This is a genomic window from Sphingobium sp. CR2-8 (assembly GCF_035818615.1).
GTDB lineage: Bacteria > Pseudomonadota > Alphaproteobacteria > Sphingomonadales > Sphingomonadaceae > Sphingobium.
This window is the reverse complement of record NZ_JAYKZY010000002.1, coordinates 3,346,658-3,404,328: the sequence shown is the minus strand read 5'-3', so window position 1 is coordinate 3,404,328 and position 57,671 is coordinate 3,346,658. Positions and strand designations below refer to the sequence as shown.

Sequence of the window (57,671 nt, the reverse complement as noted above, 5' to 3'; positions counted from 1 at the left end):
CTATTGCGATCACGACCGGGTCGAACGGGACTGGAAACACGGCCCTCACTATAGCGATCCCGTTCTGCAGCCGGTCTATGATCGCTATTGGTTCAATGACGCGGCCATCGCTCCTGCCGCCATTCTGCTTAGGCAGATTTCGGCTGAGGATCATACGATCGCGGAATATCTTTCGGAAGCGGCAGGCAAGGGGAGCGTAGCGCATATTCCGCTACCCTTGGCCTCGCGTAGTGGACAATGGCAGGCCGGAAGCGTCGGCACGACAATATCTGTATCGGATATCGATAACGAAGCACGAATCTGCGTTATCATACCGACACGTGACAATCCTGCTCTGCTGAAACCCTGTATAGATAGCTTGCTGCGATTTGCCGACAGGCCGGATCAGATTGACATCAGGATAGTCAGTAACCGGACGGCTCTACCCGAAAGCAAGGTACTGTTGCGTGAATTGGCCCGGCGTGAGGGCACGGATGTCATCGACTTCGACGAACCCTTCAACTGGTCCCGAGCTAACAATATCGCTGCGCGCGATTGTACGGCTGATATTCTGCTTTTCCTCAACGATGACACGGAAATGCAAAGTCAGGCCTGGGACGGCATTTTGAAGCAGCTCCTGGCTCGTGATGACGAAGTTGGGGCAGTTGGCGCACGACTGCACTATCCACAAGGTGGCATTCAGCATGCGGGCATCATGTTCGGTCTCGACGAGGGTGGGCCACAGCATGAAGGCAGATGGCAGGAATCGGGATCTGAAGGGCCTGCAGGGCGCTGGTCCCGCAGTCATGCCAGTGCCGCGGTTACGGGCGCATTCATGGCTATGCCCCGCAAGATGTTCGATCAGCTAGCCGGTTTTGATGAACAGAACTTTGCCATCGCCTATAACGATGTGGATATGTGTCTGCGCGTGCGTGAAGCAGGCGCGCTAGTCATTTATTGTCCTGATATCATTATGATCCATCATGAATCGGTTTCGCGTGGGAGCAATCTGACGGCCGAGATGATTGATTGGGATCAAGCCGAACTAGAAAGCCTGCATCGCCGCTGGGGACGAGAGATTTTTCTCGACCCCGCCTACAACCCCAATTTTACACGGACAGGCTATCCGTTTGATGGTTATCGTCAGCCGTCGTCACAGGAAGTTGCCGAACATGTGAAGCGTAGCGCTAAGACTAAGCCCTGGTCAGTGAAGCGACAACATTAAGCTTACGGCTTCAAGACATGTCGCCCGCGATCCGGTTCTGGCTTTTTGCGAAGCGCCTATAATCGGCATCATACTCCAGAAGGTCGCATAACTGACGACAAGCCGCGGATTCACGCCCCAATTTCTCACCGTGCGATATAACCTCCTTTTCCACGGTTGGGATCATGATAACGTTGGAGTGGCGATGCCTGCCGCTATTACCAGTCAAGGTTACGGATGCCCAATCGCCCTGAATACCCAGGTCGCGATCCTCAAGATGCAGCGCCCCGAGAATTTTTTTCGCTGTTACAGCCGTATGCTGGCAAAAATCTTCATACTGATAGCGCGGGACGGAAGCGTTTTTCCTGATGTATATGATGTATCGTTCGCAATAATGATCGAAGTTCAAATATTCATGCGGAAAACTTTTGATAAGCGAAAGATAGCTGCTAATCGGATGGCGGACGGTGATGATGCTTTTTTCAACAGCGCCGGTTGGGATACATCTTTGAATTCCCCGGATTTTCCGTGCTGATACCATATATGTTGAATGAGCGTGCTCGCGCAATATAAGGATGCGGTCGCTCATCCGACACCAACGTTGCGACAGCGCCAGTTGGTCCGTGAACAAGGCGTCGCGCTGCTTCCGTGATTTGACGATACTCAACGAGCCGAGTTGCGAAATGGGCATGAAAGGATCGAAACGGACGAACTGATCCGGCCCGTCCGGCGAAACCTCGCTGATCAATGCTACTTTACGATAGGACGCCAGAAAGCGACTGATCAATGTCCCACCAGTACAGGCCTGATGGGAGATGATCCGGTAGATGTCGGGTGAGGATGGAATTTGCGAGGTATGGGCGCTAGATTGGCCAGTCTTTGTCATAGACATCGCCGACGCTGCCCAAGATACACGGACAGACGTTGAAGCTGCCATAATCCATTGTCTATCAAGCTATTACTCGGATTCGTCATGTCATCAAGCATTTTGATATCTCCGCTTAAACGCCGAACGGATCGACAAACCATGAATAACTTATGCCAAGTTCAGGCAGGATCGAACCAGACAGTGATAGGAGATGAATCAGCCTCCAACAGGACAAAAATCGATCTTCTCAACCAAAAGTCCTAAGGTACGGACATCATTGACCACAACCTTGTCGACCCGAACTTTGATCGAACAGCGCTGATTAATAAAATCACTCAAATCCACCGCTATTTGCTGTTGATAGCCAAGGTCGAAGCGCTCAACCTGAAATTCAGCTTTCAACACGTTATCATTGACATAGATCTGCAGCCACTGATCGCGGCAAATGTTCCGAAAAGTCAATTGTATAACTGCTGTATTTGCGCTGATCAAACAGTCTGGAATCTCAAATTCCTGACCATTCATCCAACGGAATTCCATCGTCAGCCCGCTTTCCTGATAGGGGCCTTCCACCGGACTGAGGCCCGTAATCCGATGATCGCGGATTTCGATCTGGTCGATATTCCTCATATTCGCCTGCGAAGCGTGGACGATCCGGTCCAGTGCGACCTGTCGCTGCGGCGATCGCGGCTGACTCGGCAGGAACTGATCGACGGCCGCGAGGAAATCCCTTGCGAAGTTACGTCTCGCGTCATGATAGTCGATCGTGGCGAGAAGTGGCGTCGCTTGAGAGGAGACCTCCTGCATGACATCAGCCAGTGATTTGGGGTCATGACGAAAGAAAAAGCGCCCACCGCTTGGCAACTGTTCCTTGTGAACGTTGAGGTCCGATGCGACAATGAACTTCCCCATCGCTTTCGCATCCTCGATCACTGTCGACCAGCCCTCAAACAGCGATGGTTGGACGACATAATCCGCTTCTTTCATCAGACAGAGTTGATCTTCGCGGGGAATGAAGCCAAGAAAATGAATGCGATCCTGGATGCCCCATTCAACGGCTTGCTGCTTAAGCATTTCGGAATAGCCAGGGACGCGATAATCGGACTCTTTGCCTGTAAAGACGACATCGACATATATCCCCCGCTGCTTCAACAGGTAAACCGCCCGCATGATGACGATATGGTTTTTGTGGATCCAGACCTGATTGGCGCAGATGATGTAACGAGCGGGCATGTTATACTTCGCTCTGATGTCCTTGCATTTGCTTGCGTCAAATTTGTCGAAGCTGGCAAAACGGACGACTGCAATATTTTGACATTCTCCGGGATAGAATGTTTGCACATCGTTTGCGACATCATGGCTGCTCACGATAAGTCCAGCCGTTGCGAAGCGACGACGGTGATGCCCTTGACGCTGAGCGATCTCATTGTCCGAGAAGAACTGGCGCAGGTGCAGTTCCTGGAAATCGGGAATCCAAGAAATAGTGATTGTGGATTCCTCGTCGCTGTCGGGATAGGGAAATATTGCGTCGAACGGAGGTTCGCCGGTCCGGGAATCATATTCCGACGTCTTCACCCAGCCGATATGATGATAGCCCGATTCTCTCAGGAACGACACCGACTGCATTTTTTCGCAAATGATATAGATGAAGACCTGCTCTTCTTCAGGAAGAAGCGCCAAGGCGGAAATGAGATTGCGGAAATAATAGCTGCCGCCAATCCAGTCTTCGTCCAGCTCAAAGCGAATGGCGATATTTCTCATTACAATTTCCTATCAGATGGCAATCTGGCATCCGTTCCAGGCCAGTCTTAGACGTCAATACCTCAATTCTACGGCCCAATCAGGCCGAGACTTCAGCCTTGATCGACTTTCGATCAACGGACTGAGCCTCTTCCGTATTACATGGTCGCGACAATATCTTAGCAGGATTACCACCGACAACGCAGTAGGGGGGACATCCTTCGTGACGACCGAATGAGAGGCGACAACTGCCCCTTCGCCGATGGTGACACCCTTCATGACAACCGACCCAAAGCCGATCCAGGCACCGTCACCAATGACAATCGGCGCTGATGTAACATCATACCATGTCTTGAACGTACCCATCTGCCCTCGCAGCAGACCGACACGCCAGTCATCCGCATCATTCTCGCGCATTGTACGATCCAGCGAATGGGCGTTGCTGTCCATCACGGTGACGTCCCACGATAACATGACATTTCGGCCGATACGAATGCCATCTGGCTGGGTGCAGATAAGCAGGCTGCCGCCGCCGATCGATGTATTGTCGCCGATGGTGATCTGGCCGATCCCACGTTCGAACACAAATGACCCGCCAACGTCGCACTGGTCGCCAACAATCACATAAGGGCGGCTTTCCTGCTGGACCCGCACGTCCACATACATGCTGTCGGTACGGCTATCCTTGCCAGCGACTACCGGCTGAAACTGCATGCGCGGCACGATCGTGGGCAGGTGCCCACCAATATCCTCGTCGAATACATCCAGCGATTCTATGATGAAGCCAAGTTCGCGTCCTTGCATGAATGAACGGACGAGCGCACGCATATGGACGATCGCATCGTCCCCGGATTTGTCGAGCGGGAATTTATACTCGATTCTTTTGCTGATGTCAGGGCCGATACAGGGCCAGCTTGACATGAACCGATCCGTTTCAAACAGAACCGCCTGACCCTCGATCACGTTACGGAAACGGATATGGAAAACCGGACGCGAATAACCCCGCAAGTCCAGGCGGACAAAAACATCCTGCCCGTTGCTCCAAGCAAAGGCCGATGGCGCGCCGGGGATAGACGACCCATCCTCCACGTCCCACAGGCCGACCACCTCATGCTGCCTTAATGTGCTGGAAAGCGGATGAAGTCCTTCACCGACCTGAGAGGATGGGACGAAAATCCTTTCGGAGGCTTTCATCATGGCTTGATATTTGCCGCCGTCCTGCTGTCCCCAATGGGCAATCCAGTCCGGCGAGTAGGTACGGATCATATTCAATTCGGCGCTGCCACCGTAACGGTAGATGAGCTTGCGTTCATCATCCCGCAAATCGGCCAGCACCGCAGTGACGAATTCCAATTTAAAGGCATCATCGACCATATGTTCGATGAACATGGAAGGCATAGCATATGTTAATGCCAGCCCAGGCATGCGGAACAAAAGCCCTTGGGCTGATAGGAAGTCGAGACACAGGCGACGTATATGCAGGAAATCGAACACGCGCTTTGAACGCACGGTCATGATCGACCCCGACCGCCGCAGGTAATAGTAGCTAACAACGGGATCAATATATATGTTATCGACCGCATGTACTAAACTTAGAGCAAAATGATGGTCTTCATAATAATATCCAACCGGGAACGTAAGGTGATGACGTTCCAATAATTCCTTTTTGACAATGAAACGCCATGTCTGCGCATTCCATCCTGCGATAGAGCAATATAGTTCTTCACTGCGACTTGGTCGCCACACCATACCGACCAGCGCAGGCTTCGCGATGGAATCATTACTGATAACGCCATTTTCATCTATGAATGCAAAATTGACGAGATGAGCGTCAGGCGATTCTTCGCGCAGCACGCGCGCAATGCGGCCTAGGCTGTTGGCGCGAAGATGGTCGTCGGAATCGACGAACCAAACATATTTGCCCCGGCAGATTGTCAGTCCCGACAATCGTGCCTGAGCAAGGCCGCCGTTGGGTTGCGACAGGATTTTGACACGGCCATCAAGTGCTTCAAAAGCACGAGCAACAGCCAGCGTATGATCAGGTCCACCATCATCGACGACGATCACTTCCAGATCGTCAAAACCTTGTGACAAGATGGTGTAGAGTGTCTTTCCGAGATATTGCCCGACATTATAGGAAGGAAGTACAATGGACAGTAAAGGTGTTTCTAATTTAAATCCAACGTATTTTTTATTTTGGATATTGTAAAGATCTGCGATTTCGTCCCACTTGACGCCGTCGAATATTTCAAGAATTTTTTCTAGTGGGACATTTTCTGCGCGTAATGCTTCGGCCATGCTAAGATTGAGGGCGAGGCTGTTATATTTCTGCAATACGGGGCGGACCGTTTCCGGCGGGCTCCACCCCCTCGATCCGTATAGCAGGGCAAGAGCGTCTTCATGCTCCAGCGGAACATCCGGGAAGTTTTGCCGTATAAGGCCACCTGCCTCTTGCCAGACCAAATCTGGATTGTTGTTGGACATTCCGGTCAGGGGGAACATGACGACCGGCTGCGCCACATAGCTAAAACTGGCCCCGGCATGAATGGCGCGGTGCATCCAGCGCGTGTCTTCGGCCATCGGATAAGTCCGACCGAAATAGCCGACCTTTTCATATATCGACCTGGTTGCGAACATGCCGTTATGCCCGACCGGTCCGCCGCTGACGAAGGCGTTCAACCCCCAGGGTTCATCCTTGCGCTTATGCAATGTGCCATCGTTGCGCAGTTCCAGCGTCTGTCCCCCGTAGACGTCAGCCCCTTCGCGGTAGAAGGCGTCCGCGACAGCATCCAGGCCGCCGGGCAGATACACGTCGCCTGCACCAACAATCCCAATCAATGAGCCGCGTGCGACGAGCAGCCCTTTGTTGAGGGCATCATACAAGCCGTCGTCCCTTTGGCTGAAGCATTGTGAAACGACATGCGGCCACTGAGCGGCAATTTTCAGCGTATCGTCACGCGAGCCGCCATCCAGCACGATACATTCTATATCGCCGCGGTTCTGTGCCTCGATGGACCGCAATGTAGCTGGCAGATCGGCGGCAGCGTTGAAGGTTGCAATCAGGACAGTGAAAAGCGGTGCGCGTTCCCGCAAGGATGCGGTATGAACGACCTTTGCTGGCCCACGGGTCCAATCGACTCCGCCAAATACCTCGATAGCTTCCTGCCGTCGTCCCTGCTTGGTCAGTTCCTGACAAAGCGCAATATTCAATCGAGGCGAACGAAATGAGATCAAGCGGCTCGCTACATCCCGCGCATCGTGCCCGTTGACGATTGACGCGATCATATCGGCGTCATCATTACCCAGCAGAAATTCGGGAAAATTGGCCCGCAGGCGATCATATTGATCAGCTACTATAGTAGGCTGCCCGACTTCAGGAAGAAAGACCAGTGGATGGGACAGGAAGGATGCCGGGACGCGGCTGGTCAGAATGGCGCCCAAGGCCCCTGCGAAGGCATGTTCCCCGTCACCCGGCCACCAGGGACCGAGGGCTCGATATAGCGCCGGTTCGACAAAAGCTGATTGAGACAGGGGCGGTATTATCCCCAGCAATGCGCTTTGTGCTAGTGCCTCCGTCAATTCTATGGTGGTCGGTTCAAGCGCCTGTGCGTCACCTGGAGTAATGGCCGCACCCAGTACAAAGGTTGCGGCGTCCGCGCGACGCGCCTGCGCTACTGCTCTAATCGCTTCGGGTGACAGCAGCGTTCCTGCCTGGATGACGGCCATTAGCTTTCCGGGGAGTGAAGCAGCCCGTTCACGCAAGGCTTTCCCGATGTCACCTTCAAAATACTGAACTGATCCTTCCAGCCATCCCGACGGGGATATGATCGTTCCCGCTGGTGCAAGGATAGTGATGTCAAGATTGAGAGCAGGGTCAGCTGAAAGCAACTGCATTGTTGTCTGCAAACCAAGGTTATCGCCAGTTGCCAAAACGATAATGGAAAATTCAGTCATTTCTCAATCCGTTCATAACTAGCTTAACACAACATCTTACAATTGGACCGTCAAAAGATCCGTAAATCATGTTTTTGTCTTGTTCAGCGCCAATACTTCAATATCGTCCTCGCGCGTCATTGCAACTTTCTAGAATTGTAAATTAAAGGCAAGGTCGTCAAATAATAAAGGTTTAGATGTCGCTGGCGATCCCGATATGCCGATAGGGGGTTTGTTATACCCTTTTTCCCCCGATTTAATGACGGTGGGGCTGCGACTTATATTACCAAAACGATTATCGGAAAAAGATAATGAAAAATTGAGATCATCACAAGTTGACTTGAAAATCCACCGCCATTTGGAGGCGACGATTCCAGGGCGATCCGATCTGCAGCCTGTCGCGCCTGAGAACATCATTACCTCCACCCAAGCGGATCGTAATCCGCAGCAACATGTTAACCCTGGTAAATTCATCGCCTGAATTCGCGTTATGCGTCAAGGAACTACGTCGAGTTTTTTCAGGTGCGAAGTGACCGCTTAGCTGCCTGATTGAGAATTGGTAAGGTCAAACATATGGGCACGTCGGACTGCATATTCCTATATGCGGGATCCTAGATGGGATCGCGCATATAGGGGATGGGCGTCAGCGATATCAATTTCTGTTGAAAATCGTCTCTAGGCTGAGGATCGGGAACACCGTCGCGGATATGATGCTGGTGAACCGCGATACATCGACCAGAGGCGCCGTAGAGACATAAATTATGTCCTTGTCCCGCATCGGGAACTTCTGGGCCGCGAAAAATGTCGCCGGATCTTTGAGATTGAAGCGATAGATTACAGGCACCCGGCCTTGTGGATCGATCGAGACACGTACCGGGCCTTTGGGCGTCTGGCGGACGGGGTTGGCGGGGTCAAGGCCCAATGCGCGTGCATCCTCGAACCGAAACAGGAAGCCACCGCTGGGGTTGGCGGTCTGGCCGTCCAGGCCGCCCGAGCGCCCCAGCGCTTCTGCAAGGTTCAGGCCCGTTGACTCGAACGGAACTTCCTTATTCTGCCCCGTCGCGCCCAGCGCCGTAAAGCTGAGTGGCTGATAATAAGCGGTAACGATGTCACCGGGGGCCAGGATGACATTCTGGCGGGGGTCGCGAATGATCGTTTCCAACGGAATGGATTGCACTTGAGATCCACGGCTTAGCTGGATGGTCACCTTGTTCACGGGCTGCTTTGAACCGCCGGCGATGGCAATGGCGTCAAGAATCCGCTCACCCTTGCCGGAAAGCGGCATCACGCTGCTGCGATCGACTTCGCCAACTATGGTTGCTGTTGCCGTCGCACTACGCGCAAAGCTCACCATGACCTGCGGCATATGTGCTTTGCCGCGAAGGCGCTGCACAATGTCGCGTTCCACCTGCTTGGTGGTGCGGCCTACAACTGCGATCTGTCCTGCGAACGGCACCGTGATCATACCATCTGCATTGATGATCTGATCTGGAAGCGTGGCAACACGCGCCGTGTCGCCCGACGAGGTGCGCGACAGTGCCGATACACTGTCGGAAACTGCGCGGGCGGCAGATGAGGGCGAGCCAAACAAGACGGCAGGCGGCGCTTCCCAAATGGCAATGCTCAGGATGTCGCCGTTGCCGATTATTGTGCCGACCGGCGTTGCGCCTCCCATGACGTCAGCAAAGGATATGTCGTCGATGGTCTTGCGAACCGAATGGGCTACGTCCATGTCCAGATTGACCAGATAAACAGATGAACCGCCTGCCTGAGCGCCAGCGCGTGTCACCGCCGAAACGGACGGACCTGTTCCGCTGACGGCATTGCAACCAGCCAGCGCCAAGGGAATGCCTGCCAAAGCCAGATATCGTGTCGAGGTAAATTTTGTCGCGAACCGCTTTTGACGCATATACAAGGTCATGTTCCGATCTCGTTCAAGGCTGAAGTCCGCGATTCCAATGCCGTCTTGCTAGACCGGATGGCAGGCGGGTATAACTGCGAACGGGCGTATAGAGTGTCCCGATAATTAACGCAATAATGTACCCAGTCGCCTTTCATATTGCACCTGCGAGAAAAAATCTGCTCGTATCCGACCCTTGGCGGACAAACTCTTTCGCAGCGCACCGTCGCGATCGAGTTGCTTTAGTCCATCTCCAATTGATGTCACGGACAAGGGATCGACAAGCAATGCCGCATCATCGACGACTTCTCGCAACGCGCCGGCATCTGCGGTCAGTACAGGCGTACCGAGCGCCATGGCTTCCAATGCGGGAAGTCCAAACCCCTCATACAGGCTCGGAAACAAGACAGCGCGAGCTGATCGTACGAGATTTATCAGGTCGGTTCGCGGAAGATAGTTGAGCCAGATCACATGTTTTTCAGGATGATCCGTTAGCATTTTCAGCATTGCGATATCCTGTTCGCACTGCCACGCAGGCCGACCGACAACAACCAGCGGCGTGGAAATGTCGGCATCGTGGTACGCTTGCAGCAACCGAAATAGGTTCTTCTTTGGTTCGATCGCTCCAAAGAACAGGAAATATTTTCCATGCGTCAGTCGATGCTCATCCAATGTCCGTTGATTATCGGAATCGTCTTCGTCGTCATGGGGCACAATCTGATAAGTATTCGTCACAATGTCAGAAGAAAATCGAAGATAATGAATTATGTCAGATCGGGACGTTTCCGAAACGGTCAGTATGTGATCGGCTCGCTTGCCTATGTCCCTGCATAATCTGTGAAATTCGGATGCGTTTCTGACGAGTTCGGGATGCTTGATCGGCACTATATCGTGAATAGTGTATATGTTTTTGGCGCCCTTGACATAGATCGGCAAGGGATAGGTCCAATGTGCGATATCTATATGAGGGGCTTCGACGGCGGTGAACAATCCTGTCCTGCGATAGGCCCCCTTTGCTGCGCGAAACAGTCTTGCACGGTTCCAGAGCATATCGACCGATGGCACTGACAGGTTCGGATCGACATGCTCTGGTTCGATCTGCGTGATGGAAAGTCCCAAAGGCGCCTGAACGAAATCAATCAGCTTGCGTGCGGAGCGGCGAATGCCTGCCCCAGTGGGATGGGCACGATTATCGCCCGCGGTCAGATTATCCAGGCCATAGAGCAATTCGACGCGATGACCCATGGCACGAGCGGACTGGATGAAGCCTCGACCATATGTCGCCACACCTGTCCCTGAAGAAAGGCCAATATTATAGCCGTCTACCAGAATATTCATGCATGAAACTGCAAATTATCGTCATTTATCAAGCGGCTTCCAAAATATATCGCAGCCCCTGATGCCCGATTTTCCACCGCATTTCCCTTGCGCAGCATTTGCAAATTCCCGTATACAATACTTGCTTATGAACCTGGCCGACCGATCTTTGCAAGGGATGTTCGATGTTTTTGGAACGCCTCGCTATCCCGGAAATCATTCATATCGAGCCTCGAAAGTTTATCGATCATCGCGGTTATTTTACGGAAAGTTTTCGAGATGACTGGTCCGAATTAGGTATCGGCATAGGCGGGTTTATACAGGACAATCAATCGCTTAGCGTGAATCCCGGCACCATTCGCGGACTTCACTTCCAGACGGGGCGATTTGCTCAGGGGAAATTGGTGCGCTGTGTCGCTGGAGCGTTGTTCGATGTGGCTGTCGATATTCGCCATGGCTCGCCAAGCTATGGGGCCTGGGTCGGCGTTGAGTTGACCGCCGACCGCGGCAACCAACTGTGGATACCAGCTGGTTTCGCACATGGTTTCTGTACACTGCGCCCAGATACTATTCTATGTTACAAGGTTAGCGCCTATTATAGTGCGGAGCATGACAAGGGCATCGCCTGGCATGATCCTGCTATTGCTATCGCTTGGCCAGAGGTAGCGAATCCCACATTGCTGTCGGAGAAGGACAGGCAACTTCCACTCCTAGCTGACACGCCTGCTTATTTCAGTTGGAGTGCCATGTGATGCGCATCATCGTAACCGGCGGGGCTGGTTTCATCGGATCGGCGCTGGTGCGGCATCTCGTGCACGATGGCGGTCATGACGTACTCACTATCGACAAACTGACCTATGCCGGGTGCCTAGCTTCGTTGCGAGACGTGGCGGACGATCCACGGCATCAGTTTCTTCAGGCTGACATTTGCGATGCTAGAACAGTGCGGACGGCGATCGAGACATTTCGTCCCGATCGCATCATGCATCTTGCGGCAGAAAGTCATGTTGATCGGTCCATCATCACCGCAGCGGATTTCATTCAGACGAATATCGTGGGCACGTTTACGTTGCTGGAAGCCGCGCGCGCTTACTGGAAAATGCTGAGTGCGCCACAACAGTCACGTTTCCGCTTCCTACATGTTTCCACAGACGAGGTGTATGGTTCGCTTGGAGACGACGGTCTTTTTGTCGAAACGACGCCCTATGCACCTACATCGCCCTATTCTGCCTCGAAGGCATCGTCTGACCATCTGGCGAAGGCATGGTATCACACCTATGGCCTGCCCGTGGTCGTTTCCAACTGTTCCAACAATTATGGTCCATATCATTTTCCCGAAAAGCTCATTCCTCTGACCATCCTGAACGCGCTCGCCGGCCGCCCTTTGCCTGTCTATGGCACGGGACGGAATGTACGCGACTGGCTGTTTGTCGACGATCATGCGCGCGCGCTTGATCTGATTGCGGGTGCCGGCCGGCCGGGCGAAACATATAATGTCGGGGGACGAAACGAACTTCAGAATATCGACGTCGTACGCACCATTTGCAAGATCCTGGACGAACTCGTCCCGGTCGACACGCCGCGCGAAGAACTGATCCGTTTCGTGACCGACCGTCCCGGCCATGACGTGCGCTATGCCATAGATGCCACCCGTCTGGAGACTGAAGTGGGCTGGCAGGCGCACGAGGATTTCGGCAGTGGCATCCGCAAGACCGTGCAATGGTATCTCGACAATGGATGGTGGTGGCGTCCGTTGCGCGATCGCTATGATGGCCAGAGGCTGGGAATCTTGCCTGAACAGGTTGGCAGTTGATGCGCATGGTCGTGACTGGCCGTCACGGCCAAGTCGTTACCGCTCTGACGGAACTGGCGCGAGATTGTGATTCAATCACGGTCGTTCCTCTTGGGCGGCCGGCACTGGATTTGGCAAATCTGGGCGCTATAGATCAGGCTCTGATCGGGGAGAAGCCTGATATAATTATATCCGCCGGTGCCTATACGGCTGTAGACAAGGCAGAAAGCGACGATCAGCTTGCTATGACCGTCAATGGCCGGGCGCCAGCCGTTATCGCGGATACCGCCGCGAGGCTGGATATCCCTCTCATCCATCTGTCCACCGATTATGTGTTCGATGGGACCGGGGTGACTGCCTACGGGGAAGATGATCCGGTCAATCCGGTCAGTGTATATGGCCGGACCAAAAGGGCCGGGGAAGAAGCAGTCATGGCGGCAGGGTGTGACCATGCCATTGTGCGCACATCTTGGGTCTACAGTCCGTTCGGCAGCAATTTCGTCAAAACGATGCTGCGCCTGGCAACTGAGCGCGACATGGTGGCGGTCGTAGCCGACCAGAAGGGCGCGCCGACCAGTGCACTCGATATTGCCCATGGTCTCTTCACCATGGCGGACCAAATGTTAACATACCGAACCGATCCCGGACGTCGGGGGATTTTCCATCTTACCGGCGCAACATCGACTGACTGGGCGACCTTTGCCGAGGGTATTTTTGCCGCATCGGCGGCATGGGGTGGGCCCAGTGCGGCGGTCCGGCGCATCACGGCTGCCGATTACCCGACCGCTGCTCGACGGCCTGCCAACTCACGACTGGACAATGGCAAATTGCTGACGCATTTCGGCATATCTCCACCATCATGGACCCAGTCGATCATTCCGGTCGTAGAAAGACTGCTAAAGGCAGATATTGGCTGATAGGTAACGAAGGCCTCCAGTTGGCAAGCAGCTGTAGACATGCTTTCCTCCCGGCCAGAGGGGTACAGAAGATGGGATTCGGCAAATGAAGGGCATCATTCTCGCAGGCGGCACGGGGTCGCGCCTTTATCCCGCAACGCAGGCGGTTTCGAAGCAATTAATCCCGGTATATGACAAGCCGATGATCTATTATCCTCTGAGTACCCTTATGCTCGCGGGAATAAGGGATATCCTGATCATAACGACACCCCATGATCTGCCGCAATTTGAACGCCTGCTGGGGGACGGCGCGCAATGGGGCATCGCCATCCAATATGCTGTCCAACCGTGTCCCAACGGGTTGGCGGAAGCCTTCATCATCGGCGCAGATTTTCTTGAAGGCGGGCCCTCGTGCCTGATCTTGGGGGATAATATCTTTTTCGGCCACGGCCTGCCTGACCTGCTCCATTCCGCCCGACAACGCGACAATGGTGCATCGATATTTGCTTATCATGTGAACGACCCGCAACGCTATGGCGTCGTGGATTGTGACGAGACAATGAAGCCGCTGAGAATTGTTGAGAAGCCCGACAATCCTACATCCAACTGGGCGGTCACAGGGCTTTATTTCTACGATGCGCAGGTGACAGATATCGCGGCAAGTCTGCAACCCTCGCTGAGGGGAGAACTGGAAATTACGGACATCAACCGCATCTATCTGGAACTGCAGCAATTGCATGTCGAACCGATGGGGCGGGGGTATGCCTGGCTAGATACCGGAACCCCAGACAGCCTGCTGGAGGCATCCGAATTTGTCGGAACTTTGGAAAAGCGGCAGGGATATAAAATCTGCTGCCCGGAAGAGATCGCATTTGCCAAGGGCTTTATAGGACCAACGGAACTGGACCAGATCATCGGGTGCTTGGGCCAGAGTAATTATGGAGCCTACCTTCGCCGTCTGCTCAGGGATTGAATGGGGCGAAGGATCAGGCCGGTGTTATTGGATTGCCCCTTATTCTCGATAGAGAATAAGGGGGGCGTTATCGCTGCGTTGAAAACCAACGGACCAATTCGCTGACGCCGTCTTCAAAAGCATAGGAAGGCTGGTAGCCCATGGCGGTCAAGCGGCTGATATCGGCCCGCCAACGCAGGGGATCGCCTACGCGGTTGACGCCATTGAATGTCAGTTGTCCCGGCCATTTCAACTGCTGCAACAATGTACTGATGGCAAGCTTGACCGGAACGGCCTGGCCATTGGCGACGTTGATGGCGTCCCCGCGAAAATCGGCATGATCGATACAGGCGCTGACGGCACGACACACATCCTTGACGAAGATATAGTCGCGGGTTTCGTCCCCTGTGCCGGGACATTCAATGTGTGATAATGTCAAGGTTTTCTGAAAGATATCCCAGTAAAGCTGCTTGCGCAGCCCAGGACCGAAGACCGAAAACAATCTAAGTGAGATAGTTTGCAATCCGAAGCATTCTGCATATTCACGACAAAGATTTTCCGCCGTCAACTTGTGCCAGCCATAGGGGGAAATGGGTGTCAACGTTGCGCTTTCACACACCGGATCACACTGGGGATTACCATAGACAGCCGCACTCGACATGTTAATGAATTGGGCAGTCGGCGCTTGTGTTCTCAACCCCTCGAGTATGTTCTGGACGAGGCCGACATTGAGCGCATAATCATTGTCAGGCCGCTTGAAGGACAAACCTACATCTGCGGCCCCCGCGCAGTTGATGACCACATCAGGTTGAATAGCCGCGATCACTGTGGTGAGATCAGGGTTTCCCAGCGGCAAACGGGTATAGAGCGGCGAATCGGACTCGACGATGTCAGCGGTGTAAAGCGTCGCCGTTTCAGATAAATGTCGAACAAGGTGACTGCCGACGAAGCCATGCGAACCGATTATAAAAATTTTCATATGCTGATCGGGCTTCATCGAACCCTAACCTCCGTCCAGAGAATGCCACCTCGGCAATCGAGCATGTATCCAGATCTGCAGCCGCATTGGAATTCGTTCCGAAATCCCTCGCTACCCAAATGGTGTGCCAGCGGTCGCCCAATTATTATCCCATCTGCCGGTAGGTGTAGGTGCAACATTCAAGTCGCCGCCGCAGCGTCGATGCCAATGTTCTGCCATTCCAGCATGAACTTTTGTTGTAGCCGCTTTCCGGCGTCAGGAATAGCAGCTTTCCTGAAACCTTGCGCGGCCGCCGTCGTGCCATAATGACGGCTCATGCCTCCCTAATTACCTGTTGGTTCTCCAGAAACCACTTATAGGTCGCTGCAATACCGTCCTTAAGGTCAATCTGCGCGCGCCAACCCATCCGGCTCAGTCGAGTGACGTCCATCAACTTTTTCATCGTGCCGTCAGGCTTGGACGGGTCAAAGGTAATCCGGCCCTTGAACCCGGTCACGTCTGCGATCAGGTGGGCCAGTTCTTCGATGGAAATATCTTCGCCTGTACCGACATTGATATGGCTGAGCATTGGCTCGGTTTCGGCAAGATAGCTTTCCTGCGGTAAATCCATGACGAACAAAGATGCATCGGCCATGTCATCGACGTGCAGGAATTCTCGACGTGGCGTGCCCGTTCCCCAGATCAGTATTTCTTCTGCGCCACTTTGTACGGCTTCATGAAAGCGTCTAACCAATGCAGGTAGGACGTGGGAATTTTCCAGATGGAAATTATCGCCCTGACCATATAGGTTGGATGGCATCACGCTGCGATAGTCTGTGCCATATTGCCGATTGTAGCTTTCACACAATTTTATCCCTGCAATCTTTGCGATGGCATAGGGTTCATTGGTTAGTTCAAGCTTCCCAGTCAGCAACGACTGTTCCCGCATCGGTTGGGGAACATCGCGCGGATATATGCAGGATGACCCCAGGAACAACAGCTTGTTCACGCCAGCTTCGAACGCCTGATGGATCAGATTGCTTTCGATCATCAGATTTTCGTATATGAACTGCGCCGGATAACTGTTGTTGGCATGGATGCCACCAACTTTGGCAGCAGCCACAACTACAGCATCAGGCCGCTCGTCCTGCATGAATGCGCGGACGGCAGCCTGATTCGTCAGATTCAGTTCCGCTCTGCTTCTGGTGATCGTTGCCACCCCGCGCTCGTTCAATTTGCGCAAAATGGCACCGCCAACCATACCGCGATGGCCAGCCACAAACACCCGCATACCCGTCACCATTAATTCTCGATCGAAACTGGAACTTCAAGTCCGTGCGCCTTGAGCAGCGCATGACGCTTAGCCGTCTTGAGGTCTTCTGCAACCATTTCCGCACACATCTCTTGAGCGGTGATTTCCGGCACCCAACCCAAACGATCACGCGCGCGGCTTGGATCGCCCAAGAGAGTTTCTACTTCGGCGGGACGGAAATAACGCGGATCGATCCGCATGATTACGTCACCGGCCTTGACTGCGCATTCAGCCGTATCGCTCACGCTGTCGACGATAGCGATTTCATCGATACCTTCGCCTTCAAAACGCAATGTGATGCCCAATTCCGCGGCGGACCAGCGGATAAATTCACGCACCGCATATTGCTGACCGGTGGCGATTACAAAATCTTCGGGTTTATCTTGCTGCAACATCATCCATTGCATGCGGACATAGTCCTTGGCATGGCCCCAATCACGCAGCGCATCAATATTGCCCATATACAGGCATGTTTCGAGGCCCTGGCTGATATTGGCAAGGCCACGGGTGATCTTACGCGTCACAAAGGTTTCACCGCGACGCGGGCTTTCATGATTGAACAATATGCCGTTGCATCCATAGATGCCGTAGGATTCACGATAATTTACAGTGATCCAGTATGCATAGAGCTTGGCGACGGCATAAGGCGACCGCGGATAAAATGGGGTAGTTTCTTTCTGAGGAATTTCCTGGACCAGGCCATAAAGCTCGGACGTGGATGCCTGATAGAAACGGGTCTTCTTCTCAAGGCCAAGGAAACGGATGGCTTCAAGCAGGCGCAGCGCACCGATGGCGTCAACGTCGGCAGTATATTCAGGTGCTTCGAAGCTGACGGCGACGTGACTCTGCGCACCCAGATTATAGACTTCGTCCGGCTGGATGTCCTGAAGCAGGCGCGTCAGGTTCGACGAGTCCGTCAGATCACCATAATGCAGCTTCAAACGGGGCGATTTCTCATGCGGGTCCGCATAGATATGGTCGACGCGCTGCGTGTTGAACGAAGAAGCGCGACGCTTGATACCATGAACCTCATACCCTTTTTCCAAAAGGAATTCGGCAAGATAGGAGCCGTCTTGACCAGTGATACCCGTAATGAGGGCAACCTTGTTACGATCGGAAGTGGCAACCATATATGCATCATACCTCTTGGATTAGGTGTTTCTGGCGTTCCGGGCCGCCGCAGGTAAGAATTAAAGCCCTGTCCCTGACAACATTTCGATCGTGTGCCCGTTAATTTCTATGCAACGTCCTTTTATGCGCTTCCTGGCGAAGACGATTTCCGAACGATGCGGCGTAGTCGCTATAGCTCCAACGTTTACCATCGTCCACAAGGATTGACTTCAATCTGCCTTGATCACGCTGCCAACGCTCGTGCCCGAGCCGGATGCGGCTTCGGGCGCTTGCGCTGATCTGGTCCATGTCATCTTTCGACAATCGGGATATCGCAAGCAAATTTTCTGCCGGATAGAGAATGCCCGATGACAGGTGGCCCACATAGTCATTTATCACGCCATTGTCCGGTGCCACGACAATCTGGCCCCGTGCCATGGCACGCGGGATAAACGGATCGAAACCGTTGGCATCTGGAGGAAGGATGACAAAACCGCACGAAGCGACGGCTTGCTCCATCAAATCCTGCTGAATTGCCGCTATCTGGATGACAGGGAAATTGATTGCTTCAGGATATTCTCCGGCACCGGGCACATACAGTTGGGTAGCGCCGATCATCCGGCATTGCTCGGCCACTTTGTGCATATCTGGATCGCTACCGGCCTGTCCTCGCCAGTAAAAAGCTGCGGTCCTATCTCTCATGCTGGCAATAGGGGGGGGGCTGGAAAATAATGGAAATAGCTGCTACGCAGCCCGGCTCGTAACAATATTTCGTGTGGCCCGCGTGAGAAGCAGACGAACTGGTGGAGCTGGAATTGCTGCCACCAATCTGGTTGGCGCTCTCGAACCGCATCGTCCCCTGGCACCACTATGATGCGACGATCTCCGATCGCGGGCAGGAGGCGGGATGCCATCTCATCGTTATGCCAAAACAGATAGAGATCGAAATTCGATTGTTGGGCAGCGGCAGCGATGGTGTCGGGGGCCAAGTGCGGCCGATCGGGATAAAATGCGGTGACATCACCGATCTGTTGCAAGACATGCAACAGACTGTCGTGGATCGGGGCATGAGAAATGGCCCGAAGGCCGACGAAGCAGATTTTCACGTCTGTCATCCGATCAGGAAAAATGGATGCCGGCAAGGGAGAAACCAAGGGTGCGGGCGTCTCCGGGCGGAGGTGCAAGTGCGTCGACCGACAACCTAATGATATTGCTGCCTGTTCTGCGCAGCCCTACCGTATCGATCCGTATCGGCGTCGAGAAATGAGGGGAAAGACGGTAAGCGCCCTTGTCCAAATCATTCAACGCGATTTTTAACCATTGTTCGCCTGATATATTTGGATTGCCGGAACAATGTAGGCTGATCGCAGCGGGGGCATGCGTGAAGCGAACAGCGATATAAGCATCTTTGTCGACCGACCATGTAAATCCATGATCCACCTCAATTCCTGACCAGCCAGACACCAGCATGGACTGAAATCGCAGCTTGTCACCCGCAAGGGTCACCTCTTCCAGCCCGAATGGCTCTGCTACGTCAAAATGAAATGCGCCCAGCTGAAATCCGGTCGATTGTCCATGATCCAGGGACAGGCTTGTCACATAACTAGGTGTGATCTTCAGCATCGCTCCAGGCAACAAAGGTTCGCTGAATGTCATCTTGAACCCGAACCGTCCTACACCCAACGGCTTTTGGCCAATGACCTTATCATCCGACGTGAATGTAAGGATTTGACCGGGCAGCAAATTTTCGCCGACCATGCTGATTGCGGGACAGGCAAAGTCGGATGGTGTGATCATTTCGACAATGGTTGCCCGGCGTTCCTTCAATTGCGTGTCGCCTTCAGGGTGCGGAATTTCGGGCGCCGATGCTCCCGCAACAATATAGCCTGAATAGTGGTGGTGAGGCTCGAACGGTGATCCGTTCATACCGAACAGAAAGGCATCCACCCAGGACGGGCGCAGTGACCGCGAACGATAGGCTAGTGCCCATTCTCGGTTCAACTTCATGCCCTGGGCGCTGGAAAAACCGCCTGCATAATAATGGGATACAATCTCGTCGATATATAGCATCCGGGCGCCCGCATCATAGGCGCGGAAAAGGAATTCATGATCGGCACAGATTGTATAGCGGCTATCATAAGGCATGGCGCGCAGCAATCGGGTGCGGATGAACGTGGCCTGATGACCGGGCAGTCGCGGGTGCCAACGATGATCCAATTCACCATGAAGCAAGCGTTCTCTGAGGTTAACAAAACCGCTTGCACGGAAAAGCGTCTCCACCTTCCCGTCTACATAGATGTGATCGCCATAGAAGATATCAGGATCGCCATCGATCCTCGAGAACATGTCCGAAATCGTATGCGCGCTATAGATCCGGTCACCGGCATTGAGGAACAGAATATAGTCGCCGGTTGCAACCGACGCGGCCTGGTTCATTGCCTGATAAATGCCGGCATCCTCGACCAGCAGAGTTTTTGAGAATGCACCCCGGTAACGATCCAAAAGCGATTGAGTGCCGTCATGGCTCAGACCGTCGACCAAGATGTATTCGATACCGGGGTAATCTTGCGCGACCACGCTTTCCATTGTCAGCGGCAGGGCATCGGCTGCGTTCAGCGCAACCGTCACGATGGAAAGCGTCTTATTAGTCATGATAGGACATGGTGTCACCAAAAGCCATTTGGTTACAAGCGCTGGATATCATGCTGAGATGGCTAATGCGCGCCAAGCCTGATAGCATTCCCAATGCGGGTCGGCCAAGCACTAGATCAGATCGCATGATCACAACAGCATCTTCGCTCGGCACCTGCTTGCCTAGCCGGATTGATCAGCGCTGGCGTGATTCGGACATGCCATGCTTCAGATAATGTTCCAAAGGGTCCATGCCGGATTCCGCCACATCGGGATAGCGCTGCAAATAGGCGTCCGCATCGAACAGTCCTTTGCGCACCAGCCTTTTGCGTTCACGCTCCATCTGCCATTCCAACGACATAAACTTCCACCACCATTTGCGACGCGGCGGGTTGAGCGCCGCCACCGTCAGGTCGCGAAGCCATGCCGTCTGATCTTGGGCCTCTCGCAGCTGCTGTTCGGTTTCTGGATCGGCCTGCGCGACGATCGGCATGGTCGACAAGTTGAAAAAGGCTTCTGGTATCGCTGCCGACGGCGGCGGCTCGGCAAAGTTGGATACGATCGTTGGGGTCTGTGGCTGACCAGTCAGTTGGCGCAGCAACTCATCCTTGTTGCGCGCTGCAACCGGTTGCATCAAGGTTTTAATCTGAACCGGCTCAACGACGAAGGGGGCGGGCACTGGCGTCGTCAGCACTGGTGCGTCGGCCGGCGCCGTTACAACGGTCGGTGCAACGATCGGGCGGCTTGCAAGGGCGCTATTTTCCTTAATCAGCCCATCGACCTGTTCGCGCAGATGCTGCATATGGGCCTGTGCATTTTCCAGTTCCTTGTGCTTGGCGTCACGATCCAGCGTAATCAGGGAAACTTGGCGTTCGCTCTCTGCGCGTTGGCCGGACAGCCGCAAAACCCAGCCATTGGCGTCCGCCAGTTTCTGGTTCAATGCTTCTCCGCGGATGCGGGCATCCTGCAGGTCGGATTCCAACTGGATGACCTTGCGCCGATGCTCTGCGAGTGACGACCAGCTCTGCTCTATCTCTTCCTGGCGCTGCCGCAGGCGATTTTCAAGCTTGGCGATTTCGTCTTCCATCCGCTTCACCTGCTGTTGCGATGCGTCGGCCTGAATTTCGCGCTTGGTAACCTGCTGCTGCAATGCGTCCTTTTCCGTACGAAGCTGAGCACTCTTGGTCTGCTCGACGGTCAGGTCGGACTTGATGCGCTCAAGCGAAGCAAGCTGTGCTGCGAGTTCGCCGTCCAGGTTTTTCAACTCGTCTTTTACGGTGGTGCTCTGAGGCGCTGACTGACCGCCTTTTGATACAAGTGGTTGCGCCGCCGGAACGCTTGCCCGGTCACTCGTGGTTGAAGAGACATTGCTATTCTGCCTCGCACCATCCTCAGAGGACGACAGATCGGCCTTGTCCGCCTTCAGCAGGTCACGCCAAACTTCTCCGGTATGGTCGATGAAATCCTGTTGCTGCCGAATGAGATTTTCCAGCGCCTTCACGCGCTCGGAAAGCGACTTCGACGGTTCAAACTTAGCCTTGCTCACCATTCAGCCCCTTTTGCGAGTCACCGTCTAACCCGTGCCAATTTCCATATGCCAGCGCCCGTTCGTCAACCATGGCACGACCGTAAATCTCTTCTAAGGCGCGCTTCCATTCTGCGCCAACTTGTGCTGCGGAATATCGATTTTCAATCACGTCCTTACCGGCGCTGGCCAATGCGTGGCGCCATAAATCATCCTGTACCATCTTTCGCATCAGTTCTGCCGCTCTGTCGATATCGGGTTCCGCCCAATATTGACCAGCGCCGTACGGATATTCGCCCTGTTTTACCTCCCGAAGACCAACCGGGACCAGAGCTGCCGTGCGATAATCGGTGAAGTCCATGTTGCCTGAATGAGCTGTCACGACAACGGGTTTTTTCAACAACATGGCTTCTGCAATGTTACGCCCAAACCCCTCGCTGCGATGCAAAGATATAAAACAGTCGAGTGCGTGCCAAAGATCGATCAGATCGCCTCTGGGAAGCGACTGGGTCATGATATGAATCCGCGGGTCATCGCGGACCTGCCCCAGCATCTCCTGCCATCGTGGATCCTGCTCTGTACGTAGCCCCTTAATGACAAGACCAACTGACATATCGCTGCGTGGGAAAGCGCGCAAGAATGCCTTGATGCAATGCAATGGCGCCTTCCGCGCAAAGGATGACAGGCCATCAAAGGCAAATCCGAAAAGGAATGTGTTTTCAGGCAGCTTGAAAGACGCGCGGCGCCGTCCCGTCCGTCCTGCAACTGATACGGCCATAGGCATATGGCGCACCGGCCGGGAGGATGATCGGCAATAGGCACCATAGGTGTAGCGGCTAGACGCCCATATTTCATCGACCAGATCATAGGCATAATGCCATGCTCTGGGCATTTCCGGCAATTCCCAAGGCCACATCCCGATATTATAATGGTCAGCCAGAACGGATTTGCCGATCTGCATTACCGTGGCGGCGGTGGTTTGTGCAGGCATGCAGAACAGGTTGAAGGCATAGAGCCGCTGAGCGGACGCATCTGCCCCCGGGCCTTCCTCATCCGGCATTGCCGCACCAGGTTCGACATTGTGGATGGTGTAGGGAATGTCCACCGCATTCAGAGCCTGCGCCGCCATGCGGATGTCTTCGCTCACGCCGCTGCGAGAGCGGACATGGCCGAACAGGTTGACGCCGAAAGGCAGATTGCTGATTGGGGCCCGTGTCTGCGGTCGCGCCAGGGCAATCAGGGGATGGCTCAATATGGGGTGCGCGCGCGCGCCCTCCGACAGGCACCACGCGTGAAACGCGGGATTACCAGGCGCAGGAAAGCGGTACTTGAGCTTCGGGTCGCTTGTCCATATGCAGGTTAGAATTCGCGGGACTTCAGGAAAATCTGGATCAGGTTCCATCAGCCGCCCGGCTTGGTCTCAACTCAGCAAGGCGTCGAGATTGGCCTGCGACAAGCCTTTGCCGAAAAACCAGGCCAGAAACAGCGTTTGCCTTTCTTCATCTGCAAAGGGCTGGCCTGTTTCCAGCGGAGACTGATCTTTCAATTGGTCCATCAACCATGTGATGGGCAGGAACGAGGCCTGGACTATGTCGGGGTGGGGCTGGTTCGCGGCTAAAAGTCCCTCGTCGTCGGTCGGGTCATATTGCAGGCCCATTTCCGAAAAACCATGGCGCACATACCACCAGAAGAGATTGGCCTGACCTGATGGTGTAGCAAGATCGAAAGCGGCCTGAAGATCGGGGCGTTCGCGCCAGATCGCCATTGCGCGCGATGGCAACGTTGCTCCCAAAGGCAATAGCGGGACCGATCGTCGGCAGATGCGGCGCCAAATTCTCTGAAACAGAACCTTTCGATTAATCTTCACTTGGCCCTGCTTGAGTCGGCGATCGATGGCATAAATGTCTGATCCGTGGCTCACAGACTCGCCCATATCCACGGCCAGAAGCTCCGCATTGTTATCGACTGGAGCAAATTGCGTCAATCACAGAGCCGTAAGCCTAGGTGGCATGCAGCTGATGGCGAAGCATTATTTTCTCTGGCCGGTCTCGACTAGGGCGATTTTCTGCATTATCGAACGCCATCAATACCCGGTTTTCTGTGCGTTTCGTCCTTATGACATGCGGAGGATGGGGCAGGTTGGACAACTCTAAACTGTTGAGGGCATGTGGTTGACGTGTTGCATAGTATTGATCTTTGCGTTCACTGAATTCAGGCGATCGCCCCCGGCTTCTCGACAACAGGATTTTCGGTGACCAAAATTACCCCCGTCATCCTCTGCGGCGGCAGCGGCACGCGCCTCTGGCCACGCAGTAGGGCAGTCAAGCCAAAGCCATTCCTCCGCTTGATCGGTGAGGAAACCCTGTTCGAACAAGCGGTTAACCGCTGTGGCGATTCGGTCTTGTTTGCAGCGCCCGTCGTGGTGACCGGCACCGCCCATGTCGAACATGTCGAAGCGCAAATCGGCGGCTTGTCGGATACGACGATTGTTGTCGAGCCCTCTGCAAAAAACACGGCGGCTGCGATCGCTCTGGCGGCCTGTCGGCTGGCCGACGACGACATCATGCTGATCTGTCCCAGCGATCATCATATTGGCGATCGGGATGCCTTTGTGCGCACCGCCGTCGCCGCCGCGGCTTTGGCAGCGGAAGGCTGGCTGGTATCTTTCGGTATCGAACCCACCGCCCCGGAAACCGGATTTGGTTATATCAAGCGGGGCGAACCGCTCGGCGAACATGGCTTTCGGACCGCGTCCTTCCGTGAAAAGCCCGATCTGGAAACGGCAAAGGCATTTTTGGCGGAAGGTGTCTATGCTTGGAATGGGGGCATTTTTGCGTTTCGGGTTGGCGATTACATGCGCGAGCTTGGCGCCTATCGGCCTGACATTGCCAATTCGGCACGCGCAGCGGTTGCGGCCGGTCTCGCCGACGGCGCGCGTTTCTATCCCGACGCAAATATTTTTGGCGGGATCGTCGGAGAATCCATCGATTATGCGGTGATGGAACGGACCGACAGCGCGGCCATGGTGCTGGCCGACATGGCTTGGTCCGATATCGGCAATTGGCATGCGCTTCATTCCGTCCGTCCCCAGGATGAAAAGGGCAACGCCGTCGCTGGGACGGTCGAACTGGTGGATTGCCGCAATGTCCTGGTCGATAGCGACGGCCCGCGAGTTTCTGTTATCGGCCTGTCCGACATCATGGTGGTCGTCGATGGTAATGACGTGCTGATCACCAGTGCAGCGGGTACGCAGAAAGTGGGTAAGCTGTTGGGTGCAGTCAACCAATGACGATCGGCCTGCCAGTTCGTCAGGTCGAAAAGCCGTGGGGGAAAAAAAACCTGCCCCGGTGTTTGGGGACACCGGCAACCGACAGATTGGTGAAATCTGGTTCGAACCCCCGCCGGAAATTCCGGATCTTCTGGTCAAATATATCTTTACCAGCGAAAAATTGTCGGTTCAGGTGCATCCCTCCGATACGCAGACGATAGCTGCCGGCCTTGGTAAACAGGGCAAGGAAGAATGTTGGCTGGTTATCGATGCAGAACCTGGTGCCACGCTCGGTATCGGTTTTGATCTGGATACAGACACGGAACAGCTTCATGCTGCGGCCTTGGATGGCTCCATCGAAACAATGATGACATGGCATCCGGTGGCTGTCGGCGATTTCTTTTATATTCCGGCCAATACGGTCCATGCCATTGGCGCCGGGATCAGCCTGATCGAAGTTCAGCAGAACAGCGACATCACTTACAGGCTGTTCGATTATGGCCGGCCGCGCGAACTGCATCTGGAAGAAGGGCTGGCAGTATCGCGCGGAGAAATCTATGATCTTTCGCTTTCAAGGCGCGTCGCAGGCGAAACCACAATTCTTGTAGATGGACCGTATTTCCGTATGGATCAACTCTGCGGCGCAGTTGATACCGACGTGCGCCATCGTTATGGCGGGGCGCCATTGCTCGTCATTCCACGGCAAGGCGACATCACGGTCGGCGGTGAATGGGTGAAGCCGGGCCAATGCGCTCTCGTTATGTCGATCGATGATCTCGACATCGACGCCAACGGCATATCCATTCTTGCCCAATCAATGGGGTAATGCATTTATCTTCGCTTGCCTGATGCTATGGCGCCCAGAGAAACGATAGACCTTCGGGTAGCTAGGGATTCCGTGTGAAGATCGCATTTGTCATCCAGAATCTTGCACAGGCCAGCGATTCAGTCGGTTTTGACTGCACTTACCAGTATCGCATCGCACGCGATCTTCATCCCGAGCCCGGCGCTGTTCGTATCTTCGCTAATGTGTTTGCAGATGATCTTTACCCTAACGTCACGATCGAGCCGGTACAGAATTTCTGGGATGCCGCTGGAACCTTTCCGGATGCGACGATCATCTATCATTTCTGCGATGGCTGGTCTGTCATGGATGCGTTCCTTCGGGACAAGGCACCAAACGCTGTCATCCGCTGGCACAATAATACCCCCCCCTGGTTCTATGCTGTTGACCATGTCGACTTCGCTGCGGACTGCAACCGGGGCTTTGACATCATCTCCCGGCTTGTTCTGGCTCCCCGTGTCCGTTTCATGGTGAATTCCGAATTCACACGGCGCCAAATGCGCATACTCGGTGCGAATGAAGCACGTGTCGATACGGTTTTCCCCGCAAGCGCTTTTTTGTCAAAGCCCCGCGATTTCGTACCTCCCCCAAGGCAACGCGCTTCGGATGGAGAGGTCATTCAACTCCTGTTCGTCGGACGAGTCGTGCCTCACAAGGGACATCGCCACATCCTATCGATTGCTGCGGTGGTGCAAGCATTTTCTGGTCGCAAGGTGCGAGTAGTTTTCGCAGGTGCGATGGAAGAACGGCTTCGCATCTACTGGACTGATCTGACGGCGATTGCCGTGGGCACGGGTGTTGAACTCATACTTGCCGGGCTGGTATCCGATGCCCAGCTTACCATGCTTTATGCCTCGTCTGACGCCTTCATTTGCATGTCCGAACATGAAGGTTTCGGCCTTCCGGTATTTGAGGCGATGCGCTGTCATCTGCCAGTGGTGGCATGGTCGACCAGCGCTATGGCGGACCTGCTAGTTGGTCATCCCTTCGCATCCGGCGATTTCGACATCTACCACTTTGCTGCCTGTATCCTGGCGGCGCTTGAACCGAGGATTCGCCAGAAAGTGGTAACGGCGCAAAATGTTGCGCTTCAATTTTACTCGGATGAAACGGTCCGTGGACAATTTTCTGCGGCGCTGGGCAGACCGTTGGAGGAGTCGGCTGGACCAGCCAGTTTCGACAGTATGGCCAACATTCCCGGGATAGACGATATCGCCGATTTCATTGCCGATCTTGCCTGTTGGATCAGGCAGGAAATCGGCCCTGTCCCCAATCGGTTTGCGACGGATGCGCCCACAAACTATGTGACGTCCTATGACATCGCGGTTCATGACCTGCTGGCCCGCTATATTCAGGCGGACAAAAAGGTCGGGACACTGAAGCCCGTGTCGGGGATTGCGAATGTCCGCAGGAACACTGATGGTCTGCTACGATTGGCGGAGAAGGCTTTGCGGGAAAGCGCCGCTGGTTCTCCTGAGATACTGTACGCATTGACGCTTGAAAATGACGCGGAAAATGCTGCTATTACAGGACGAGCGGACGGATCTGTGCTGCCGGAAGCTGAAGGCGCGGCAACGGAAGTCGACTTCAAATATATCCATCAGATACTAATCTCGGACAATGATCTGCTGCAGCCCTTTCCAAAAACGGTAAGGCTCAATATCGAATCCATCCGGCGCTTTCATCCGGAAGCCAGCTATCATCTCTGGGGGCGTTGCGAACTGCACGCGTTCCTCTCCACCCATTTCGAACCGGAAGTTGTGGTGGCGTTCGATCGGCTTCAGGCTTTCGCGCTGAAGGCAGACTTGGCACGCTATTGCCTGCTTTACGTTTATGGCGGGCTATATAGCGATCTTTCCAACCGGTTTCTGTCCCGTTGGCGTATCCCAACCGGCAAGCAACTTGCCTGTTTCCGTGAGCATAAGCCGCTCCACGGGGCGCTGTGGATGAATCAGAACAGCATCATCTACGCCTCGCCTGGGCAACCGGAAATCCGACTAGCCATCGACTTGGTTCTCGAAAATGTCCGCAATCAAAACTATGGCATCAGTTCGCTCGCGCCCACCGGCCCGGTCCTGTTTGGCCGGGTCTTTGCGGCCTTTGGTCGGATTGAAGCGTATCAGATCAGCGAAGCGATCAATGTGCAGGTCGAAGGCATGCTCAATCGCGCTAGCTATGTTAACCGTGACGGCACCCTGATTGCGGCGCGATTGCAGGGACGAGGGGGGCAACCGGCGGATGTGGGGCTTAGCGGTACCAACGTCTATGGCATAATGTGGGAGCGCCGCGAAATTTACGGCGAGAAACTGGGGCAGGAAGATGTACAGGATATGCGTTCATCATCAACGGTCGATGCGGCCAATCGGGCCGGGCCGACCGTCGTCATCTCCCATCTCCACCATATTGTTTATGACGACGCTGAAATCACGGCGGTCGAAAGCGCGGCGATTGCGGAAAATCTTCGGATCGCCGCAGTTCTCCATGGCCAGGCGCGGCAAATGGTTTGGACAAATGACAGTTTGCGCGAATTTATCGCGTCACGTTTTTCGGCTGAGATTATCTGGACCTATGATGCGTTGGCGAATTCCGTGAACCGTGCGGAATTCGGCCGCTATTGTCTTCTTTATGCACTTGGGGGACTTTACGTCGAACCCTGGCTTCGCATGGTAAATCCAATCGATGTTCCGTCCGGCAAGGCGATCGCCTGTTTCCGAACGGCCGACCTGGAAGATGGAGCGTCCTGGGCCGTCGATACAACCCTGCTCTATGCGGAGGCAGGGCAACCAGAATTTCAGCAATTGATCGGCCAGATCGTGCAGAGCGCCATGAAAAATGATCATGGTGCAGCGCCTTCCAGCGCGACCGGGGCAGAATGTCTGGGGCGGATTTTAGCGATCAGCTACGACGCGCATCGCTATTTCGGGGGCGAAATCGTTCCGCTGACAAGGGGGATGCCGGTCGTCAACGACTCCTACATCAGCCAGGATGGACGCTTGCTGGCCGTGCGCCTGGGGACAGACAATCCAATGGCCCGGCGTCAACAGGCGCGGCAGGCTATGTGGTTGCAGCGTCTTACCTATGCAGGGCGATCGCTACAGGCCTAGAAGTCTCTTCGTACGCCGCAGCCAGCGCTTGCTGCGCGGTGTCGGGGCGGGCTTCGGCTGCACATCTTCTCCCAGAAAATGGCCCGGTCTTGGCGATCCGCCTCCAATGTCTAGTATTGTTCGTATATCTAGTTTGCCGACCGCTTCGTCTGAAAAGGCGGGCGTGTAGTAGATGCAGTCATCGAAGAAATAATGCGTCACCTGCGACCAGCGCGTCAGGGTTGGATCGGTCTGGACGCTTCCTCCATGCAGAAGATTCGCGCACCAGATCAGAGCCTGCCCCTTGCGTGCGAGGAACGTTTCGGTTTGTGCGCCGCTCGCTTCGGCCATGATGCGCCAGGCGTCCTCGAACGGGCGCTGCGCGGATTCCAGTGTCGATCCAAATCCACGCCGTCCAATGGTCAGGTTCGTCATGATAGGCCAGCGGTGCGATCCGGGTACGTAGGCCAACGGCCCCGCTGCGTCGGAAATATCTTCCATGGCCAACCACACGCCGCACATGAAACGTTCGGGCAGGCTGGAAAAATGCACGGCGTCGGTATGCAACGGCTGTTGCGTGCCAACCGGGAAATTCAACGTTTGGAACGGAAATGCCGGACGGCCATATAGCCGCCCAAGCAAAGCCAGCATCTCGGGATTGGCGGCGATGGCCCTTACATCCTCATCGAATGTCCAGGCGTCCTGAATACGCTTGTCCCCGACTTTGATGCTGTTTCGGTCGTCGAGACCTATATCCATCATCGGCGCCAGGCCAACTTTCACCCGGTCAATGCGTTCCATAATGTCGGGATCTGGGAAGTCGATGACTGCAAATCCATTTTTATGCAGCGCCATGGCGACAGGCCGGTCATCTTCGTGCAATCCCGAAGCATTCTCCACCATATTGGCAAAAGGCGCTTCGATAAGCGGAATACCGGGCAACATAAGATGTCTATCGATCATGTGCCTTGGCTAGGGCGCACAGGATGAAAAGGCAATTGCCGATCAAGCCCGTGAATGACCGGCCGGTTCGCATCTGGTCCTAACGGCTGGTTCCGTTTGCTCGCATTGTGCGACACGTCCATAAAATTACACAGAATATATTTAGCGATTGCCATCCGCGGATCGGCCTTATAGCGGCGGCAACTGCTGAACTATCGTTTCGGCCGGGTCGCTAAGACGTATCGGAGTAATGACATGAAGCAATTGGTGGCCTTTGACCTCGACGGAACATTGGCAGAGAGCAAGCAGCCGCTTGATGCATCCATGGGTGAGGCGCTGGCCGACCTGCTTGGCGTCGCCCATGTTGCGGTGATTTCCGGCGGAGATTGGCCGCAGTTCGAAAAGCAGGTTGCAAGTCGATTGCCGGATCGTGCAGATCGATCCAAGCTATGGTTGATGCCGACCACCGGGACCAAGCTTTATACCTATCAGCAGGGCGCATGGACGACGGTCTATGCGGAACTGTTCGACGACGTGAAGAAGGCTGAAATTCTCGCCGCGTTCGATGCTTCGCTGGAAGCGACGGGGTTCGTCCCCGAACAGACCTGGGGGGAACGGATCGAGGATCGCGGCAGCCAGATCACTTTTTCTGCGCTTGGTCAGCAGGCGCCAATTCATGCCAAGGAAATCTGGGATCCCGATTTCGCCAAGCGCAAGATCATTCAGACGGATTTGCGTCAGCGTCTTCCCGGCCTGTCGATCAACATGGGTGGCGCCACGTCGATCGATATCACGCGGGAAGGTGTGGACAAGGCCTATGGCCTCAAGAAGCTTCGCGATGCTAGTAATATCGCGCTGGATTCTATGATGTTCATTGGCGACGCCATATTCCCTGGCGGAAATGATTATCCGGCGAAGGAATTAGGGCTGGACACGGTGCGTGTGCGAGATCCTCAAGAAACATTGTCTGTGATCGCAGCTATTGTATCCTGTCAGAAATAAGCATCGAAACGTGTATGCAAACGGGCGGGCAAATACTTTTTGCCTGCCCGTTTCTGACAAGTCTAACCTGCCGACGCATAATGACGATTGATTCGATCCAACGATCGAATGAGCCGCCTTGGCGATCGATTACCTAGCTTTCACGGGGCATTTCCCACGGTTATCCCGTGGATTGCGGCGCAATACAGCCCAAGAAAATGGTGGAAGCGGAATGACTGGGGAGCATATTCGCATCATCTATGCGCAATGGGCAGCCTCACTTTTATGAAAACCAATATCTTTGAAAAGGATATGCATGATGATCGATTTCCCTACCGTACTAGTCACGGGCGGTGCGGGCTATATCGGGAGCCATGCAGTGCTAGCGCTGAAAGACGCGGGCTATGGCGTGGTGGTGATAGACAATCTGGTCACCGGCTTCCACTGGGCCGTGCCGTCCGGCGTGCCACTGGTGCGCGGCGACATCGCCGACCGGCCGCTAGTCGAGGCAACGCTGCACGACCATGATATTAAGGCAATCATGCATTTCGCCGGGTCCGTCGTGGTGCCGGAATTGGTCGAAGACCCACTGAAATATTATCACAATAACAGCGCCAAGACCCGCGACCTGATCGAAAGCGCGGTGCGGATCGGCGTGCCGCACTTCATCTTTTCTTCCACCGCTGCCACCTATGGTACGCCGGAGGAAAGCCCGGTCAGAGAAACGGCGCTGCAGCGACCGATCAACCCCTATGGCATGTCGAAGCTGATGACCGAATATATGCTGCGCGACGTTGCGGCGGCGCACCCGATGAACTTCTGCGCACTGCGTTATTTTAATGTTGCGGGCGCTGACCCGCAGGGGCGCGCCGGCCAATCGACGGCAGGCGCAACTCATCTGATCAAGGTTGCGGTAGAAGCTGCTCTGGGCAAGCGCAGCCATGTCGGCGTGTTCGGCACCGATTTTGACACGCCAGACGGCACTGGTGTCCGCGACTACATACATGTCAGCGATCTGGCCGCCGCCCATGTGCTGGCGCTGGAGGCTTTGATGGCGAAACCTAACGAGAATTATTTGCTGAACTGCGGCTATGGAAGGGGCTTTTCAGTGCTCGAAGTGCTGGATGCTGTCGATCGCGTCACCAACATGACGATCAAGCGCAAACTGGAAGGGCGCCGGGCGGGCGATCCACCATCGCTGATTTCCGACAACAGCGCGATCATGGCGCAGTTTTCGTGGGAACCGCGCCATGCTGACCTGACGCAGATCGTCAGCCATGCGCTGGCGTGGGAGCGCAAGCTGAACTAACCTATCCAAGGCTGACGCGCATCTCAGGTTGTCGGGGTGCTTCCAGCAGTATTCTGGTGGCGCTGGTGTACTTAACGCAAATCCGGGATAGTCGAGCATTTTGCCGATACTCCATAATGTTTCCTATTATTCCTGTAAAACTGATACCCCTGCGGCCTCGAAGAGGGTCTCATTATTTTTGGTTTGAAGGGATATCAAAAAGGAAAAAGTGGGCCAAACGCAGACAGATTTAGGCGCAGAGCAAATGTCGATGATGATGAAGTAGGCCAAGCGAACCGTTCGTCTGTCATCGGCGTTATCCATCTACGCGTTGATCGTGGCTACGTAACGTTTCTACGCTATGCTACCTGCATGGGTTGCTGGCTGTCCCCATCATTCGCGGTTTCCGCAGTAGGTGGCCCAGTCGATCATGAGCCTGCGGCGCTTCTCTAGCAGATTGCCACGGCGATAGGCTGCTTCGGTCTTATCCTTGACTGCATGAGCCAGCGCAGCCTCTGCAACATCTCCTGGATGATCGGTTTCCTCGCTGACCCAATCCCTGAATGCTGAACGGAAACCATGCGCCGTATAAGGTTGCTTCATTTCTTTGAGCAACTTGGTCAATGTCATATCTGACATTGGCTTGTTGCCGCGCATACCGGGAAAGATGATCACATCATTTCGTACCCTTAATTCGGCGCAGCGCTGTAGAATATGGATGGCGCGCGGACAGAGTGGAACGACATGCTCGCGACTAGCCTTCATACGATCTTTGGCAATCGTCCAAAGTTTGAGCTCGAAGTCGATCTCCTCCCAGAGCGCCCCTCTGACTTCGCCGGACCGTGCGGCTGTCAGGATCGTAAACTCCAACGCCAGACGGCTGTATGATTCGCGGTCCCGAAGCCTCATCATGAAGGCTGGTACCTGTGTGTAGGGCATGGCGGCGAAATGGCCGTCCTTCTTGGGCTGGCGTGGTAGCCCCCTACTAAGGGCTCGCATCGGGGCCTCATTCTCGCGATAGCCGCAGGCATAGGCCCAATCCAGCACAGTACCAATCCTCTGCCGTACCCGCCGGGCTGTCTCAGGTTTCGATAGCCAGATTTCTGATAGCACGTTGCGGATCATAGGCCCGGTGATCTCGCTTACCTTCACATCGCCAATCTGGGGGAAGGCGTAGCTGGTTAGGGTCTGAAGCCATTGGCTCTCATGCTTTTCGTTTCGCCAGCTTTTGCGATGAGCAGCAAGAACCTTAGCTGTCGCTTCCTTGAAAGTGGGTATGCCCTGCGCCTTCTTGCGCTCGAACAGAGGATCGAGGCCGAGCTCCATCCAAGTTCGAATTTCACGCGCCCTCTCGCGGGCCTGCGAAAGAGTTACCTTCGATGCGCTTCCAAGGCCGAAGTCGCGCCTGTTGCCGTTTTTCTGCACCCTGCAGACCCAACTTTTCGTTCCGCCAGGCTGCACGATCAAAAAGAGACCATCGCCATCGCCTATTCGGCCGGGTCGTGATGCCGCTTTGACGCCAGTTGTTGAAAGCTTTCCCATGCCCAAATTCTCCCACATTTTTTCCCACAAAGCCAATCGGATGCCGGTGGAAAGCTAAGGAAGAATGTGGACGCGAATCATCCCGAAAAGCGGCAGAAAGCCCAGGCTTTCTGACCAAATTTAGGATGGTCCAGAATGGGGAATTGGCGGAGACGGAGGGATTCGAACCCTCGGTGGCCCCTTAAGGCCACGACGGTTTAGCAAACCGCTGGTTTCAGCCACTCACCCACGTCTCCGCACGAAATTTGCTCACCCATACAGGTCAGCAATGGCTGGCAGGGGCTATAGCGAGGGCTTTACGGCATGGCAACGGGCTGGATCGTGAATTTTCGCAGTTGCTTCGCTTTTCGTTCCGGCGCGGAATCGACTCGGGTCGCCGTTCGTTCATTGTTGTTTCAGCTTGCTGGTCGCACATCGGCATTTTGGGTATAGAGCAGGTTTGCGGGGAGTATCGGGCATGATCGGCATCAACGGGGGCATGGGTGCTCGCATCGCGCGCGCCACGGCGCTGGTCGCCGCTTTGGCGGGCATGTCGCTGACGCCACTTGCCGCCTCGGCGCAGGTCAGGACGATCGATCCCAATACGGCGATCGATTCCGATTTGGCGCCGCCGCCGCCCGCCAACCGGACGCCTACCGATCCCGGCGTGGACGCCAGCGCGAGCCAGCCGACCAGCTCCGGCGTCACCCCCTATGAACCGCAACTGGATGGCGGAACGGCGTCCGGCAGCACCGCGACCGGTGCGCCTGTCACCCCCACGTCGCCGCCCGCCGCCATCGCGCCTGGCGATTCCTATCAGCAGGACGACCTGATCGGCGCGGCCGAGGGCGTGTTCGGCAAGGGCGCGGAGGGCCTGGCCGGCCTCATCGAGAAGGTCTTGAAGGACCAGGGGCGCCCCAACGCCTATATTGCCGGGCGCGAAGCGTCGGGCGCCTTCGTCGTCGGCCTGCGCTACGGCTCCGGCACGCTCAATCACAAGGTGGAGGGCAAGCGCGAAGTCTATTGGACCGGCCCGTCGATCGGCTTCGACGTCGGCGGCAATGCGGCCAACACCTTCGTTCTCGTCTATAATCTCTACGACACGCAGGATCTCTATCACCGCTTCCCGGCTGCGGAGGGCACTGCCTATCTGGTGGGCGGCTTCACCGCCAGCTATCTGCGCTGGGGCAATGTCGTACTGATCCCGATCCGCCTGGGCGTGGGCTACCGCCTGGGCGTCAACGCGGGCTATATGAAATTCTCCGAAAAGCGGAACTGGCTGCCTTTCTGATCCGAATTACCCCTTCCCGCATGGGAGAGGCGTAGGGAAGCCTCGCGAGTCGTCGGCGCGCTTAGCCACAGCGGGGGGACATCCACTCGGGAAGCCTCACAACCCCAGCGCCAGTTGCTGCTCCTCCCGATCCACCTCTTCCTCGCCCTCCAGATTATGCACGCCCAGCCCCAACAGCCGCGCGCCCATGCGTAGCGGCAGTTGCGCGATCAATAACTCCCGCCCGGCCTGCGCCAGCATATCGGGCGATCGCACCGGCGTTGAAAAGCTGCGCGACCTGGTGATGATGCGGAAATCGGCGAACTTCACCTTCAACACCACGGTCCGGCCCCAGGCCTGCGCCTTTTCGATTCGCGTCCATAGCGACGCTGCGATCCGCTCGATCTCCGCCACCAGCGCGGCTTCTTCGATCAGGTCGTCGAAGAACGTATCCTCGACGCTTACCGACTTGCGGCCTTCGCGTTCGCGCACCGGCCGGTCGTCCTCGCCCCGCGCCGCGCGATAATAATAGTCGGCCGAACTGCCGAAATGCGCCTGGAGGAATTGCATGTCGCGCGCGCGCAGGTCCGCGCCCGTCTCGATCCCCAGGGCCTGCATCCGCCGCGCCGTCACCGGACCTACGCCATGGATGCGCCGGACCGGCATGGCGGCGATGAAGCCTGGCCCCTCGCTTGGTCGCACCACGCACACGCCATCGGGCTTGTTCTGGTCCGACGCTAGCTTGGCGATCAGCTTGTTATACGACACGCCGGCCGATGCGGTGAGGCCGGTTTCCTCGCGGATCATCCGCCGTATCTCTTCCGCCACATGCGTTGCCGACGCGATGCCCGGCTTGTTCTCCGTCACGTCGAGATAGGCTTCGTCCAGCGACAGCGGCTGGACGATGTCGGTGAAGCGACTGAAAATCTCTCGCACCTGTCCGGACACGGCGCGATAGACGTCGAATCGGGGCGGTACGAAGATCAGGCCAGGGCAGAGCCGCCGCGCCCGCGCGCCCGGCATGGCGGACCGCACGCCAAACTTGCGCGCTTCGTAACTGCATGTGGCCACGACTCCGCGCGGACCGCCACCGCCCACGGCGATCGGCTGGCCCCGCAGTGCGGGATCGTCGCGCTGTTCCACTGACGCGTAAAAGGCGTCCATGTCGACATGGATGATCTTGCGCAGCGGCGGCGGCGAGGCGTCCATGCGCCGCCTATGCCATAATCGGGAACGAAAAGGAAACAAACTCCCGTACGTCAGTCCTGCATGAGCAGATGGTCGAGCAATGTTTCCAGATGCGCCCGGCTGATCCGGCTCCACACATTATAGGTGCAACGCTGCCCGCCGATTTGCAGATAGGCCAGCGATTGCAGGCCTTTGCCTTGGGGGTTGGCCGCTGGATAGGGTTCGGCCCCGACCAGCCCGTAACCGGCAAAGGCGGGCCGGGGCAGGGCGTTGAGGGTGCGCTGATGCGGCCATTGCTTCGCCAGCCGCGCCCGCTGCGCCCCGTCCGGTTCGCTATCCATCGCGATGATCCCCGGTCCGGCAAAGCCATAGGCGCTGCGCACGCCCGGCAGGTCGAAGGCGACCGCCCAGCCACCACTAAATTGTGCAGGCCGCGCTTTGCCCCGCATGCCGCCGTCCGACAGCAGCGCCAGCGGCGCGCATTGCGCGCGATTCTCCGCCATGTCCCATTGAGCGCGGGCGACATCCTCGCCGATCATCGGCCGCGCCTGCGCACTGCCGGTCGCTGACACCATCAGCGCCACCGCAAAGACAGACACGCGCATGCCCAAAGTTCCTATTCCTTGTCCTTCAGGCCCAGCAGCACGGCAAAGGGACTGGCCTGTTCCTCGCTCAATACGCCGGCTTCCTTCAGATAGGCGTCGGCGTCCGGCGCTCGGGGAAGGGGGTCATCGCCAGCGCCATCGTCTCGGCCACGGCCTCGCCCATGTCGATGACATGGCCGTCATAGCCGATCGTATCGCAATCCTCCGCGTCCAGTTCCAGTTCCTCGGCCTCGGGCGCAGCTTCGCTTTCGACCACGAAACGCAGCACGAAGTCGCTGTCGATCGTCTCTGGCACAGGCGTCCCGGTCGCGACGCAGGGCTGCGCCAGCGCGGCGCGCACCCGTCCGCGCGCAATGATCGCGCCATCCTCCAAGGTCACGCCATATTCCGCCTCCAGCCGGTCGAGCGCCAGCAGCCCGAACCGCTGCGCCAGCGCGACGCGCTCCGGCTGTTTCGCCGCGATATGCAGGCTTCCGGCCAGACGCGCGATCTGATCCACCTTGTGGGTGCGCGAAAATTCGGGGGCGGGGTTGATGCTCATCCTAAATCTCCTGTCAGCAACGCATCGCGCGATACGCAGCCCAGCCGCGTCCAGCGCGCCCGCAGCGCGCCTTCAACATGAGCGATGGCGGCGTCATCGACCGCCGCTCCGCGATACAGGTTTCGGCGCAGGGCGTCCGCCAGATCCGCCTCGCCGTCCAGCGCCGCGCGATAGGCGCTGATCCGCCCGCCCAGCGCGCTCATCATCCGGCCGACATGCTTGCCGACGACGACATCGCCAATGCCTTCCTGCCGCAACTGCCCGTCCATGTCGTCGACGAACAATTCGGTCAGCCACACGCTCTCCTGCGCGCCACCCTGCTGCTCCAGCCGGATCAGCAGCTGCGCCAATATCGCCACGATCATGTCGAACCGCCCGTCCAGCGTGTCGGGCACCGCACCTTCGACATACCAGTGCGGCTGACGCCCTTCGCCGATCACGGCATTATAGAGCGGTCGCAGCCCCTCTTTGGGATCGCTCCGCCCGAACAGGCGCTGGAGAAAGGAAGGGGAGGCAGGCATGGGATTACAGCTTTTCGTGACGGATCAGGCGGCGACGCGCCGTCCGATGTTTTGCGCCCCTTGCCGGGGCTTGCGCATTTCCATATTGATCGCTGCGTCGCGCAATGCAATGGCGACATCGGTTTCTTGGGTTCGCGGGTCCGCCCCCCGCAGGAGAAGTTCATGCGTCAGTTCAGCCGTCATTCGCCAAGCGGGCGCATCCTGCTCGCGGTCGGCCTCAGCGCGCTGGTGCTGGGGGCGTCGGGCTGCACCCGCATCCGCACGCATCAGGGCTATTCGATCGACAAGCTGCTGGTCGATTCCGTTCAGCCGGGCATCGACAATCGCGCATCGGTGGAAGGGACGCTGGGCCGCCCCAGCTTCGTGTCGCAGTTCGGGCAGCAGGACTGGTATTATGTGTCGCGCGACATGCGCGCGCTGGCCTTTTCCAATCCCAAGCCTGCGGACCAGACGGTGTTGCACATCCGCTTCGACGGCGCGGGCAATGTCTCGGCCGTCGATCGCATGGGTCTGGAACAGGTCGCCCGCATCTCACCGTCGGGGGACAAGACCCCGACGCTGGGCCGCAACCGCAGCCTGTTCGACGAAATCTTCGGCAATATCGGCGCGGTCGGCGCCGGTGGCATGGGCGGCGGCGGCGCCGGTCCGACCGGCGGCGGCCCCAACGGCAGCTAAGCTGCGCGTCCGCTTGCTCTTGGGGTAACGAACAAGCGGCTGGGCCTAGTTCCAGCCGCCCCCCAAGGCCAGAAACAGCGCGATCTGATCCTGCACCAGCTGCGTCCGCGCCGTGGCCGCTATGACCTCCGCACTCGCCAGACTGCGTTGCGCGTCCAGCAGCGACAGGAAGTCGCCGCGGCCGAACCGGAACAGCTTGCCCGCCTGGGTAGCCGACACTTTCGCACTGTCCCGCGCCCGGTCCAGCGCGGCCGCCCGTTCGGCATCGCGGCGATAGCTTTCCAGCGCCGTCTCGGTCTGGCGCAGCGCTTCCAGTACGCTGCCGTCGAATCCAGCCAGGTCGCCCTGCACCCGGGCCTCCGCCTGCGCGATCCGCGCGCGCACCACTGGGCGGTTGGGGAAGCTCCAGCTGATGAGCGGTCCCAGGCTGAAGCCGAAGGCCGATCCCGACCCGAAATCCTTGAGCGACCCCGACAGGCCGACCGACCCACCGATGCTGACCTGGGGATAGAGGTCCGCCATCGCTACGCCCAGCCGCGCGGTGTCGCCCGCGATGGCGCGTTCGGCCTGGCGGATGTCGGGCCGCCGCCGGATCAACGCCGCGCCGTCGCCCACCGGCAGCGGCTGGCGCAACGTCGGTAGCGCCGCGCAACTTTCCACCTCGCGCGGATAATCGGCGGGCGGTCGCCCCAGCAATGTCGCCAGCAGATAGAGGCCGTTCTGTCGCTGCGCTTCGAACGCGGGCAGGGCCGCCGCGCTGCTGTCGACCGCCGCCTGCGCCCGGCTGACGTCGAAGGCAGTGCCGCGCCCGCCCTTCGCCAGCCGCCGCGTGGCGTTCAGCGTATCGCGCTGCAACGCCACCACCTGACGGTTGACGCCCAGGCTGTAATTGGCCGCGCACACCTGCGCATAGGCCCGCGCCGTCGCCGCCGCCACGCTCACCCGCACATAGTCGCGCGCCGCCGCGCTGGCCTCCACATCGGCATTGCTCGCCTCGATCGCGCGCCGGATCCGGCCGTTCAGGTCCAGCGGATAGGCCGCCGACAGGCCCAGATCATAGCTGACCGTACCGGGCAGATGCTGGGTCACGCCCGATGGCCGGGCCAGCGTCTCACCGCCGCTGACGGTAGTGCTGATCGTGCGTCCCGCCTCCGCCTCGCGCAGCACCGCCTGCGCCTGGGCCAGATTGGCGTCGGCCTGCCGCAAATCGACATTGGCTGCCAGCGCCTGCTGGATCAGGCTGTCCAGAAGCGGATCGGCATAAAGCTGCCACCAGTGATCGGGCAGGTCGGCTTGGCTATACTGGCCCCCCTGCGCCGAATGGAAGGCGCCGGTCGCGCCAGGAGCGGTCGCGACGGACGCTTCGGGCGGGCGATAGTCCGGTCCCGCTGTCGCGCATGCCGTCAAAGCCAGCGCCAGCAGCGGCGTCAGGGGCAGCTTACGCATGGCGGCATGCCCCCGGCTTGCCATCCTTGTCCCTCGCGGCCGGTTGCACCGTCACCGTCGCCGTCCGCCCGGATATCAACCGCATCCCGGCCGGCACCTTTTCCAGCTTCACCCGCACGGGAATCCGCTGGGCCAGCCTGACCCAGCTGAACGTCGGCTCGACCGCGGGCAGCAAATTGCCGCTATTGGTCCGGCTGTCGTCGTTAATGCCGAAGGCGATGCTCTCGACCCGCCCGTGCAGATCCTGCGCCTCGCCCATCAGCCGCACCGTCACCGGCGCGCCGATGCAGATCAGCCCCAGCTTGGTTTCCTCGAAATAGCCTTCCACCCGAGTCGAATCGCTGTCGATCAGGGCCAGCGCCTGGCTCCCCGCGCCGACATAGTCGCCCGGATGCAGGTCCAGGTTGGTGACTACGCCGTTGACCGACGCCACCACCCGCGTGCGCTTCAGGTTCAATTCGGCGCCCTCGCGTGCGCTCATCGCCTCGGTCAGCGCAGCCTGTGCGGTTTCCACCCGGGCGACATTCTGCTCATGCGTCTCCGCCGCCACCAGATCGCCCAGCGCCAGGTCGCGTCGCGCCTCCCGCCGCGCCTGCGCCAATGTCGCCTGCGCGCTGGCGATCTGCGACCGGGCCTGGTCGAGCGCCAGGGCGTAGCGTGGAGTATCGATCACGAACAGCAGGTCGCCAGCCTTCACCTGCTGGTTGTCGCGCACCGCCACCGACGTCACCAGCCCGCTGATGTCGGGCGTCACCCGCACCACGTCGGCGCGCACCCGCCCGTCGCGGGTCCAGGGACTGCGCTCATAATGATTCCACATCCATATTGCGACCAGCGCCGCAGCGATGACCAGGATGATGGTGGCAGCGCTGCGGATCAGCGGCCGCCAAAATGGCGAGTCGGACAGGCGGTTCATAGTCGGATTCCAAAGGAGGGGACGATCAGGGCGAGGGCGCCCAGCAAAAGGATGAAGATGCTCAAATCTACCGCGGCGCGATAGGCCAGGAAACGATAGAGGCCGAACGCCCCGATCAGCCGGGTCACGGCCCAGCTCAGCACCAGGGCGACCAGCGCCAGCAGCAGCAATGTGGGGACATAGACGCCGCCCAGAGCGATTTCACCGGTCATGCCGCGATCCTCCGATAGGCGACCGCGTCGGGAAACAGGTTGCGGCGCAGGCTGACCAGGCCCAGCACGCCCTCCCGCCGCACCGGCGGGCGCGGATGGGCGGTCAGTTCCCCGATCGCGCTGTCGATATCGTGCAGCAACGCCGGGTCGGCCGGGGCCGGGCCATCGGGGTCCATCCCGCGATAATGGCGGCTCACCCCGCCGAGCACGGCGGTCAGCGGCGCGCCCTCCTGCGGCGGCAGGTCCAGCCGCAACTGGCGCAGCTCGCCGATGGCGACGCCGGTGCGCAGATCGCGCAGCGCATCGTAAAGCGGCTTGCCGCTGTCCGTGCCGGTCGCGGCCAGCCGGGGGGCGAGCAGGGCGATACGGTCGAGCATCCGGTTGACCCAGCCGCGCAGGTCGGGCGGGCTTCTGAGTGTCGCGCGATTGGCGATGTCGGTCCATCCGGCGCGGATGGTGCGGCGGATCGCGCGCTCGACGCCCGCCGATTGCAGCAGCCCGGCCATCAGGATCGCGAAACATATGCCTACGATCTGCGCCACCGCGCCGTTTGCATAACTGCCAAAGGCATTGACATAACGGTCCGACAGCAGCACCGGGCTGCCCAGCCCCAACAAGGTCGGCAGCGCAATCCCCATCCAGCGCGGCGACGCCATCATCGCGCCCAGCAGCAGCAGCGCGGGCGAATAGGCCAGCATCAGCATCGCAAAGCCGTCTAGCCGGGGCATGATCGCATAGCCATAGAGCGCGCCCAGCGCCGACGCCGCCACGGTGCCGATCATGAAGCCCCGGAGCGGCGCAAGCGGATTGTCGACCGCCGCGAACAATGCCAGGAACACGCCCGCCAGCATCACCGCCGTCCCGCCATCCTTCCAGCCGCTCCATATCCAGATCGCGCAGCCCAGCGCCACGGTTGCGAACGCGCTGAACGCCCCGCGCGCCGCGCTGGCATAGTCGCGGTGCAACTCGCGGTTGCGGCGGCCCTCCAGCAGTTGCGCGACCCGCTGCGTCACCGGCGCGCGGCTATGCGTCGCCATCTGGTCGTACAGGTCGCGGCAATCGCGATGCACCGCGATCAGCGTGGCGAGCCGGGCATAGAGGCTGAGGCGCATCATATCGGCCCATCCCATGTCGGGCGTCGCCACGGGCTCCAGCGCGGCGCAGCGATCGATCAACCGCTGCGCATTGTCCGCCCGCGCCATATTGTCGCTGACGGGCGTATCCAGCCACAGCCGCACGTCGGCGATCAGCGCCTCGACCGGGGCGGGCACCGCGCCGTCATGGGCCGCCTTCAGCATCGCCAGCCTGTCCTCCACCGCCGCGCCCAGCGGCAACAGCATCGACAACTGGTCCTGCAACGCCCGCACGGTGCGTACGCGCGGAGCCAGACGGCTGATGTCGAAGGGCAGATGAACCGACATCTGGTGCAGTTCGGTCACGTCCTGCGCCAGGCGGCGGCGCTCCGCGTCCAGCCCCGCCACGGGATCGGTCGCGATCGCGTCGCGCGACCAGCGTTCGGCGTCGCGCAGCATCGTTTCCACGCGCGCCAGCAGCGTGGCCGTGATCGATCCGGGCAGGATGACGCCATGGACCAGGCTGCCGCAGGCGATGCCGATCAAAATCTCCTGCACCCGCAGCGCCGCGACGGTGAAGATCGTCTGGGGCGTGTCGACATCGGGAAACACGATCAGACAGGCGGTATAGCCCGCCAGCACGAACATATAGGATCGCGGCGTCCGGTCGAGCAGCGACACGAACACGCACAGGGCCAGCCAGGACGCCATCGCCAACACCAGCAATTCGGGCGCGTTGACCAGTGGCGGCACGATTGCGACGGCGAATGTCGCGCCGACCAGCGTGCCGATCGCGCGGAACACGGCCTTGGAAATCACCGCGCCCGCCATCGGCTGCGCGACGATATAGCTGGTCAGGAACGCCCAATAGGGCCGCTCCAGCCCGATGCTGTAGGCCACATAGAGCGCCAATATCGCCGCCGCGAGGCATTTGACGGAAAACAGCGCGGCCGGCACGCCGAAGCGTTCCCCCATGATCTTTGCGCTCATGCCGGGCCGTTCCATTCGGCGATCCGCTGGCTCAGCAAGTCCATCAGCCATACCGTGGAGGCGATCGCGTCGTCGGGCACGTCTTTCAACAGGTCGGCCCGCAATGCGTCCAGCTTCGCCTCGATCCGGCCGACCAGTTCCTGCCCTGCGGGGGTCAGGCGGATGATATTGGATCGTTTGTCGTCGGGATGCTGCGCGCGCTGGACCAGACCCGCCGCCTGCACCTGGTCCAGCGTGCGGACCAGCGAGGGTTGGCTGATGTCCAGCGATTCGGCCAGTGCGCTCTGCCCCACTTCACCGCCCAGCCGGTCGATATGGATCAGGCACCAGGCCGCACTGTTGGACACGCCGAACTCGGCCAGAACGCTGTCCGCCAGCTGTCGCCAGGCACGGGCGACCGGCGCCATCTTGTGCGCCAGCGCGCGCTTGGGTTCCGAAAGAGGCATTTCCATTAGGTAGCTAACTAATGGAAATTGTCAAGTGCGTACTACTGTCTCACTCGTTGTCTCATTCGTGCCGGGCATCCCCCCCAACGCCGTTCGTTTCGAGCGTGTCGAGAAGCGGCTGCACGACGCTTAGCATTTCTCGACAGCTCGAAACGAACGGTGGGAGGGCTATCGCTTACGCCCGACGCGTCCCGTTGAACGCCGACGCGCCGAAGGCGCCCAGTTGCATCGTCCCGGTGATGGCGTCGCCCGCCACCTCGGCATCGCATTCCAGCGTCATCGGCATCGGCATGGTCATTTCCATCTTCCAGGTCAGCTTGGTCCCGTCGACCTTGCCATCCACGACGTCCAGCGATCCCATCATCCCGGCGAAGGTGCCGTTGAAGCGATCGCCGCTGCTGACGACGGTGAACACGCCCTTCTGGTCGCCCATCGGCGTCTTGGCCACGCAATCATAAGCGCCATCCACTGCCATCTCTATTCTCCCATGCTTTACGTTAGCGTTAGTCAGCCAATGTGCCCATTTCCACCGGCAGCCCCACCGCGTCAAGCTGCGGCCGCACCAGCTTCGCGTCACCCACGACGACCCAGATCAGCCGGTCGGGATTGATCGCCTCGCGCGCCGCCTTGTCCAGGTCGGCGGCGGTCATCGCCCGATAGACTTTGGGCAGCGTCTCATAATAATCGTCCGGCCGCCCGATCAGGTCGTTGCGCATCATTGCGCCCAGCAGGTCCGACGATGTTTCGAAACTGCCCGGCAGCGACAGGATCTGGCTGTTGATCGTCTGGTTGCGCTCCGTCTCGGTCGTCCCCTTGGCAGTCAGAAACTCGGTCATATCCTTGCGGACCGCCTGGATGGATTCGCCGGTCTTGTCGGTCTGCACCGGGGCATAGACCAGCAGGGGAATGGTCTCCTTCACGCCCGAAAGCGCCGTGCCCACGCCATAGGCCCAACCCTTCGTTTCGCGCAGGTCCATCCACAGCCGCGAGGATGTCGCGCCGCCCAGCACTTCGTTGGCCGTCTGCAACGTTACCGGATTGTCGGTCCCGGATTTGTTGGTCAACAGCCCCGCCAGGATCATCGACTGCGGGCTTTGCGGCTTGTCGATCAGCACGATCCTGGCCGGGCGCATCATCCGGTCCATGCGGAACGTCTTGACGCCCTTGGCGCTGGCGGGCGCCTTCCAGTCGCCAAATTGCTTGTTCAGCAGCGGCAGCAGTTCCGCCATCGTCGTGTCGCCCGCGACGAATATCGTCGCATTGTCCGGCCGCATCCATGTGTCGTGGAAAGCGGTCAGGTCCGCCCGCGTGACCGCCTTGACCCCGCTTTCTGTGCCCGATCCGGTGAAGGGGATGCCGTAAGGATGGGCCTGCCCGTAAATCAGCGGCGGCAACATGCGCTGGGCGATCGACATGGGCGACGTCTTTTCGGCCTGAATACCGGTCAGCACCTGCCCGCGCAGCCGCTCCACCTCGGTCGGTGCAAAGGCCGGATTGCGGATCACGTCGGCCAGCAGACCCAGCGACGCGTCCAGATTGGGCTTGAGTGCGAACAGCCCGACCGTGGTCCGGTCCATGCTGTTGGCCGCGCTGATCGACGCGCCCAGCCGCTCCTGCTCCTCGGCGATCTGGATCGACGACCGCGTCCTGGTCCCTTCGTCCAGCAGCGCGGTGGTCAGGCCCGCCGTGCCCAGCTTCGCCTTGTCATCGGCCGCATTGCCGGCATCGAACGCCATGGACACCCGCACCGTCGGCACCGTGGTGCGCCGCGCCAGCGCGACCTTGATGCCATTCTTCAACGTCGCATGTTCGATATCGGGGAAGTCCAGATCCTTGACCGGCTCGATCGCGGGTTCCGCGATCTTGGTCGGCGCTGGCGGCGTCGACGCCGTGGGCGCAGCCGCATCGGGATTGCGGAAATAGGCGGGCTTATGCGTCGCATTCCCCGCCAATGCATTGTCGGCCGCACTGCGCTCGCCCGGCGCGACCGTCAGGCGCAGCACCGGCCGACCCAGCCATTTGCGCGCGGCGGCGCTCACCGTTTCGGGCGTCGCGGCGGCATAGACGGCCAGGTCTTTCTTATATTTCGCCGGATCGTTGGAATAGACCGCGCCCTCGGCCAGCGTCACCGCCTTGCCGCTAAAGCCGCCGACCTTTTCCAGCCCCGAAATCGTCCCCGCCGCCTGGCCGGTGGCCGCGCGCAGCACCTCGTCCGCGCTCGGCCCCTTGGCCAGATAGTCGGCCAGCAGTTGGTCCAGCCGCTTGCCCACGGCCACCGGGTCCGCGCCCGGCTTCACGTCCACCGTGATCTCGGCGATCGACAGCTTTTCGAACGGCTGGATGCTGGCCTTGACCGCCACGGCCACCTTCTCGTCGCGCACCAGCGCATTGTCGAGGCGAGAGGATTTGAGGCCGCCGAACACCGTCATGGCCAGATCCAGCTGCTGCAACTCGTCCGAATTGACGCCCGGCACGATCCAGTTGCGATACAGACGCGTCGCCGCGACATTGTCGTGCATGACCTTCTCGACATCCTTGTCGAGCGTCGGCACGGTCGCATCCACATCCTTGGGGGCCGGGCCGGGCGCGATATTGCCGAACCACTTCTCGACCTTCGTCTTGGCGGTCGCGACGTCGATGTCGCCCGCCAGCACCAGCACGGCATTGTTCGGCCCATAATGGGTCCTGAACCAGCTTTGCACATCGGCCAGGCTCGCCGCGTTCAGGTCCGCCATCGACCCGATGGTGGAGTGGCGATAGGGGTGCCCCGCGGGCAACATCGCATCCAGCTGCGCATATTCGACCAGGCCATAAGGCTCGTTCTCGCCCATCCGCTTTTCATTCTGCACGACCCCGCGCTGCGTATCCAGCTTGGTCTGCGTCACCGCGCCCAGCAGATGGCCCATCCGGTCTGACTCCAGAAACAGCGCCCGGTCGAGCGCCCCGGTCGGCACCGTCTCGAAATAATTGGTGCGGTCGAACCAGGTCGTGCCGTTCCAGTCGGTTGCGCCGATATCCTCCAGCCGCCCGAAGAACGGCCCATCGGCATTTTCCGACCCATAGAACATCAAATGTTCGAACAGATGGGCGAAACCGGTCTTGCCCGCCGGTTCGAAACGCGATCCGACATGATACCAGACCGACACCGCCACCACCGGCGCCTTGCGGTCGGTGTGGACGATGACGCGCAGCCCGTTCTTGAGCCTGAATTCCTGATAGGGAATATCGACCTGCGACACGAGGCTGGCGACCGGCGCGGGCGCGGCGGCGGGTGCGGGTTTGGCGGCCTGCGCCATCGGGGCCAAAACGGGGGAGAGCGCGAGGACCGAAAGGCCCATTATCAGGGGCAGGCGGCGCGACATCGGGGAAAGGGCCATGAGAACCTCATGAAAAAGGAAGCTTTACAGCAGCAGAACCTGGGTCAGAACGCTGCCGAAGCGAGAATGGGCGCAGCATAGCGGGCCGTTTTAGACGCGCAATACGCTTATTGCTGGACAGGGCTGGAGGAGGACGGCAATTCTCCGCCCATACCGCAATCCAGTGGACAGATATTCCCATGAAAACCCCCATTGCCCTCGCCGCCATGACGGCGCTGCTGTTGCCCGCCGCCCTCCCGGCCCAGAGCGCCGCCGACCCGGTCTTCACCGCCGCCGCCATGCGCGCCCATGTCGAATTTCTCGCCGACGACCTGCTCAAGGGCCGCGACACCGGCAGCGAAGGGCATGAAATCGCGGCCCGCTACGTCGCCAGCCAGTTCGACGGCCTGGGCCTCAAGCCCGCTGGTGATACCGATGCAAAAGGGGTCAGCTGGCTCCAACGCATCACCTTCCAGAAGACCGAATTCGGCAAGACTCCCGCCACGCTGACCGTGACCGGCCCCGGTGGTGCGAAGAGCTTTACCCATGCGGGCGACGTGATCATCGGCATCAACGCCGATCAGCCGCATCTGGACGTCACCGCGCCGCTCGTGTTCGTCGGCTATGGCCTGGAAAACGCGCGCCTTGGCCTTAACGGCTATGCCGGCCTCGACGTGAAGGGAAAGATCGTCGTCACCCTGCGCGGCTATCCCAAGGGGTTGCCGAGCGAGGAGGGCGCACACCTCTCCGCCACCAAGGGCAAGATCGCCGAATCCCATGGCGCGATCGGCATGATCGCGCTCAACACGCTCCAGTCGGCCAAGGCCCGTCCCTGGGCGCGGATGGTGCAATTCGCCGACGAACCCGATTTCACCTGGGTGTCGCCCGACGGCGTACCCTTCAACGCCGCGCCGGGCCTGCGCGCGTCGGCGATGCTGAACGATCCGGCGGCGCAAGCCGTGTTCGCCGGTGCGCCCGCGACCATCGCTGCGATCCGCAAGATCGCCGACAAGGCGGGCGGCAAGCCGAAGGGCTTCGCGCTCAAGACCAGCGTGACGATCAAGGCCGATACCGTCAGCCAGCGCGTCACCAGCCCCAATGTCGTCGCCATCCTGCCCGGCAGCGATCCCAAGCTCCGGCAAGAATATGTCGTCCTGTCCGCCCATCTCGACCATATCGGCGTGAGCCCGGCCAAACCGGGCGATGCGCCGGACAAGGACCGGATCAACAATGGCGCGCTGGACAATGGCGCGGGCATCGCGACCATGTTGGAAGTCGCCCGCGCCATGGCGCAATCCCCGCAAAAGCCGCGCCGCTCGATCATCTTCCTGGCTTCGACCGCGGAAGAAAAGGGGCTGCTGGGCGCCGACTATTATGCCCGCCATCCCAGCGTCCCGGTCAGGCAGATCGTCGGCAATGTCGATCTCGACATGCCCTTGCTGCTCTATCCCTTCACCGACCTCATCGCCTTTGGCGCGGATCATTCGACCCTGGGGCCGATCGTGGCGAAAGCGGTCGCGCCGATGGGCGTGAAGCTGTCCCCCGATCCGATGCCGCAGGAAACGATCTTCGTGCGCTCCGACCATTATATGTTCGTGAAGCAGGGCGTCCCCGCCGTCTTCCTCGCCACCGGCTTCGCCAATGGCGGGGAAAAGGCATGGGGCGACTTTCTGGGCGGGGCCTATCATCACCCCGGCGACGACATGCGTCAAAAGATCGACTGGACCGCAGGCGCACGCTTTGCCGAAGCCAATTACCGGATAACCCGCGCCATGGCGGATGGCGACATCCCGCCCCGCTGGTTCGCAAAGGACTTTTTCGGCGATCTGTTCGCACCACAGGCGGACAAAGCACCGAAATAAGGATAATCGTGCACCACCCCTTGTGTGCCTTTTGAGCAACACTACATCGCTGGCATCATATTGGGTGGATGCACATGAACCTCGAAAAATTCACTGACCGCGCCAAGGGCTTCCTGCAATCGGCGCAAACCGTGGCGATCCGCATGAGCCATCAGCGGATCGGCCCGGAACATCTGTTGAAGGCGCTGCTGGAAGATAATCAGGGCATGGCGTCCGGCCTTATCAAGGCGGCGGGCGGCGATGCGGCCGTGGCGTTGCGCGACACGGATGCGGCGCTTGCCAAGGTGCCGTCCGTTTCCGGCAGCGGCGCGCAGCAAACGCCCGGGCTCGACAATGACGCCGTACGCGTTCTCGACAGCGCGGAACAGGTCGCGACCAAGGCGGGCGATAGCTTCGTCACCGTCGAACGCCTGCTGCTGGCACTCACCCTCGCCACGACCACGACGGCGGGGAAGGCGCTGGCCGCTGCAGGCGTAAAGCCCGAAGCGCTCAACGCGGCGATCAACAGTCTGCGCGGCGGCCGCACCGCCGACACCGCGGGTGCGGAGGATCGCTACGACGCGCTCAAGAAATTCGCTCGCGACCTCACCGAAGCGGCACGCGCGGGCAAGCTCGACCCGGTCATCGGCCGCGACGAGGAAATCCGCCGCACGATCCAGATTCTGGCTCGCCGGACCAAGAACAACCCGGTCCTGATCGGCGACCCCGGCGTCGGCAAGACGGCGATTGCAGAAGGCTTGGCGCTGCGCATCGCCAATGGCGACGTGCCCGATACGCTCAAGGACCGCACCCTGATGGCGCTGGACATGGGATCGCTGATCGCCGGTGCCAAATATCGCGGCGAGTTCGAGGAACGGCTCAAAGGCGTGCTGGACGAGGTGAAGGGCGCGGACGGCCAGATCGTCCTTTTCATCGACGAAATGCACACGCTGATCGGCGCGGGCAAAAGCGAAGGCGCAATGGATGCGGGCAATCTGCTCAAGCCCGCGCTTGCCCGCGGCGAACTCCATTGCATTGGCGCGACGACGCTCGACGAATATCGCAAATATGTCGAAAAAGACCCTGCGCTCCAGCGCCGTTTCCAGCCCGTCTTCGTCGGCGAACCCACGGTCGAGGATACGATCTCGATCCTGCGCGGCCTGAAGGAGAAATACGAACTCCATCACGGCGTGCGAATCACCGACGGCGCGCTCGTCAGCGCGGCGACGCTCTCCAACCGCTATATCACCGACCGCTTCCTGCCCGACAAGGCGATCGACCTGATGGACGAGGCCGCATCGCGCCTGCGCATGGAGGTGGAGTCCAAGCCGGAGGAGATCGAAAATCTCGACCGTCGCATCATCCAGCTCAAGATAGAGCGGGAGGCGCTGAAAAAGGAAACCGACAAGGCGTCGGCCGACCGGCTCGACACGTTGGAAACCGACCTCGCCAATCTGGAGGAGCAATCCGCAGCGCTGACCACCCGCTGGCAGTCCGAAAAGGACAAGATCGCAGGCGAAGCCAAGGTCAAGGAACAGCTCGACGCCGCCCGCCTGGAACTGGAGCAGGCCCAGCGTGCGGGCGACCTCGCGAAGATGAGCGAACTATCCTACGGCACCATCCCCGCGCTCGAAAAGCGGCTCGCCGAAGCGGAAACCGCGTCGGAAGGCGCGATGCTGCGGGAGGAAGTGACGGCGGAGGATATCGCCGGCGTCGTCGCCCGCTGGACCGGCATCCCGGTCGAGCGGATGCTGACTGGCGAGCGCGAAAAGCTGCTGGCGATGGAAGACACGCTGGGCAAGCGGGTCATTGGGCAGGCTGATGCGGTGAAAGCGGTATCGACCGCCGTCCGTCGCAGCCGCGCGGGATTGCAAGACCCCAACCGCCCGCTCGGCTCCTTCCTGTTCCTTGGCCCGACGGGCGTCGGCAAGACCGAACTGACCAAGGCCCTCGCCGGCTTCCTGTTCGATGACGACAGCGCCATGGTGCGCATCGACATGAGCGAATTCATGGAGAAGCACTCAGTCGCCCGGCTGATCGGCGCCCCTCCGGGCTATGTCGGTTATGAGGAAGGCGGCGTCCTGACCGAAGCCGTCCGCCGCCGCCCCTATCAGGTCGTCCTCTTCGATGAGGTGGAGAAAGCGCATGGCGACGTCTTCAACATCCTGCTCCAGGTGCTGGACGATGGCCGCCTGACGGACGGGCAGGGGCGCACGGTCGACTTCACCAACACGATCATCGTCCTGACGTCGAACCTGGGCAGCCAGTTCCTCACCGGCCTGGCGGACGATGAACCGGTGGAAAAGGTCGAACCGCAGGTCATGGAGATCGTCCGCGCCCATTTCCGCCCGGAATTCCTGAACCGGCTGGACGAGGTGATCCTCTTCCACCGTCTGGGCGCGGCCCATATGGCCCCGATCGTGGACATCCAGGTCGCGCGCATCGGCAAGCTGTTGAAAGATCGCAAGATCGTGCTCGACCTGACCGACGAGGCCCGCGCCTGGCTCGGCCGCGTCGGCTACGACCCGGTCTACGGGGCGCGTCCCCTGAAACGGGCGGTCCAGCGCTACCTGCAAGACCCGCTGGCCGACCTCATCCTGCGCGGCGAAGTACCTGACGGATCGACGGTCCGGGTGGAAGATGGCGACGGGGCGTTGAAATTGGGCGTTGGCTGAGCCGTTAGGGAATGTGGTTCCGTAACCAGCCGGTTATTGCGTAGCGGCGATAACCGGCAGCAGCGCTGATCGGCGAGACGCTGTGCATCTGCGGCACCGCAAAAAGATTGAGGCGGTTGAAGGCTGGAATCATCCCCTCGACCATTCCGTTGCCTTCATCGTGAAACAGCAATAGCCCGCCCCACTCGGTGCGCCAGACCGGCGTCAGGCCAAAGACATAGGCTGCGCGCCTGCCTTTGCCTGGGACAGCGTCATCATGGCCGGTCAAAAAATCGCCCGGTGAATAGGCTGTAGCCTGCGCATCGGCGAACAGTATATCCTGTTCGCCGGTAATCGCCTTCACCAACGCCAGGGGCGTATCGCTCGAAAACCAGCGGGCAAACTTAGCCAGAACATCGCTGCTACGGATGCGATCATCAATGCCGTCGGGAATACGAATGGATTCGTAGCGATACTGAAAGCCATAACGGGCGTCGGCATGGACGGCGTCATCAAGCGCGCCCATCTGCTCCGTACTAAGGCTGGCGCGGACCTCCCGTGAAAGTTCGATCACTTTCTCTTTGCTATTGAGGATCTGTATCCAGTCATTCCGGGCGCGCAGCGCATCGTGCAATTGTTGTGCTGCATTTCCGGCCAGAAAATCATGGATACTGACACGTCCGGTATCTGCATATGTGCGCGATAGGGCGGCAATATCCAGATTGGGGTTCAATTCAAATTTCACTATCGCTTGTTGCCTAGCCAGTCACGGGATTGCAAGGTTGGACGACGTTCAAAGAACGATAGCGTTATCGCCACCACGAAGGAACAGCGTCGATCCATGCCTGAGCCCATCGCCCTTTTTGCGATCAATCCGCTGCTTGACCGCGCAATGCTGGCCGAGCGCTTCGTTCGGGATGGCCGCGTCCAGATTCGTAACATACTCACCGACCAGTCGGCCCGAATAGTGCACGACATTCTGGCCCGGCAGACGCCATGGGGTCTGGCGTGGAAGGGTGAGGACGGACCACGGCGCCTGCGGCAGGCAGAATTGAGCCAGATGCCCACGCCGCAGCGGGCTGCCATCTTTCAACAAGTAGGCAAGGTGATGACCGGCCAGAACTACGGATTTGCCTATGCCCAATATCCGCTGCTGGACGCCTATAAGGAAGAATGGAACCCGGGAAGTCCCCAGGATCTGCTTCTGGAACATATCAACGATCAGCCTTTGATGGACCTTGTCCGTCAGGTCACGGATATTCCTGAACTGCTGAAGGCCGATGCCCAGGCCACCTTTTTCGGTCCCAATCACTTCCTGGCGATGCACGACGACAGCCAGGATGGGGAAGGATGGCGTGTTGCCTATGTGCTCAATATGTGCGCGCTCGACTGGCGGCCGGACTGGGGCGGCTATCTTCTTTTCTACGATGAGGATGGTGATGTCGTCGCGGGCTTCCGCCCCCGGTTCAACACGCTCAACCTGTTCCGGGTGCCGCAGCGGCACAATGTCAGTTTTGTGCCGCCTTTTGCGCCGACCGGACGATTTGCGCTGACGGGGTGGTTTCGCGACAAATGACAGGCTGCTGATAGACGGGCACGGTGAGAAATGGCATCGTGCACGCCATGGCTATGCTTGATGTCAACGCGCTGTTTGCGCGTGCCGAAACCGATTTCCGCAATGCACGCCTCGACGCGGCCCGTTCAAATCTCCTCCAGATATTACGCGCTGTGGGCGAACATGCGTCCGTATTGCACCTGCTTGCTCTGGTCGAAAGCAAGGCCGGCCGCACAGCGCAAGCGCGCGCGGTTTTTGCAAGGGCTCTTACGCAGACGCCGAATGACCCGCAAATCAACAATAATTACGCCAATTTGCTGGATGCCGCTGGCGATGCTGCGGGGGCGCTCGTCCACTATGATCGCGCGCTGGCTGCTGCACCAGCTTTCATGGATGCTCGGCTCAACAAGGCGATCACGTTGCAGGCACTGGGGCGTCTTGATGATAGTCTGAGCGAACTGAACCTCCTAATTGCTGCGGACCCTCGCAATATCTCCGCACGCACGACGCGTGGAGCGGCGTTGCGGCTGCTCGGCCGACGGCGGGAGGCCGATGTTGAATTTGCGACGGCGCTGACACTCAACCCTAGCTGCACGGCTGCGCTGCACGGGCGCGCCCGGATTGCCGCAGAAAGCGGTCGCGAGGAGGATGCGATTGCCTGGTATCGCCAAGCCATATCGACGGCGCCGGACGATCCCGAACTGGCGATGGGGATGGCGGAAGAGCTGGAAGCCGCAGGGATGAACGGGGGAATTGCGATGCTGGCGGATGCCGTGGACCGTAATCCGTTATGGTTGAAGGGACAGGATAGTCTGGCACGTATGCTATCGGAGGCGGGCGACACGGATTTTGCAGCCGGATATGCCCGAGCCATCATCCGCCATCCGCGCGATCCGGTGCTGCATATGGCCCATTGGCAATGTCTTGCGCGTGGAAACCGACATTCTGACGCGTTAGCTGCGATCGATCGGGCGCGTTCTATGATCGCGTGGACGGCCGATATGGCGCTGACCGAAGCGGTGCTGGCAGGTGAAACGGGCGATCTGAAACGTGCCGACAAGGCCTTTGCCACGGTACCCGATACGCCGCAGGCGCGGCTCGCGCGCGGGCGCCATGCTTTGCGAAGCGGCGATCCCGAAAAAGCGGTGGCGTTGCTCAAACCCATGGCGATGGGCGATTTGCGGTCGGTCAACGCGTGGGCGCATCTGTCGCTGGCCTGGCGCTTGCTGGATGATCCCCGCCATGAATGGCTATGTATGCAGCCAGGCCTCTTCGCGACGCAGGATTTGCCGATGGATGACGCTGCGCTAACGCATCTTGCCGATACGTTACGTGGGTTGCATCGGGCCAAGGCTCATCCGATCGGTCAGTCGCTGCGGGGCGGAACCCAGACGCGTGGTCGGCTGCTTGACCGTCATGAACCAGCCATAGGCACTTTGAAACAGCTTTTGATCGATGCCATCGGCCTATATCGCGCCGCGCTTCCAGCGGCCGATGCGCGGCACCCACTGCTCGCTTTTCGCAACAGCCCTTTCAGCTTCTACGGCAGCTGGTCGGTCCGACTGACCGGCGGCGGCTTTCATGTGCAGCACGTCCATCCCGAAGGCGTACTGAGTTCGGCCTGCTACATCGCCTTGCCCCCTGTGTCCGGAGGGCAAGAGAAGGCCGGATGGCTCGACATCGGCGCACCACCCGCCGAACTGGCATTAGATATTCCAGCATTGGCAGTGATCGAACCAAAGCCCGGCCGCCTGGCGCTATTCCCTAGCTATCTGTTTCACGGAACGCGGCCATTTACTGTCGGAGAGCGATTGACCGTGGCATTCGACGTCGTGGCGTGACGGGGATGCGCCTGAGCAGACTTTAGAGACCTCCATCAAGAGCGATCCCTTCGACTTCAGTCGGATGCTGGGTTCAGCCCTTGACTAGGCCATCGTGGGCTATGGGCTATAGCAGCGATTGTCACACAACATTTCACCACCGCTATCATCTCGTCTGGGCACCGAAATATCGGTTCAAGTTGCTGCATGGCAAGAGGCGTCTGCGGGTCACGAGATCATCCGGTAGGTCTGTGCCGAATGGGCGTGACGATCGTCACGACGTCCTTTCGCGCGATCACGTCCACATGTTCGTCGAAATACCCCGCATGTCTGCGTCAGCGATTCCGTGCGTGGGGCCGAGTCTGTCGAAGTGGGCGGTCGTCGCGTAAAATGTAGCAGGCGTTGAGCATATTTGCAAGCGCTACTGGGGACAACGCTTCTGGCAGCGCGCCTATTTCTCGACCACATCCGGCGCCATCACCGATGACATCATTCTGCGTTACCTCGACAAACATAGCACAAAAACGGCTTCAGCTCCGCCCCATGAGCCTTACCGCTGTCAGACGGTCAATCGTTCAAATAATGTCTGCGCCAATTCCGCCTGTGACTGCGGCGACTGTGACTGAACCATAGCGAACAAAAAGGGGCGGCCCGCAAGCGGACCGCCCCCCGATGCTAACGATCCTACAGGATTAGAAGCGCATATTGGCCGACAGGAAGAAGTCGCGGCCAAGCACGTCGAACGTGCTGGGATAGGTATTGGCCTGCTCGGCGTTCGAACCAATCAGCTGCGGCTTCTTGTCGAGCAGGTTGTTGACGCCGAACGACATGGTCAGATTGTCGTTGACTGCGGCAGAGAAGGCCACGTCGTACAGGTTGTACGCTTTCAGCTTCTCGACCACATAATCGGTCGTATCATCGTCGTCACGCGTGCTGCTGATGTGCCTCCAGCGAACAGTCGAGGTCAGCGGGCCATCGACCAAGGTCAAACGGGTCGTCCACTTGTACTTGCCCTGCGGATTGCCGCAATTGGCGCCGAAGAAGCCTGCGCATTCGACAACGTCGGGTTCACCGTTGACCGGAACGAAGGTGTTCTTCTTTGTATAGGTGCCCAGGAACGCAATGTTCAGCTTGGCATCTTCACCCAGAAGGAACTTACCCAAACCGATCGAATAGTCGATGTCCAGATCGATACCGCTGGTCTTGAGCGACGACAGGTTGGCCGCACCGGCGAAGACAACAGCGACGCTGCCATCGGCGTTGGTGGTGCCGTCAATCGCGCCAGTCGCATCGTTACGCCCGACCAACTGGCAGAAGCCGTTGCTGGCATTCTGGAACGTGTTATAGCACAGGTTCAGAATGTTCGCAGCGCCGCCGCCGGCCGCGAAGATCGCATTCCCGATCTTGATGTTGAAATAATCGACCTTGATGTTCAGGCCCGGCAGGAACGTGGGCTGAACGATGGCACCGAAGGTGTAGGAGGTCGACTTTTCAGCCTGAAGATTGGGGTTGCCACCGGTCTGCGACTGGAACTGCGTGTTGGGCTGCAACTGCGACGGCACGCCTTGGCCAAGATTGGCCGCAGGTACGCCGGTGGCGATGCAGGTGTCACGCAGCGGACCAGGAGCGGCCGCTGCCGGCGCCGTGCAGGGATCGGTGCCAGTCGGGAAGCCGGTCTGCAGGCCACCGAACAGTTCGGACACGTTAGGTGCGCGAACCGCCCTGGAGTAGGAGCCACGGAACGTGATGTCACGGATAGGCGCCCACTGGATATCGCCGGCATAGGTGGAAACGCCACCGACCGCATCAAGCGAATAGTCCGAATAACGGCCTGCACCGCTGACTTCCAGCTTGTGGAAGAACGGTTGATCGGCAGCGATCGGAATACGGATTTCGCCGAACACTTCCTTCACATTGTAGCCGCCCTGGGTCGGGTTGCCGGCGTTGAAGCCGATCACGTCACCCGACGACAGCGCCGTATCGGGAATGAAGCGCGATGCCATCGAACGCCATTCGACACCGATGTCGTCACCGCCCCAGCCCAGGTTGAACAGCGAACCGTTCACGGACGCCTGCGCGACCTGGAGCGTGGAAATGTCGTTATTCTGCGCCAGAATGCTGATCTGATTGACCGATGTCCGGCTCAGAGCGCCGGGACCGAAGATGTCGATCGCGGGAGCGGTGCCGTCAAGGCCGGCCTGGAAGGCACGACGCGAGATGTTGCCGGCCTGCACGTTGGCGTTGCGGGTCCGTGCATAGCTGTAGAAGGCATCATAGCTGAAGCCGGAGTCGCCGATGGCGCCACGGACGCCAGCCAGCGCGCGGAACGCATTACGCTCGTCGAGCGTGTTGCGCGATCCGGTTTCTCTGACGCGACGGCTCACGCCCAGGTTGATGACGCCGGGTGCGTTCGACGCGGCGTTTGCACCGGTGAAGAGGGCGCCTTGCGCAGCAGCACGCGCGGCATAAACCGCATCCGACTCACCCGCAATACGCGCAACTCGAGCGGTCCTTGCCG

45 protein-coding genes, 1 tRNA gene and 3 pseudogenes (2 of these 49 running past the window's edge) are annotated in these 57,671 nt (G+C 58.6%); 18 read left to right on the top strand and 31 right to left on the bottom strand.

The genetic code is table 11. The annotated features are described in order from the left end of the window. A protein-coding gene (locus U5A82_RS20655) for a glycosyltransferase (RefSeq protein WP_326292723.1) crosses the window boundary here: on the top strand, positions 1–1,204 show its 3' portion. It extends 710 nt beyond the left edge of the window; the window shows 1,204 of its 1,914 coding nt (coding positions 711–1,914); the start codon falls outside the window, past its left edge; the stop codon is at positions 1,202–1,204. A gap of 10 nt (positions 1,205–1,214) precedes the next feature. On the opposite strand, the gene U5A82_RS20650 is transcribed toward U5A82_RS20655, so the two are convergent. The 3 genes from U5A82_RS20650 to U5A82_RS20640 all read right to left on the bottom strand — a co-directional run bounded on the left by U5A82_RS20650 (position 1,215) and on the right by U5A82_RS20640 (position 7,745). Further along, entirely contained in the window at positions 1,215–2,069 is an 855-nt protein-coding gene (locus U5A82_RS20650) for a hypothetical protein (RefSeq protein WP_326292722.1), read from the bottom strand. Between the two features lie 198 nt (positions 2,070–2,267). Continuing rightward, positions 2,268–3,812: a glycosyltransferase family 4 protein gene (locus tag U5A82_RS20645; RefSeq protein WP_326292721.1), complete on the bottom strand. Its 1,545-nt coding sequence runs from the start codon at positions 3,810–3,812 to the stop codon at positions 2,268–2,270. Positions 3,813–3,866: 54 nt separating this feature from the next. Then, positions 3,867–7,745 carry a glycosyltransferase gene (locus tag U5A82_RS20640; protein ID WP_326292720.1) on the bottom strand — a complete coding sequence of 1,293 codons (3,879 nt, stop codon included), beginning with the start codon at positions 7,743–7,745 and terminating at the stop codon, positions 3,867–3,869. Between the two features lie 196 nt (positions 7,746–7,941). Between U5A82_RS20640 and U5A82_RS20635 the strand changes: the two genes are divergently transcribed. Beyond that, positions 7,942–8,205: a hypothetical protein gene (locus tag U5A82_RS20635; RefSeq protein WP_326292719.1), complete on the top strand. Its 264-nt coding sequence runs from the start codon at positions 7,942–7,944 to the stop codon at positions 8,203–8,205. Between the two features lie 171 nt (positions 8,206–8,376). Here the strand turns inward: U5A82_RS20635 and U5A82_RS20630 are convergent, their stop codons facing one another. Further along, the gene (locus tag U5A82_RS20630) at positions 8,377–9,645 is read right to left on the bottom strand and encodes a polysaccharide biosynthesis/export family protein (RefSeq protein ID WP_326292718.1); all 1,269 of its coding nucleotides are present in this window, start codon (positions 9,643–9,645) and stop codon (positions 8,377–8,379) included. 105 nt (positions 9,646–9,750) lie between these two features. Further along, complete coding sequence (locus U5A82_RS20625) at positions 9,751–10,962, bottom strand: glycosyltransferase family 1 protein (RefSeq protein WP_326292717.1); 1,212 nt, start codon at positions 10,960–10,962, stop codon at positions 9,751–9,753. A gap of 164 nt (positions 10,963–11,126) precedes the next feature. Between U5A82_RS20625 and rfbC the strand changes: the two genes are divergently transcribed. The 4 genes from rfbC to rfbA all read left to right on the top strand — a co-directional run bounded on the left by rfbC (position 11,127) and on the right by rfbA (position 14,602). Continuing rightward, positions 11,127–11,693: a dTDP-4-dehydrorhamnose 3,5-epimerase gene (gene rfbC / locus U5A82_RS20620; protein ID WP_326292716.1), complete on the top strand. Its 567-nt coding sequence runs from the start codon at positions 11,127–11,129 to the stop codon at positions 11,691–11,693. Continuing rightward, complete coding sequence (gene rfbB, locus U5A82_RS20615) at positions 11,693–12,754, top strand: dTDP-glucose 4,6-dehydratase (RefSeq protein ID WP_326292715.1); 1,062 nt, start codon at positions 11,693–11,695, stop codon at positions 12,752–12,754. Before rfbC ends, rfbB begins: the two co-directional genes overlap by 1 nt. Then, the gene (gene rfbD, locus U5A82_RS20610; RefSeq protein WP_326292714.1) at positions 12,754–13,650 is read left to right on the top strand and encodes a dTDP-4-dehydrorhamnose reductase; all 897 of its coding nucleotides are present in this window, start codon (positions 12,754–12,756) and stop codon (positions 13,648–13,650) included. The genes rfbB and rfbD overlap by 1 nt, the downstream gene beginning before the upstream one ends. Before the next feature lie 85 nt (positions 13,651–13,735). Continuing rightward, entirely contained in the window at positions 13,736–14,602 is an 867-nt protein-coding gene (gene rfbA / locus U5A82_RS20605; protein WP_326292713.1) for a glucose-1-phosphate thymidylyltransferase RfbA, read from the top strand. Between the two features lie 67 nt (positions 14,603–14,669). Here the strand turns inward: rfbA and U5A82_RS20600 are convergent, their stop codons facing one another. The 10 genes from U5A82_RS20600 to U5A82_RS20555 all read right to left on the bottom strand — a co-directional run bounded on the left by U5A82_RS20600 (position 14,670) and on the right by U5A82_RS20555 (position 24,101). Continuing rightward, complete coding sequence (locus tag U5A82_RS20600) at positions 14,670–15,578, bottom strand: NAD-dependent epimerase/dehydratase family protein (protein ID WP_326292712.1); 909 nt, start codon at positions 15,576–15,578, stop codon at positions 14,670–14,672. 161 nt (positions 15,579–15,739) lie between these two features. Next, complete coding sequence (locus tag U5A82_RS20595) at positions 15,740–15,877, bottom strand: hypothetical protein (protein WP_326292711.1); 138 nt, start codon at positions 15,875–15,877, stop codon at positions 15,740–15,742. Then, positions 15,874–16,830 carry a GDP-L-fucose synthase gene (gene fcl / locus U5A82_RS20590; RefSeq protein ID WP_326292710.1) on the bottom strand — a complete coding sequence of 319 codons (957 nt, stop codon included), beginning with the start codon at positions 16,828–16,830 and terminating at the stop codon, positions 15,874–15,876. Before fcl ends, U5A82_RS20595 begins: the two co-directional genes overlap by 4 nt. Positions 16,831–16,841: 11 nt before the next feature. After that, positions 16,842–17,981 (bottom strand): GDP-mannose 4,6-dehydratase, encoded by a 1,140-nt coding sequence (gmd, locus tag U5A82_RS20585; protein ID WP_326292709.1) that lies wholly within the window; start codon positions 17,979–17,981, stop codon positions 16,842–16,844. A 100-nt stretch (positions 17,982–18,081) separates the two neighbouring features. Beyond that, entirely contained in the window at positions 18,082–18,579 is a 498-nt protein-coding gene (locus U5A82_RS20580; protein ID WP_326292708.1) for a glycosyltransferase, read from the bottom strand. Between the two features lie 80 nt (positions 18,580–18,659). Next, positions 18,660–19,067, bottom strand: a complete 408-nt coding sequence (locus tag U5A82_RS20575; protein WP_326292707.1) for a hypothetical protein — start codon at positions 19,065–19,067, stop codon at positions 18,660–18,662. A gap of 13 nt (positions 19,068–19,080) precedes the next feature. Further along, on the bottom strand, positions 19,081–20,613 hold the full coding sequence (locus U5A82_RS20570) for a glycosyltransferase family 2 protein (RefSeq protein WP_326292706.1): 1,533 nt from the start codon (positions 20,611–20,613) through the stop codon (positions 19,081–19,083). Positions 20,614–20,788: 175 nt separating this feature from the next. Then, positions 20,789–22,141 carry a hypothetical protein gene (locus tag U5A82_RS20565; RefSeq protein ID WP_326292705.1) on the bottom strand — a complete coding sequence of 451 codons (1,353 nt, stop codon included), beginning with the start codon at positions 22,139–22,141 and terminating at the stop codon, positions 20,789–20,791. Beyond that, positions 22,125–23,519, bottom strand: a complete 1,395-nt coding sequence (locus U5A82_RS20560; protein WP_326292704.1) for a glycosyltransferase — start codon at positions 23,517–23,519, stop codon at positions 22,125–22,127. The genes U5A82_RS20565 and U5A82_RS20560 overlap by 17 nt, the downstream gene beginning before the upstream one ends. A gap of 18 nt (positions 23,520–23,537) precedes the next feature. Beyond that, a complete protein-coding gene (locus tag U5A82_RS20555) occupies positions 23,538–24,101 on the bottom strand; it encodes a hypothetical protein (RefSeq protein WP_326292703.1) in 564 nt (187 codons plus the stop codon). A gap of 267 nt (positions 24,102–24,368) precedes the next feature. Between U5A82_RS20555 and U5A82_RS20550 the strand changes: the two genes are divergently transcribed. From U5A82_RS20550 to U5A82_RS20540, 3 genes and pseudogenes are all read left to right on the top strand, one after another. After that, positions 24,369–25,406, top strand: a complete 1,038-nt coding sequence (locus tag U5A82_RS20550; RefSeq protein ID WP_326292702.1) for a mannose-1-phosphate guanylyltransferase — start codon at positions 24,369–24,371, stop codon at positions 25,404–25,406. Next, positions 25,403–26,211: pseudogene (locus U5A82_RS20545) on the top strand (class I mannose-6-phosphate isomerase). Before U5A82_RS20550 ends, U5A82_RS20545 begins: the two are co-directional and overlap by 4 nt. Before the next feature lie 74 nt (positions 26,212–26,285). After that, a complete protein-coding gene (locus U5A82_RS20540) occupies positions 26,286–29,333 on the top strand; it encodes a glycosyltransferase (RefSeq protein ID WP_326292700.1) in 3,048 nt (1,015 codons plus the stop codon). Here U5A82_RS20540 and U5A82_RS20535 read toward each other — a convergent pair. Further along, entirely contained in the window at positions 29,322–30,275 is a 954-nt protein-coding gene (locus U5A82_RS20535; RefSeq protein WP_326292699.1) for a phytanoyl-CoA dioxygenase family protein, read from the bottom strand. The two genes, U5A82_RS20540 and U5A82_RS20535, sit on opposite strands and share 12 nt — an antisense overlap. 234 nt (positions 30,276–30,509) lie before the next feature. On the opposite strand from U5A82_RS20535, the gene U5A82_RS20530 reads away from it, so the two are divergent. Together U5A82_RS20530 and galE are read left to right on the top strand one after the other, a co-directional pair. Then, the gene (locus U5A82_RS20530; RefSeq protein WP_326292698.1) at positions 30,510–31,256 is read left to right on the top strand and encodes an HAD-IIB family hydrolase; all 747 of its coding nucleotides are present in this window, start codon (positions 30,510–30,512) and stop codon (positions 31,254–31,256) included. A 298-nt stretch (positions 31,257–31,554) separates the two neighbouring features. After that, positions 31,555–32,544, top strand: a complete 990-nt coding sequence (galE, locus tag U5A82_RS20525; protein ID WP_326293013.1) for a UDP-glucose 4-epimerase GalE — start codon at positions 31,555–31,557, stop codon at positions 32,542–32,544. Positions 32,545–32,916: 372 nt separating this feature from the next. Here the strand turns inward: galE and U5A82_RS20520 are convergent, their stop codons facing one another. Together U5A82_RS20520 and U5A82_RS20515 are read right to left on the bottom strand one after the other, a co-directional pair. After that, positions 32,917–34,065 (bottom strand): tyrosine-type recombinase/integrase, encoded by a 1,149-nt coding sequence (locus U5A82_RS20520; RefSeq protein ID WP_326292697.1) that lies wholly within the window; start codon positions 34,063–34,065, stop codon positions 32,917–32,919. Between the two features lie 144 nt (positions 34,066–34,209). Beyond that, positions 34,210–34,301 (bottom strand) — tRNA-Ser (locus U5A82_RS20515). A 221-nt stretch (positions 34,302–34,522) separates the two neighbouring features. On the opposite strand from U5A82_RS20515, the gene U5A82_RS20510 reads away from it, so the two are divergent. Continuing rightward, positions 34,523–35,335, top strand: coding sequence for a DUF1134 domain-containing protein (locus U5A82_RS20510; RefSeq protein ID WP_326292696.1), 813 nt, complete (start codon positions 34,523–34,525; stop codon positions 35,333–35,335). A 96-nt stretch (positions 35,336–35,431) separates the two neighbouring features. Here U5A82_RS20510 and dinB read toward each other — a convergent pair whose 3' ends face one another. The 4 genes and pseudogenes from dinB to U5A82_RS20490 all read right to left on the bottom strand — a co-directional run bounded on the left by dinB (position 35,432) and on the right by U5A82_RS20490 (position 38,169). After that, positions 35,432–36,523, bottom strand: coding sequence for a DNA polymerase IV (gene dinB, locus U5A82_RS20505; RefSeq protein ID WP_326292695.1), 1,092 nt, complete (start codon positions 36,521–36,523; stop codon positions 35,432–35,434). 50 nt (positions 36,524–36,573) lie between these two features. Further along, entirely contained in the window at positions 36,574–37,107 is a 534-nt protein-coding gene (locus U5A82_RS20500) for a hypothetical protein (protein ID WP_326292694.1), read from the bottom strand. Between the two features lie 11 nt (positions 37,108–37,118). Then, positions 37,119–37,648 (bottom strand): annotated as a pseudogene (locus U5A82_RS20495) (YceD family protein). After that, positions 37,645–38,169, bottom strand: coding sequence for a ubiquinol-cytochrome C chaperone family protein (locus U5A82_RS20490; RefSeq protein WP_326292693.1), 525 nt, complete (start codon positions 38,167–38,169; stop codon positions 37,645–37,647). Before U5A82_RS20490 ends, U5A82_RS20495 begins: the two are co-directional and overlap by 4 nt. 162 nt (positions 38,170–38,331) lie before the next feature. On the opposite strand from U5A82_RS20490, the gene U5A82_RS20485 reads away from it, so the two are divergent. Further along, complete coding sequence (locus U5A82_RS20485) at positions 38,332–38,844, top strand: outer membrane protein assembly factor BamE (RefSeq protein WP_326292692.1); 513 nt, start codon at positions 38,332–38,334, stop codon at positions 38,842–38,844. Positions 38,845–38,889: 45 nt separating this feature from the next. Here U5A82_RS20485 and U5A82_RS20480 read toward each other — a convergent pair whose 3' ends face one another. The 7 genes from U5A82_RS20480 to U5A82_RS20450 all read right to left on the bottom strand — a co-directional run bounded on the left by U5A82_RS20480 (position 38,890) and on the right by U5A82_RS20450 (position 47,304). After that, entirely contained in the window at positions 38,890–40,290 is a 1,401-nt protein-coding gene (locus U5A82_RS20480; RefSeq protein WP_326292691.1) for an efflux transporter outer membrane subunit, read from the bottom strand. Then, a complete protein-coding gene (locus tag U5A82_RS20475) occupies positions 40,283–41,206 on the bottom strand; it encodes an efflux RND transporter periplasmic adaptor subunit (RefSeq protein WP_326292690.1) in 924 nt (307 codons plus the stop codon). Before U5A82_RS20475 ends, U5A82_RS20480 begins: the two co-directional genes overlap by 8 nt. Next, positions 41,203–41,418, bottom strand: a complete 216-nt coding sequence (locus U5A82_RS20470) for a DUF1656 domain-containing protein (protein WP_326292689.1) — start codon at positions 41,416–41,418, stop codon at positions 41,203–41,205. Before U5A82_RS20470 ends, U5A82_RS20475 begins: the two co-directional genes overlap by 4 nt. After that, positions 41,415–43,481, bottom strand: coding sequence for an FUSC family protein (locus tag U5A82_RS20465; protein ID WP_442802195.1), 2,067 nt, complete (start codon positions 43,479–43,481; stop codon positions 41,415–41,417). Before U5A82_RS20465 ends, U5A82_RS20470 begins: the two co-directional genes overlap by 4 nt. Next, positions 43,478–43,927, bottom strand: coding sequence for a MarR family winged helix-turn-helix transcriptional regulator (locus tag U5A82_RS20460; RefSeq protein WP_326292687.1), 450 nt, complete (start codon positions 43,925–43,927; stop codon positions 43,478–43,480). The genes U5A82_RS20465 and U5A82_RS20460 overlap by 4 nt, the downstream gene beginning before the upstream one ends. Before the next feature lie 175 nt (positions 43,928–44,102). After that, positions 44,103–44,402, bottom strand: coding sequence for a hypothetical protein (locus tag U5A82_RS20455; protein ID WP_326292686.1), 300 nt, complete (start codon positions 44,400–44,402; stop codon positions 44,103–44,105). A gap of 28 nt (positions 44,403–44,430) precedes the next feature. Continuing rightward, positions 44,431–47,304: a M16 family metallopeptidase gene (locus U5A82_RS20450; protein WP_326292685.1), complete on the bottom strand. Its 2,874-nt coding sequence runs from the start codon at positions 47,302–47,304 to the stop codon at positions 44,431–44,433. Between the two features lie 179 nt (positions 47,305–47,483). On the opposite strand from U5A82_RS20450, the gene U5A82_RS20445 reads away from it, so the two are divergent. Continuing rightward, positions 47,484–49,145, top strand: a complete 1,662-nt coding sequence (locus U5A82_RS20445) for a M28 family metallopeptidase (protein WP_326292684.1) — start codon at positions 47,484–47,486, stop codon at positions 49,143–49,145. Positions 49,146–49,219: 74 nt separating this feature from the next. Beyond that, the gene (clpB, locus tag U5A82_RS20440; RefSeq protein ID WP_326292683.1) at positions 49,220–51,799 is read left to right on the top strand and encodes an ATP-dependent chaperone ClpB; all 2,580 of its coding nucleotides are present in this window, start codon (positions 49,220–49,222) and stop codon (positions 51,797–51,799) included. Between the two features lie 4 nt (positions 51,800–51,803). Here the strand turns inward: clpB and U5A82_RS20435 are convergent, their stop codons facing one another. Then, positions 51,804–52,523, bottom strand: a complete 720-nt coding sequence (locus tag U5A82_RS20435) for a 2OG-Fe(II) oxygenase (RefSeq protein WP_326292682.1) — start codon at positions 52,521–52,523, stop codon at positions 51,804–51,806. 147 nt (positions 52,524–52,670) lie between these two features. On the opposite strand from U5A82_RS20435, the gene U5A82_RS20430 reads away from it, so the two are divergent. The 3 genes and pseudogenes from U5A82_RS20430 (at position 52,671) to tnpA (ending at position 55,779) form a co-directional block, all read left to right on the top strand. After that, positions 52,671–53,354: a 2OG-Fe(II) oxygenase gene (locus tag U5A82_RS20430; protein WP_326292681.1), complete on the top strand. Its 684-nt coding sequence runs from the start codon at positions 52,671–52,673 to the stop codon at positions 53,352–53,354. A 47-nt stretch (positions 53,355–53,401) separates the two neighbouring features. Continuing rightward, on the top strand, positions 53,402–55,174 hold the full coding sequence (locus U5A82_RS20425; RefSeq protein WP_326292680.1) for a 2OG-Fe(II) oxygenase family protein: 1,773 nt from the start codon (positions 53,402–53,404) through the stop codon (positions 55,172–55,174). A gap of 101 nt (positions 55,175–55,275) precedes the next feature. Continuing rightward, positions 55,276–55,779: pseudogene (gene tnpA, locus U5A82_RS21765) on the top strand (IS200/IS605 family transposase). Positions 55,780–55,845: 66 nt separating this feature from the next. On the opposite strand, the gene U5A82_RS20420 reads toward tnpA, so the two are convergent. Continuing rightward, positions 55,846–57,671, bottom strand: partial view of a TonB-dependent receptor domain-containing protein gene (locus tag U5A82_RS20420; protein ID WP_326292679.1) — the 3' portion only. The gene runs 1,174 nt beyond the window's last position; 1,826 of the gene's 3,000 nt are visible here — the last part of the coding sequence; its start codon lies beyond the right edge, outside the window — the gene reads right to left on this strand; its stop codon occupies positions 55,846–55,848.

Bases quoted from the DNA above. Each gene is read 5' to 3' on its own strand.
- U5A82_RS20650 (WP_326292722.1), bottom strand. From the start codon at position 2,069: ATGACAAAGACTGGCCAATCTAGCGCCCATACCTCGCAAATTCCATCC.
- U5A82_RS20645 (WP_326292721.1), bottom strand. From the start codon at position 3,812: ATGAGAAATATCGCCATTCGCTTTGAGCTGGACGAAGACTGGATTGGC.
- U5A82_RS20640 (WP_326292720.1), bottom strand. From the start codon at position 7,745: ATGACTGAATTTTCCATTATCGTTTTGGCAACTGGCGATAACCTTGGT.
- U5A82_RS20635 (WP_326292719.1), top strand. From the start codon at position 7,942: ATGCCGATAGGGGGTTTGTTATACCCTTTTTCCCCCGATTTAATGACG.
- U5A82_RS20630 (WP_326292718.1), bottom strand. From the start codon at position 9,645: ATGACCTTGTATATGCGTCAAAAGCGGTTCGCGACAAAATTTACCTCG.
- U5A82_RS20625 (WP_326292717.1), bottom strand. From the start codon at position 10,962: ATGAATATTCTGGTAGACGGCTATAATATTGGCCTTTCTTCAGGGACA.
- rfbC (WP_326292716.1), top strand. From the start codon at position 11,127: ATGTTTTTGGAACGCCTCGCTATCCCGGAAATCATTCATATCGAGCCT.
- rfbB (WP_326292715.1), top strand. From the start codon at position 11,693: ATGCGCATCATCGTAACCGGCGGGGCTGGTTTCATCGGATCGGCGCTG.
- rfbD (WP_326292714.1), top strand. From the start codon at position 12,754: ATGCGCATGGTCGTGACTGGCCGTCACGGCCAAGTCGTTACCGCTCTG.
- rfbA (WP_326292713.1), top strand. From the start codon at position 13,736: ATGAAGGGCATCATTCTCGCAGGCGGCACGGGGTCGCGCCTTTATCCC.
- U5A82_RS20600 (WP_326292712.1), bottom strand. From the start codon at position 15,578: ATGAAGCCCGATCAGCATATGAAAATTTTTATAATCGGTTCGCATGGC.
- U5A82_RS20595 (WP_326292711.1), bottom strand. From the start codon at position 15,877: ATGAGCCGTCATTATGGCACGACGGCGGCCGCGCAAGGTTTCAGGAAA.
- fcl (WP_326292710.1), bottom strand. From the start codon at position 16,830: ATGCGGGTGTTTGTGGCTGGCCATCGCGGTATGGTTGGCGGTGCCATT.
- gmd (WP_326292709.1), bottom strand. From the start codon at position 17,981: ATGGTTGCCACTTCCGATCGTAACAAGGTTGCCCTCATTACGGGTATC.
- U5A82_RS20580 (WP_326292708.1), bottom strand. From the start codon at position 18,579: ATGATCGGCGCTACCCAACTGTATGTGCCCGGTGCCGGAGAATATCCT.
- U5A82_RS20570 (WP_326292706.1), bottom strand. From the start codon at position 20,613: ATGACTAATAAGACGCTTTCCATCGTGACGGTTGCGCTGAACGCAGCC.
- U5A82_RS20565 (WP_326292705.1), bottom strand. From the start codon at position 22,141: ATGGTGAGCAAGGCTAAGTTTGAACCGTCGAAGTCGCTTTCCGAGCGC.
- U5A82_RS20560 (WP_326292704.1), bottom strand. From the start codon at position 23,519: ATGGAACCTGATCCAGATTTTCCTGAAGTCCCGCGAATTCTAACCTGC.
- U5A82_RS20535 (WP_326292699.1), bottom strand. From the start codon at position 30,275: ATGATCGATAGACATCTTATGTTGCCCGGTATTCCGCTTATCGAAGCG.
- U5A82_RS20530 (WP_326292698.1), top strand. From the start codon at position 30,510: ATGAAGCAATTGGTGGCCTTTGACCTCGACGGAACATTGGCAGAGAGC.
- galE (WP_326293013.1), top strand. From the start codon at position 31,555: ATGATCGATTTCCCTACCGTACTAGTCACGGGCGGTGCGGGCTATATC.
- U5A82_RS20520 (WP_326292697.1), bottom strand. From the start codon at position 34,065: ATGGGAAAGCTTTCAACAACTGGCGTCAAAGCGGCATCACGACCCGGC.
- U5A82_RS20510 (WP_326292696.1), top strand. From the start codon at position 34,523: ATGATCGGCATCAACGGGGGCATGGGTGCTCGCATCGCGCGCGCCACG.
- dinB (WP_326292695.1), bottom strand. From the start codon at position 36,523: ATGGACGCCTCGCCGCCGCCGCTGCGCAAGATCATCCATGTCGACATG.
- U5A82_RS20500 (WP_326292694.1), bottom strand. From the start codon at position 37,107: ATGCGCGTGTCTGTCTTTGCGGTGGCGCTGATGGTGTCAGCGACCGGC.
- U5A82_RS20490 (WP_326292693.1), bottom strand. From the start codon at position 38,169: ATGCCTGCCTCCCCTTCCTTTCTCCAGCGCCTGTTCGGGCGGAGCGAT.
- U5A82_RS20485 (WP_326292692.1), top strand. From the start codon at position 38,332: ATGCGTCAGTTCAGCCGTCATTCGCCAAGCGGGCGCATCCTGCTCGCG.
- U5A82_RS20480 (WP_326292691.1), bottom strand. From the start codon at position 40,290: ATGCGTAAGCTGCCCCTGACGCCGCTGCTGGCGCTGGCTTTGACGGCA.
- U5A82_RS20475 (WP_326292690.1), bottom strand. From the start codon at position 41,206: ATGAACCGCCTGTCCGACTCGCCATTTTGGCGGCCGCTGATCCGCAGC.
- U5A82_RS20470 (WP_326292689.1), bottom strand. From the start codon at position 41,418: ATGACCGGTGAAATCGCTCTGGGCGGCGTCTATGTCCCCACATTGCTG.
- U5A82_RS20465 (WP_442802195.1), bottom strand. From the start codon at position 43,481: ATGAGCGCAAAGATCATGGGGGAACGCTTCGGCGTGCCGGCCGCGCTG.
- U5A82_RS20460 (WP_326292687.1), bottom strand. From the start codon at position 43,927: ATGCCTCTTTCGGAACCCAAGCGCGCGCTGGCGCACAAGATGGCGCCG.
- U5A82_RS20455 (WP_326292686.1), bottom strand. From the start codon at position 44,402: ATGGCAGTGGATGGCGCTTATGATTGCGTGGCCAAGACGCCGATGGGC.
- U5A82_RS20450 (WP_326292685.1), bottom strand. From the start codon at position 47,304: ATGGCCCTTTCCCCGATGTCGCGCCGCCTGCCCCTGATAATGGGCCTT.
- U5A82_RS20445 (WP_326292684.1), top strand. From the start codon at position 47,484: ATGAAAACCCCCATTGCCCTCGCCGCCATGACGGCGCTGCTGTTGCCC.
- clpB (WP_326292683.1), top strand. From the start codon at position 49,220: ATGAACCTCGAAAAATTCACTGACCGCGCCAAGGGCTTCCTGCAATCG.
- U5A82_RS20430 (WP_326292681.1), top strand. From the start codon at position 52,671: ATGCTGGCCGAGCGCTTCGTTCGGGATGGCCGCGTCCAGATTCGTAAC.
- U5A82_RS20425 (WP_326292680.1), top strand. From the start codon at position 53,402: ATGGCTATGCTTGATGTCAACGCGCTGTTTGCGCGTGCCGAAACCGAT.